Source organism: Micromonospora musae (genome assembly GCF_003626545.1).
GTDB lineage: Bacteria > Actinomycetota > Actinomycetes > Mycobacteriales > Micromonosporaceae > Micromonospora > Micromonospora musae.
This window is the reverse complement of sequence record NZ_RAZS01000005.1, coordinates 172205-229427: the sequence shown is the minus strand read 5'-3', so window position 1 is coordinate 229427 and position 57223 is coordinate 172205. Positions and strand designations below refer to the sequence as shown.

The 57223-nt window shown below is 74.3% G+C and carries 48 protein-coding genes (2 of these 48 cut by a window edge); 23 read left to right on the top strand and 25 right to left on the bottom strand.

What is annotated here, in order from left to right:
- The 3 genes from D7147_RS15745 to D7147_RS15735 all read right to left on the bottom strand — a co-directional run.
- Positions 1–1061, bottom strand: partial view of an alpha,alpha-trehalose-phosphate synthase (UDP-forming) gene (locus D7147_RS15745; RefSeq protein WP_120678912.1) — the 5' portion only. 430 nt of this gene lie to the left of the window's left edge; the window shows 1061 of its 1491 coding nt (coding positions 1–1061); the start codon lies at positions 1059–1061; its stop codon lies beyond the left edge, outside the window.
- A gap of 177 nt (positions 1062–1238) precedes the next feature.
- Positions 1239–2078 (bottom strand): DUF308 domain-containing protein, encoded by an 840-nt coding sequence (locus D7147_RS15740; protein ID WP_120678273.1) that lies wholly within the window; start codon positions 2076–2078, stop codon positions 1239–1241.
- 328 nt (positions 2079–2406) lie between these two features.
- On the bottom strand, positions 2407–3777 hold the full coding sequence (locus D7147_RS15735) for a serine hydrolase domain-containing protein (protein WP_233563163.1): 1371 nt from the start codon (positions 3775–3777) through the stop codon (positions 2407–2409).
- A gap of 164 nt (positions 3778–3941) precedes the next feature.
- Here D7147_RS15735 and D7147_RS15730 point away from each other — a divergent pair, with 164 nt between their 5' ends.
- Positions 3942–4634: a lysophospholipid acyltransferase family protein gene (locus D7147_RS15730; protein ID WP_120678269.1), complete on the top strand. Its 693-nt coding sequence runs from the start codon at positions 3942–3944 to the stop codon at positions 4632–4634.
- 5 nt (positions 4635–4639) lie between these two features.
- Here the strand turns inward: D7147_RS15730 and D7147_RS15725 are convergent, their stop codons facing one another.
- Positions 4640–8107 (bottom strand): ATP-binding protein, encoded by a 3468-nt coding sequence (locus tag D7147_RS15725; protein ID WP_120678267.1) that lies wholly within the window; start codon positions 8105–8107, stop codon positions 4640–4642.
- A 142-nt stretch (positions 8108–8249) separates the two neighbouring features.
- Here D7147_RS15725 and D7147_RS15720 point away from each other — a divergent pair, with 142 nt between their 5' ends.
- On the top strand, positions 8250–8495 hold the full coding sequence (locus D7147_RS15720) for a hypothetical protein (protein WP_120678265.1): 246 nt from the start codon (positions 8250–8252) through the stop codon (positions 8493–8495).
- A 153-nt stretch (positions 8496–8648) separates the two neighbouring features.
- On the opposite strand, the gene D7147_RS15715 is transcribed toward D7147_RS15720, so the two are convergent.
- Positions 8649–9293, bottom strand: coding sequence for a Crp/Fnr family transcriptional regulator (locus D7147_RS15715; RefSeq protein ID WP_120678910.1), 645 nt, complete (start codon positions 9291–9293; stop codon positions 8649–8651).
- Positions 9294–9707: 414 nt separating this feature from the next.
- Here D7147_RS15715 and D7147_RS15710 point away from each other — a divergent pair, with 414 nt between their 5' ends.
- The 3 genes from D7147_RS15710 to proC all read left to right on the top strand — a co-directional run bounded on the left by D7147_RS15710 (position 9708) and on the right by proC (position 12477).
- Positions 9708–10205, top strand: coding sequence for a polyadenylate-specific 3'-exoribonuclease AS (locus D7147_RS15710; RefSeq protein WP_120678264.1), 498 nt, complete (start codon positions 9708–9710; stop codon positions 10203–10205).
- 350 nt (positions 10206–10555) lie between these two features.
- Complete coding sequence (locus D7147_RS15705; RefSeq protein ID WP_120678908.1) at positions 10556–11584, top strand: 6-phosphofructokinase; 1029 nt, start codon at positions 10556–10558, stop codon at positions 11582–11584.
- 74 nt (positions 11585–11658) lie between these two features.
- Positions 11659–12477 carry a pyrroline-5-carboxylate reductase gene (gene proC, locus D7147_RS15700; RefSeq protein WP_120678262.1) on the top strand — a complete coding sequence of 273 codons (819 nt, stop codon included), beginning with the start codon at positions 11659–11661 and terminating at the stop codon, positions 12475–12477.
- A 179-nt stretch (positions 12478–12656) separates the two neighbouring features.
- Here the strand turns inward: proC and D7147_RS15695 are convergent, their stop codons facing one another.
- Positions 12657–13949, bottom strand: coding sequence for an exo-beta-N-acetylmuramidase NamZ family protein (locus tag D7147_RS15695; protein ID WP_120678260.1), 1293 nt, complete (start codon positions 13947–13949; stop codon positions 12657–12659).
- Between the two features lie 125 nt (positions 13950–14074).
- On the opposite strand from D7147_RS15695, the gene D7147_RS15690 reads away from it, so the two are divergent.
- Positions 14075–14425: a DUF2203 domain-containing protein gene (locus tag D7147_RS15690; protein WP_120678258.1), complete on the top strand. Its 351-nt coding sequence runs from the start codon at positions 14075–14077 to the stop codon at positions 14423–14425.
- A gap of 31 nt (positions 14426–14456) precedes the next feature.
- Here the strand turns inward: D7147_RS15690 and D7147_RS15685 are convergent, their stop codons facing one another.
- From D7147_RS15685 to D7147_RS15665, 5 genes are all read right to left on the bottom strand, one after another.
- A complete protein-coding gene (locus D7147_RS15685) occupies positions 14457–15095 on the bottom strand; it encodes a class F sortase (RefSeq protein WP_233563162.1) in 639 nt (212 codons plus the stop codon).
- 50 nt (positions 15096–15145) lie between these two features.
- The gene (locus D7147_RS15680) at positions 15146–16000 is read right to left on the bottom strand and encodes a DUF4397 domain-containing protein (protein ID WP_120678256.1); all 855 of its coding nucleotides are present in this window, start codon (positions 15998–16000) and stop codon (positions 15146–15148) included.
- A 230-nt stretch (positions 16001–16230) separates the two neighbouring features.
- The gene (locus D7147_RS15675; RefSeq protein WP_120678255.1) at positions 16231–16911 is read right to left on the bottom strand and encodes an NADPH-dependent F420 reductase; all 681 of its coding nucleotides are present in this window, start codon (positions 16909–16911) and stop codon (positions 16231–16233) included.
- Between the two features lie 145 nt (positions 16912–17056).
- Positions 17057–17551 (bottom strand): glutathione peroxidase, encoded by a 495-nt coding sequence (locus D7147_RS15670; protein ID WP_120678252.1) that lies wholly within the window; start codon positions 17549–17551, stop codon positions 17057–17059.
- A gap of 145 nt (positions 17552–17696) precedes the next feature.
- Positions 17697–18938, bottom strand: a complete 1242-nt coding sequence (locus D7147_RS15665) for a phospholipase D-like domain-containing protein (protein WP_120678250.1) — start codon at positions 18936–18938, stop codon at positions 17697–17699.
- A gap of 248 nt (positions 18939–19186) precedes the next feature.
- Between D7147_RS15665 and D7147_RS15660 the strand changes: the two genes are divergently transcribed.
- The 4 genes from D7147_RS15660 to D7147_RS15645 all read left to right on the top strand — a co-directional run bounded on the left by D7147_RS15660 (position 19187) and on the right by D7147_RS15645 (position 24079).
- Positions 19187–20764: a glycosyl hydrolase family 18 protein gene (locus tag D7147_RS15660; RefSeq protein WP_120678248.1), complete on the top strand. Its 1578-nt coding sequence runs from the start codon at positions 19187–19189 to the stop codon at positions 20762–20764.
- A 164-nt stretch (positions 20765–20928) separates the two neighbouring features.
- A complete protein-coding gene (locus tag D7147_RS15655; RefSeq protein WP_120678246.1) occupies positions 20929–21435 on the top strand; it encodes a nuclear transport factor 2 family protein in 507 nt (168 codons plus the stop codon).
- 98 nt (positions 21436–21533) lie between these two features.
- Positions 21534–22940 (top strand): class II 3-deoxy-7-phosphoheptulonate synthase, encoded by a 1407-nt coding sequence (locus D7147_RS15650; RefSeq protein WP_120678244.1) that lies wholly within the window; start codon positions 21534–21536, stop codon positions 22938–22940.
- A 119-nt stretch (positions 22941–23059) separates the two neighbouring features.
- Entirely contained in the window at positions 23060–24079 is a 1020-nt protein-coding gene (locus tag D7147_RS15645) for a threonine aldolase family protein (protein ID WP_120678905.1), read from the top strand.
- A gap of 150 nt (positions 24080–24229) precedes the next feature.
- Here the strand turns inward: D7147_RS15645 and D7147_RS15640 are convergent, their stop codons facing one another.
- On the bottom strand, positions 24230–25090 hold the full coding sequence (locus tag D7147_RS15640) for a deoxyribonuclease IV (protein WP_120678903.1): 861 nt from the start codon (positions 25088–25090) through the stop codon (positions 24230–24232).
- A 7-nt stretch (positions 25091–25097) separates the two neighbouring features.
- Positions 25098–27080, bottom strand: a complete 1983-nt coding sequence (pknB, locus tag D7147_RS15635) for a Stk1 family PASTA domain-containing Ser/Thr kinase (protein ID WP_120678243.1) — start codon at positions 27078–27080, stop codon at positions 25098–25100.
- 273 nt (positions 27081–27353) lie between these two features.
- On the opposite strand from pknB, the gene D7147_RS15630 reads away from it, so the two are divergent.
- The gene (locus D7147_RS15630; RefSeq protein WP_120678241.1) at positions 27354–27734 is read left to right on the top strand and encodes an Rv2175c family DNA-binding protein; all 381 of its coding nucleotides are present in this window, start codon (positions 27354–27356) and stop codon (positions 27732–27734) included.
- A 148-nt stretch (positions 27735–27882) separates the two neighbouring features.
- On the opposite strand, the gene D7147_RS15625 is transcribed toward D7147_RS15630, so the two are convergent.
- The gene (locus D7147_RS15625) at positions 27883–28965 is read right to left on the bottom strand and encodes a polyprenyl synthetase family protein (protein ID WP_120678239.1); all 1083 of its coding nucleotides are present in this window, start codon (positions 28963–28965) and stop codon (positions 27883–27885) included.
- A gap of 63 nt (positions 28966–29028) precedes the next feature.
- Complete coding sequence (locus D7147_RS15620) at positions 29029–30402, bottom strand: transcriptional regulator (RefSeq protein ID WP_120678237.1); 1374 nt, start codon at positions 30400–30402, stop codon at positions 29029–29031.
- Between the two features lie 370 nt (positions 30403–30772).
- Here D7147_RS15620 and metF point away from each other — a divergent pair, with 370 nt between their 5' ends.
- Positions 30773–31690, top strand: coding sequence for a methylenetetrahydrofolate reductase [NAD(P)H] (gene metF / locus D7147_RS15615; RefSeq protein WP_120678235.1), 918 nt, complete (start codon positions 30773–30775; stop codon positions 31688–31690).
- A 39-nt stretch (positions 31691–31729) separates the two neighbouring features.
- The gene (locus tag D7147_RS15610) at positions 31730–32419 is read left to right on the top strand and encodes a CDP-alcohol phosphatidyltransferase family protein (RefSeq protein WP_120678233.1); all 690 of its coding nucleotides are present in this window, start codon (positions 31730–31732) and stop codon (positions 32417–32419) included.
- Positions 32420–32443: 24 nt separating this feature from the next.
- Here the strand turns inward: D7147_RS15610 and D7147_RS15605 are convergent, their stop codons facing one another.
- The 6 genes from D7147_RS15605 to D7147_RS15580 all read right to left on the bottom strand — a co-directional run bounded on the left by D7147_RS15605 (position 32444) and on the right by D7147_RS15580 (position 37796).
- On the bottom strand, positions 32444–33928 hold the full coding sequence (locus tag D7147_RS15605) for a phytoene desaturase family protein (protein ID WP_120678231.1): 1485 nt from the start codon (positions 33926–33928) through the stop codon (positions 32444–32446).
- A gap of 10 nt (positions 33929–33938) precedes the next feature.
- A complete protein-coding gene (locus D7147_RS15600; protein ID WP_120678229.1) occupies positions 33939–35066 on the bottom strand; it encodes a glycosyltransferase in 1128 nt (375 codons plus the stop codon).
- The gene (locus D7147_RS15595; RefSeq protein ID WP_120678227.1) at positions 35063–35932 is read right to left on the bottom strand and encodes a carotenoid biosynthesis protein; all 870 of its coding nucleotides are present in this window, start codon (positions 35930–35932) and stop codon (positions 35063–35065) included. The genes D7147_RS15600 and D7147_RS15595 overlap by 4 nt, the downstream gene beginning before the upstream one ends.
- Entirely contained in the window at positions 35929–36480 is a 552-nt protein-coding gene (locus D7147_RS15590; RefSeq protein ID WP_120678900.1) for a GNAT family N-acetyltransferase, read from the bottom strand. The genes D7147_RS15595 and D7147_RS15590 overlap by 4 nt, the downstream gene beginning before the upstream one ends.
- Positions 36477–37208: a monooxygenase gene (locus D7147_RS15585; protein WP_120678225.1), complete on the bottom strand. Its 732-nt coding sequence runs from the start codon at positions 37206–37208 to the stop codon at positions 36477–36479. Before D7147_RS15585 ends, D7147_RS15590 begins: the two co-directional genes overlap by 4 nt.
- 99 nt (positions 37209–37307) lie before the next feature.
- Positions 37308–37796, bottom strand: a complete 489-nt coding sequence (locus tag D7147_RS15580) for a YbaK/EbsC family protein (RefSeq protein WP_120678223.1) — start codon at positions 37794–37796, stop codon at positions 37308–37310.
- Positions 37797–38279: 483 nt separating this feature from the next.
- Between D7147_RS15580 and D7147_RS15575 the strand changes: the two genes are divergently transcribed.
- The 4 genes from D7147_RS15575 (at position 38280) to D7147_RS15560 (ending at position 44894) form a co-directional block, all read left to right on the top strand.
- Positions 38280–38729, top strand: coding sequence for an SAV_6107 family HEPN domain-containing protein (locus tag D7147_RS15575; protein ID WP_120678221.1), 450 nt, complete (start codon positions 38280–38282; stop codon positions 38727–38729).
- 346 nt (positions 38730–39075) lie between these two features.
- Complete coding sequence (locus D7147_RS15570) at positions 39076–39861, top strand: hypothetical protein (RefSeq protein WP_120678219.1); 786 nt, start codon at positions 39076–39078, stop codon at positions 39859–39861.
- Complete coding sequence (locus D7147_RS15565; protein ID WP_120678217.1) at positions 39858–41456, top strand: DNA polymerase Y family protein; 1599 nt, start codon at positions 39858–39860, stop codon at positions 41454–41456. The genes D7147_RS15570 and D7147_RS15565 overlap by 4 nt, the downstream gene beginning before the upstream one ends.
- A gap of 54 nt (positions 41457–41510) precedes the next feature.
- Positions 41511–44894, top strand: coding sequence for an error-prone DNA polymerase (locus D7147_RS15560; protein ID WP_120678215.1), 3384 nt, complete (start codon positions 41511–41513; stop codon positions 44892–44894).
- Positions 44895–44985: 91 nt separating this feature from the next.
- Here D7147_RS15560 and D7147_RS15555 read toward each other — a convergent pair whose 3' ends face one another.
- On the bottom strand, positions 44986–45705 hold the full coding sequence (locus D7147_RS15555; RefSeq protein ID WP_158609359.1) for a sulfite exporter TauE/SafE family protein: 720 nt from the start codon (positions 45703–45705) through the stop codon (positions 44986–44988).
- Positions 45706–46064: 359 nt separating this feature from the next.
- Between D7147_RS15555 and D7147_RS32680 the strand changes: the two genes are divergently transcribed.
- The 5 genes from D7147_RS32680 to D7147_RS15535 all read left to right on the top strand — a co-directional run bounded on the left by D7147_RS32680 (position 46065) and on the right by D7147_RS15535 (position 50117).
- Entirely contained in the window at positions 46065–46241 is a 177-nt protein-coding gene (locus tag D7147_RS32680) for a hypothetical protein (protein ID WP_187398708.1), read from the top strand.
- Positions 46242–46334: 93 nt separating this feature from the next.
- Positions 46335–47102 (top strand): methyltransferase domain-containing protein, encoded by a 768-nt coding sequence (locus tag D7147_RS15550; RefSeq protein WP_120678898.1) that lies wholly within the window; start codon positions 46335–46337, stop codon positions 47100–47102.
- Positions 47099–48310 carry an alkaline phosphatase family protein gene (locus D7147_RS15545; protein ID WP_120678211.1) on the top strand — a complete coding sequence of 404 codons (1212 nt, stop codon included), beginning with the start codon at positions 47099–47101 and terminating at the stop codon, positions 48308–48310. The genes D7147_RS15550 and D7147_RS15545 overlap by 4 nt, the downstream gene beginning before the upstream one ends.
- A 36-nt stretch (positions 48311–48346) precedes the next feature.
- Positions 48347–49606 (top strand): DNA polymerase IV, encoded by a 1260-nt coding sequence (locus D7147_RS15540; RefSeq protein WP_120678209.1) that lies wholly within the window; start codon positions 48347–48349, stop codon positions 49604–49606.
- A 115-nt stretch (positions 49607–49721) separates the two neighbouring features.
- Positions 49722–50117, top strand: coding sequence for a DUF3040 domain-containing protein (locus tag D7147_RS15535; RefSeq protein WP_120678207.1), 396 nt, complete (start codon positions 49722–49724; stop codon positions 50115–50117).
- Positions 50118–50765: 648 nt separating this feature from the next.
- Here the strand turns inward: D7147_RS15535 and D7147_RS15530 are convergent.
- From D7147_RS15530 to D7147_RS15520, 3 genes are all read right to left on the bottom strand, one after another.
- A complete protein-coding gene (locus D7147_RS15530; protein ID WP_120678205.1) occupies positions 50766–53255 on the bottom strand; it encodes a transglutaminase TgpA family protein in 2490 nt (829 codons plus the stop codon).
- A 93-nt stretch (positions 53256–53348) separates the two neighbouring features.
- On the bottom strand, positions 53349–54647 hold the full coding sequence (locus D7147_RS15525) for a DUF58 domain-containing protein (protein ID WP_120678203.1): 1299 nt from the start codon (positions 54645–54647) through the stop codon (positions 53349–53351).
- Position 54648: 1 nt separating this feature from the next.
- A complete protein-coding gene (locus D7147_RS15520; protein WP_120678202.1) occupies positions 54649–55701 on the bottom strand; it encodes an AAA family ATPase in 1053 nt (350 codons plus the stop codon).
- A 474-nt stretch (positions 55702–56175) separates the two neighbouring features.
- On the opposite strand from D7147_RS15520, the gene leuS reads away from it, so the two are divergent.
- Positions 56176–57223, top strand: partial view of a leucine--tRNA ligase gene (gene leuS, locus D7147_RS15515; RefSeq protein ID WP_120678199.1) — the start only. Its footprint extends 1793 nt past the window's final position; 1048 of the gene's 2841 nt are visible here — the first part of the coding sequence; its start codon is at positions 56176–56178; its stop codon lies off the right edge, out of view.

Sequence of the window (57223 nt, the reverse complement as noted above, 5' to 3'; positions counted from 1 at the left end):
GCCAGCTCGGCCCGGTCGAACGGCTGGGTCAGGTAGTGGATCGCCGGCTCGCCGACCCGGCCGAACTCGCCGTTGATCCGTCCGACCTCGCGCTCGACCCGTTCCCGCAGGATCTGGTACTGGCCGACCCGTTCCCGGCTGGGCACGGCGACCTGCACCAGCACCGTGTCGCGGACCTTGACGTGCCCGCTCGCCAGCAGCTCGCTGTACGCCTTGAGCCGCTGCTCGATGCCCTTGGTGTAGTCCATCCGGTCGACGCTGAGGATCACCCGTTCGGGACGGCCGAGGTCCTGCCGCAGCCGTTGGGCCCGGGCGGCGACGTCGGGGCGGGCGGCGAGCGCGGCCATCTCGGCGGTGTCGATGGAGACCGGGAAGGCGCCGATGCGTACGACCCGCCCGTCGACACCGATCCGTCGGTCGGTGGCGGGCAGGCTCAGCACCTTCGCCACGAGCTGGGCGAAGTTGTGCGCGGCCTGGACGCGTTGGAACCCGATCAGGTCGGCGCCGAGCATGCCGCGCAGCAGTTCGGCCCGGCGGGGGAGCTGCATGAACAGCTCCGGCGGCGGGAACGGCACGTGCAGGAAGAAGCCGATCCGTAGGTCGGGCCGCATCGCCCGGAGCAGGCCGGGGAGCAGGTGCAGGTGGTAGTCCTGCACCCAGACCACCGCGCCCGGTTCGGCGACCTCGGCGGCGGCCTCCGCGAACCGCCGGTTGACCCGCTGGTACGCCTCCCACCAGCGCCGGTGGTGCTCCGGCTGCTCGACGGCGTCGTGGTAGAGCGGCCAGAGCGTCGAGTTGGCGAAGCCCTCGTAGTGGTCGCGCAGGTCCTCGGCGGTGAGCGGGACGGCGCGCATGTGCACCCCGTCGACGTCGGGCAGGGTGGGGGCGGGGCCCGTGCCGCCGGCCCAGCCGACCCAGGTCGCGGGGGTGTGCCGCAGCAGCGGGTGCAGCGCGCTCACCAGCCCGCCGGGGGTGCGCCGCCACTCGCAGGCGCCGTCGGGGGCGATGCTGTCGTCGATGGGTAGGCGGTTGGCCACGACGACGAGTGAACTATGTCGCATCTCGGGCATTCCGATCAGCAGTGGACTGACCGCCACGAGAAAGGAACAACCGGTCAGTCAGCGGTGGACGTGACGTTCAGCGGTATTCCTGCTGACCGTAAGTTACACCACTGACACACCCACCGTGGGCGGGCGTCGTCCCGCGATGCGGTCGGTGACCGCCCGGTAGCGGAGGGGTCAGACGACCGCGCCGTCGTCGGGATCGCGGTCGTCCTCGTCGCCGCCGGGGCGCAGCCGCCAGACGAGCGTGACGAAACCGGCGAGGATCCCGGTGAAGCCGACCAACGTGACCATCGAACGGTCGATCGGGAGCAGCGACGGAAAGAGGAAGAGCACGAAGCCGACCACCACGGCGAGCACGCCGACCGCGGCGTACTTGGAGATTCGCGGCAGCGGCGGCGGAGGCGGCGGGGTGTAGCGCTCGTCCTCGTCGTCGGGCAGGTCGGCGCCGAAGGTGTCCAGCCCGTCGAGCAGCGACGGCTCGTCGTGCCGGTCGGTGCGCCCGACCGAGACGCCGGAGATGTCGGCCGCGTACGGCAGGCGGCGTACATCGGTCGCGGTCGGCCCGGCCTCGTCGGTCCCCGCCCGGGTCAGCGGGCCGGCGGCCGGCCCGCTCGGCTCGTCGATGTCCTCGGCGGCCGGCCAGGGGTTGGCGCCGGCGGTCGGCGTGGTGTGGAAGCCGGCCACGATCCGTGCCCACTCGGCGTCGATGTCCGGCTCGTCGGTGGGGGGCTGCTCCGGCGTGCCCTCGTCGGCGAGCTGGCTCAGGTAGTCCCGCGCGGTCGTCAGGTGCGAGCGGTCGACGTAGAGGCGGTCGACCGGCCGGGCCGGGACCGTGGTGGTGCGGGTGACCGGGTTGAGATCGGCCGACGGCTGGAGGTACGCGGCGATGCCGCCGGCGGCCAGGACGTCCAGCAGGTGTTCGCCGACGCGTGGATCGACGTCGCCGGCGATGGCGTACTCGCTCGCGTCGAGCCCGTTGTCCCGCCGTCCCCGGCGGGCCCCACCCGCTGACACCGGACACCCTCCTCAACGCGCCTGCGGCGCGGCCGCCCCATCCCCCACGGCGTGACCCGCACGCCGTGCTTTGAATCGTGACACGTCACGACCCTGTTGCGGGAGTGCGTTGTGTCGCGTCTTCCAAACTCGGACCCCGTGTCGCTGGTCGCGGGCAGCGTCGTATGTCTGTTTGTGCGGAGAACGGCAGGCGGTCCGCAGGGCGGAATGCGCCCGGACGCGCGAGCCCGGCCGCCGACGGATGATCGACTCGAACGTCCATGGAGCAGGGCGGTCCGGGTGAGCGGGAGACCCCGACTTCCTCGAACCCGAGTCGATCACGAACTGGTCATCGGGCGTTCGGGGCGGCGACCGTGTCGGCGACCGACACCCGGACCGGATCCGGGTCCGCCCAGCTCCAGTTCGGGTGGGCGCGGTTGGTGAGCAGCACGAGGACCAGCTGCCGGGCCGGGTCGACCAGCAGGGAGGTGCCCGTGAAGCCGGTGTGCCCGAAGGTGCGGGGACCGCTCAGCCGGCCCATGAACCAGGGCTGGTCGAGCACGACGCCGAGACCGTGCGCCGAGGTGCGGTGCGGGCGCTCCGGATCCACGGCCGGCAGCCCCGCGTTCACGTTCTCGAGCATCCGCCGGGTGAGCTCCTCCGACAGGATCCGGGTGCCCCGGTAAGCGCCACCGCCCAGCAGCAGCTGCCCGATGACGGCCACCTCGGCGGCGGTGCTGAAGATGCCCGCGTGGCCCGCGATCCCACCCATGTGGTTGGCGACGTCGTCGTGCACCACCCCGCGCAGCAGCCCCCGCGACGAGCGGGCGTCGGTGGCGACGAGCCGGGCCGCCTGCTCCGCGGCGCTCAGCCAGGTCTTCGGCTTGAAGCCGGTGTCGTGCAGGCCGAGGGGACCGGTCAGCCCGGCCCGGAGCGCCTGGTCCAGCGGCCGGCCGGTGACCTTCTCCACGAGGAACGCGAGCACCATGAACCCGACGCTGGAGTAGCGGAAGACCGTGCCGGGCGTGGCCCCGCTGACCAGGGGAGTGGCCAGCACCGCCGCCCGGCGAGCCGCGTCGTCGGGCAGGCCGACCACCTTGGCGCCGACCGGCAGGCCGCTGGTGTGCGCCAGCAGCATCGCGACGGTGATCTTGTCCTTGCCGGCGCCGGTGAACCCGGGCAGGTGGTCCACCACCTTCGTGTCCAGCTTCAGCTGCCCGCTGTCGACCTGCTGCAGGGCGAGGATCGCCGTGTAGACCTTGGTGAGCGAGGCGAGGTCGAAGATCGAGTCGTACCGCATCGCGACCTGCTTGGACTCGGGCAGCAGCACCGGGCCGGCGCCGTACCGCAGCGCCTTGCCCACCCACGCCTTCGCCAGGTCCGCCCCGTTCAGCTGGCAGAGCGTGACCGCGCCCGCGTACGCCGGATGGTCGGGGTTGTCGTCGGTCGGGGAGAGATGACGGTCGAGGGTCAGGCGCAACCTGCCGGCCAGGTCGGTCCGGCCGCGTCCGGGCGCGGGCGCGGCGGGATCGGGCGCGGCCTGGCCGGTGCCGCGCGCGGGCGCCCGGCCCGGCGCGGACGGCGGGGCGGCGCTCCCGCTCGCGGCGGGGCTGGTGGCCGGCTCGGCCGCGACCGGACGGGTCACCTCCCGGCAGCCGGCGAGGGCTGCGGACGCGGCCGCGAGACCGGCCCCGAGCACGGTACGGCGGTGCAGCGACATGCGGCGCATCATGACAGGCGAAATCGACAGGTGTCAGTCCGCCGAGGAGTCCGTTGTGGCCGGTGCCCGTGCTTCGTAGGCTTCTTCCCCTGTCGACCGTCCGGCCTCCCGACCGACAGGCCGAGGGCGGACGACGTCGTGACCGCCACTGGGAAAGGACGCCGGTGTTCTACTGGCTGATGAAGTACGTCCTGCTCGGCCCGCTGCTGCGGGTGCTCTTCCGTCCGCAGGTGGAGGGGCTGCACCACGTACCGGCCACCGGCCCGGTGATCCTGGCCAGCAACCACCTCTCCTTCTCCGACTCGATCTTCACCCCGTTGATGGTCAAGCGGAAGGTCACCTTCGTGGCCAAGGCCGAGTACTTCACCGGCAAGGGGATCAAGGGCTGGCTGACCAAGATGTTCTTCGTCAGCACCGGCACCATCCCCGTCGACCGCTCCGGCGGGCGGGCGGCCCGAGCCGCCCTCGACACCCAGCTGGAGGTGCTGCGGGGCGGGGGCATCGCCGGCATCTACCCGGAGGGCACCCGCTCGCCGGACGGCCGGCTCTACCGGGGCAAGACCGGGGTGGCCCGGCTGGCCCTGGAGAGCGGCGCGCCGGTGGTGCCGGTGGTGATGCTGAACGCCGACGAGATCCAGCCACCCGGCAAGCTGATCCCGAAGATCGCCCGGGTGCGGATCCGGTTCGGGGCCCCGCTCGACTTCTCCCGCTACCGCGGCCTGACCGGTGACCGGTTCGTCGAGCGTGCGGTCACCGACGAGATCATGTACGACCTGATGGAGCTCTCCGGCCGCGAGTACGTCGACGTGTACGCGCAGAAGATGAAGAACCAGCCCGCCGCGCCGGTGGCCGCCTGACCCGGCTAGCGGACACCCGCCAACCGGAGCAGCCCGGCGGCGTCGTTGCGGATCGCGAACTCGTGCAGCCGGGCCCGGGCCTCGGCCGCGCCCGCCGGGTCGACCGCCGAGCGCGGACCGATCGACAGCGCGGTCGTGATGATCTCGTCGGTCACGTCGGTCATCCGCGCGTAGCTCGCCGCCGCGCCCCGCATCAGCTCGGCGGCGGTACCGGGGTCGCCCGCGGCGTTGGCAAGGACGGCGTCGGCGACCTGACCGGCCGCCCGCGCCCAGGGGGTCATCCGGGGCGCCCGGCCCAGCAGGTCCCGCACGAGCCGGGCCGCGTCGGGGCCGAGCACCCCGGCGACGTGCCCGACCGCCGGCACCCACTCGGCGAACGGGATCATCTGGGTCCGCCGCCAGTCCTCGTCCAGCTCGGTGAGCAGCGCCATCGCCTCGTCCCGCCGGCCCTGCACCGCCCGGCAGAGCGCCGCGTGCGCCAGCGTGGAGCGCAGCACCCGGTGGAAGCCGCTGCGGCGCGCGGCGACCACCGCCTGCTCGACCAGGTCCCCGGCGTCGCCGGCCGCCCCGGCCTCCCGCAGCGGCCGCGTCACGCGCAACCCGCGCATCCACCCCGACACCGCCACGATGTGCAGGTCCCACTCCGCGGTCGGCCGGCGCGTCGACTCCGCGGCCGTGGCCAACGCCGACGTCCACTCGCCCGCGTAGTAGGCCCGGGCCCACTGGTCCTCGAAGCTGGTGGCGATGCTGTGCTCGCCGCCGAGGTCCAGCGTCCGCTGCTCGTCCACCAGCCGGGCCGAGCCGGCGAGGTCCCCCTCCTCCTGCAACGCCCAGGCGAGGTTCTGCACCGCCCGGCGGCGGCTGGCCAGCCGCTCCAGCCGGCAGTGCTCGGTCACCTCGGCGAGCTCGGCGTACGCGTCGCCGGAGCCGGCCATGTAGCGCGCGACGGCGAGGGTGATCCGGGCGTTCGCCTGCGACTCCCGCAGCTGCAGCCGCTCGGCCAGCGCAGCGGCGGCCTGGGCGGCGGCGCACGCCGGCTCGGTCTCCGCGTTGAGCATGTGCACCCGGGCGAGCTCCAGCAGGGCGCCCGCCTTCTCCTGGCTGTCCGGCAGCTCGGTGTAGAGGCCGATCGCCCGGTCCAGGAAACGCTGGGTGGCCGGCCGGTCGGCCCGGCTCCAGGCGGCGGTCGCCAGGAGCGTCCAGGCCCGCGCCGCGCCCGTACGGTCACCGTCCTCGGTGAGCCGGCGGGCGAGCCGGGCCAGGATGTCCGCACCGCCGGCCACCAGGAACGCGTCACCGTCGCGGTAGAACGCCAGCTCGGTGTCGAAGAGCTCCAGCGCCGGATCCGGCGGCAGGTCCAGCGCCAGCGCCCGCCCGACCAGCGTGGCGGCGGTCTCCAGCGCGTGCAGCTCGTACGCCCGCCGGGCCGCCCGGTGCAGGGCGTTGCGCGCCGGCCGGGCGTACGGGCTGGTGTCCACGCCGACCGTCCGGGCGATCTCGTGCGCCGCCCAGCGGTGGTTGGCCAGCACCTCGGCCAGGTCGTGCTGCCGGCCGTCGGCGAGCTGCTCCAGCCAGTCGGCGGTGTGGTGGTGGCGCAGCACCCGCTCGGCCCGGGGCAGCCGCTGGTAGCAGACGTCCCGCACCAGGACGTGCCGGAACCGGAACTCCGACTGGCCGGGCATCGTCGTGCTGGTCTGCTCGTACACCAGGTCACGGCGTTGCAGCCGGTCCAGCGCCCGCTCCACCCAGCCCACCGGCCGGCCGAGCGCGGTGGCCACCGGCGCGGCCCAGAACTGCACGCCGACCACCGCGGCGGCCTGCAGGACCGCCCGGTCGGCCGGGTCCAGCAGGTCGAGCCGGTTGGCGATGACGGCCTGCACCGTCCGGGGCATCTCCGCGCCGCCGGCCGGCCCGACCGAGCCGACCCCGTCCAGGAGGCCGCCGTCGAGCAGCATCCGGGCGTACTCCTGCGCGTAGAGCGGGTTGCCGTCGGCGAACTCGATGAGCGGGGTGCGCTGCGTCGACGGCAGCGTCGCCTTCCCCAGCAGCAGCGAGTAGAGGGTGTCGATGTCGGAGTCGTGCATCGGCGGCACCGAGATGGACATGGCGCCGCTGATCGTGCCGGTCCACGCCGGATGCCGCTCCCGCAGCTCCGGCCGGGCGGTCGCGACCACCAGCAGCGGCACGCCCCGGGCCGTCGCGCCCAACTGCTCGACGAAGGCGAGCAGGGTCTGGTCCGCCCAGTGCATGTCCTCGAAGACCAGCACGGTCGGCCCGGCGGCGGCCAACGCGAGCAGGAACCGCCGCCACGCCGCCTCGGTCTCGCCGAGGGTGAGCCGCTCGCCCGGCAGACCGAGCAGCGGGCCGAGCGCCTCGGCCAGCCGTACGGCGTGCGGGTCGGCGAGCTGACCCAGCCGGGCGCGCAGCCGGTCGCGCAGCGCCACCGGGTCCTCGGCCCCCGGCATCGCCACCCAGCTCTTCACGATGTCCGTGAGCGCCGCCCAGGTGACGTTCTCGCCGAACGGTGGACACTGCCCGACGAGCCAGGTGATCGGCGGCCCGGGCAGGCTGCCGGCGTGCCGGGCGAGTTCGCGCAGCAGGCGACTCTTGCCCACCCCCGCCGGGCCGAAGACCGTCATCAGCTGCGACGTCCGCTCATTGACCATCCGGTGCAGCGCGTTGACCAGCAGGCCGCGCTCGTGCTCGCGGTCCACCATCGGGGTCAGCTCGGCCGTTCGCGGGTCGCGGTGCGGCTTGGCCCGGACGGCCAGCCAGATGCGGCTCACCGCCGAGCGGCCGCGCAGCGTGACCGGCGGACGGTCGGCGTACTCGAGCTCGTGACGGGTGGCCGACCAGGTGGCCTCGTCGACCACGACGCCGCCGGACGGGGCGAGGGACTGCAACCGGGAGGCGGTGTTGACCACGTCGCCCGTCACGAACGCCTGGCCGCCGTCGCGGGTGGCCGAGAGGTCGACCAGGGCCTCACCGGTGGCGATACCGACCCGGAAGCCGAGCGCCGGCCGCGCGCCGTCCGGCTGGCGGGCCAGGTTGCGTTGCAACTCGAGGCCGGCGCGGACACAGCGCAGCGCGTCGTTGTCGGTGGCGACCGGCGCGCCGAAGAGCGCCATCACCGCGTCGCCGATGTACTTCTCGACCACCCCGCCGTACTGGTGCACGATCCGGCGCACCGCGGCGAAGTACGCCTGCTGCAGGCCACGGGCCTGCTCCGGGTCGGCCCGTTCGGCGTACGCGGTGAAGTCCACGATGTCCACGAAGAGGACACTGACCTGTCGCCGGTCCTCCTGGACGGTCACCACGTGGTCGCGCAGCGGGTGCCCGCAGCTGGTGCAGAAGTTGGCCTCGGTGCTGTTGGCGTGGCCACACTGCGCGCAGCTCACGGCGAGCGGCTGGCCGCATCCGCCGCAGAAGCGGTCGTCCGGTCCAGCCGCGCGTGCGCAGTGTCCACACTTCAGGTCGATGTCCAGCTCCGTACGCAGAGAGCGCCAGTATCGCCGCGCGCGGGCCCAGTCGGGTACCCGACGTGCGGGCGGGCCTCGCGCCCGATCGGTCGGGGCTAGTCTTCCGTACCAGGAAATTTCACGTCAGGAGAGTGCCGTGCAGGTGCGATTGTCCGCCCCGTGGACCGATCCGGCTGGCAGGGTGTGGGCTGCGGGGGACACGATCGACGTCGACGCGGTGATTCTCGCCGAGCTGGAGGAGCAGGGCATGGTGGAAGAGCCCAAGGGTCAGGCGAGCGGGTCGGCGGAGACGACGACCACGCCCGCGGCGCCCAAGCCGACCGATCCGACCAAGATCGGCCCGGGGCCCGGTGCCCCGCCGGCCGACGACAACGACAACTGAGCAACCGGGTGGGGCCGGCGGGCAGGAGCCTGACGGCCCCATCCGTCTGCGCCGACGGCGTCGGCGTACGACGAGCCGGCCGCGTGGGGGACCGGGCCGTCCGATGCGGACGATCCCCGGCCAACCGGCCCTCGGCCGGTCTCCTCTCCGGCGTCAGCGGTCGTTCATGCCCGCGCGTCGGCGCAGCGCCGCCACGTCGGTGACCACGATGCGGCGCCCCTCGGTACGCAGCCAGCCGCGGTTGGCGAACGAACCGATCGCCTGGTTGACGCTCTGCCGGGAGCCGCCGGCCATCTCCGCCAGCTGACTCTGGTTGAGCTCGATGGTGATCATCGGCGCCTGACTCTCGCCGGCCAGCCGGACCAGCGTCTTGGCCACCCGACCGGGCAGGTCGAGGAAGACGTGGTCGGCGTTCTGCTCGGTGAGGCGGCGGATCAGCGCGCCGAGGGACCGCATCACGGCGTCGAGGATGCGCGGATTGGAGTGCACCAGCTCCATGAAGGCGCCCCGGGAGAGCGCGAGGGCGGTGCAGTCCTCGATCGCCTCGGCGGAGGCGGAGCGGGTGGAGGCGTCCAACAGGGAGACCTCGCCCAGCACGTCCGGGGGACGGATCACCGACAGCACGGCCCGTTCGCCGGTCGGGGCGGTGCGGAAGACCGCGACCGCGCCCCGGCGCAGCACGATCAGGGACTCGCCCGGGTCGTTCTCGACGAAGAGCAGCTGACCCTTGCGGTACGTGCGTGGCACGGCGGCGGCGATGACGCGCTGCCGCACCTCCGGCTCGAGCCCGGCGAACATCTCCACACCCGTGAGTGCGTCACCCGGCTCCGGAAGGCGAACCCCCTCCACGGCCCAACCCCTCCCCGGTCAAGGACCACAACACGCACCGGTGAACCTGACGGGCCTCGACGGTTGGTGAGCTGACACCGTTCGGCGCGGGTAGCGGTACACATCAGATCATGACGGTCGTGTCGCTTGCTGTACACCCCTGAAATCACTTCCGTGACACTCCCGAGCTGCGGCAACCGGCATCGTGGGGTGGCGGATCCAGCTGGTGGGGCCGGGGAGGCGTTATCCGGCCGGCGGCGGCCGTGCGGGTGCGGGGCCCGCGCGGCCGCCGCCGGCGTACGACGAGGAGCGCCGGCCCGGTGTCGGCCGCGGTGCCTGCCCCCGCCCGACGCGCCGAACCGGCGGTGGGCGAGGATGTCAGTGATGGCCTACCGCTACTTCTACGACTGCGAGTTCATCGAGGACGGCTCGATCGTCGACCTCGTCTCGATCGGCGTCGTCGACGAGTTCGGCCGCGAGTTCTACGCGGTCTCCACGGAGTTCGACGGCTCCCGGGCGATCCCGTGGGTCCGCCGCAACGTGCTGGACCGGCTGCCGTCCCCGGCCGACCGCGCCTGGCGCTCCCGCGAGCGCATCCGGGACGAGCTGTACGACTTCCTGACCGAGCCGGTCCGCGGCCGCCCCGGGGAGCAGATCGAGCTGTGGGCCTGGTACGCCGCGTACGACCACGTGGTGCTGGCGCAGCTGTGGGGGGCGATGCCGGCGCTGCCCCGGGAGATCCCGCGGTTCACCAAGGAGCTGCGGCAGCTCTGGGACGACCGGGGCCGCCCGCCGCTGCCGGAGGCCGAGGCGGCCCGGCACGACGCGCTGGTCGACGCCCGGCACAACCTGGCCCGGTGGCGGGCCATGACCGCGCGCTGAGCCCCCGACGGCGGGCGGTTCTCCTCCGCCGGGGCGGTGGTCGGTCCGCCGGTGGCGACGAGCGCCCGCCGGGGCGACGGACGGCCACCCACGGTGACGGTGCCGGCGCGATCCACGAGGGTCCGCGGCGCGGCGACCGCCGGTGGGCCGGAGCGGAAACCGGGAGGTCCGGCACGGAACACCCCGTTCCCGGGCGCACCACGCGGGCCGCGCTGTCGCCGCTCGGACGGGCGGACTACAGTGCGCAGTGACGGCCCGCCCCGGGCCGGCAACGGCGCCGATGTCTGATCGACACCTAACCTGGGGCTTACGAGGGCTTCATCTTGATGCTCCAGGAGGATGAGCAGATCATGCGTATCGGCGTGCTCACCGGTGGTGGCGACTGCCCTGGTCTCAACGCGGTCATCCGCGCGGTGGTCCGCAAGGGCGTGGCCACGTACGGTCACGAGTTCGTGGGCTTCCAGGACGGTTGGAAGGGCCCGCTGGAGGGTCTGTCCAAGCCGCTGGGCATCGCGGAGGTCCGCGGCATCCTGCCGCGCGGCGGCACCATCCTCGGCTCGTCCCGGACCAACCCGTTCAAGATCGAGAACGGCGTGGAGCGGATCAAGGACAACCTCGCCGCGCAGGGCGTGGACGCCCTGATCGCGATCGGCGGCGAGGACACCCTCGGCGTCGCCACCAAGCTCTACGAGCTGGGCGTGCACGTCATCGGCGTGCCGAAGACGATCGACAACGACCTGGGCGCCACCGACTACACGTTCGGCTTCGACACCGCCGTGAACATCGCGATGGAGGCGATCGACCGGCTGCACACCACCGCCGAGAGCCACCACCGCACCCTCGTCGTCGAGGTGATGGGCCGCCACGCCGGCTGGATCGCGCTGCACGCGGGCCTCGCCGGCGGCGCCAACGTGATCCTCCTGCCGGAGCGGAACTTCGACGTCGAGCAGGTCGCCGGCTACGTCGAGAAGCGCTTCCAGCACCAGTACGCCCCGATCGTGGTCGTCGCCGAGGGCGCCCAGCCGCTGGAGGGCCAGATGGTCCTGCAGAACCAGGAGCTCGACGCGTTCGGCCACGTCCGCCTCGGCGGCATCGGCCAGTGGCTCGCCGAGCAGCTGGAGGCGAAGACCGGCAAGGAGGCCCGCACGGTCGTGCTGGGCCACATCCAGCGCGGCGGCACCCCGACCGCGTTCGACCGGGTGCTCGCCACCCGCCTCGGCCTGCAGGCGATCGACGCCGCGCACGAGGGCGACTGGGGCAAGATGGTCGCGATGCAGAGCACGGACATCGTCCGGGTGCCGCTGGCCGAGGCCACCCGTGAGCTGAAGACCGTGCCGCTGGAGCGGTACGCCGAGGCCGAGGTCTTCTTCGGCAGCTGATTCACCGCCACGGCGCCGCGGTGGTCGTACGGCCACCGCGGCGTCGAGCGTGGCGAGGAGAGGGGTAGGGCGGCATGTCACCCGGGGTGCACACGATCGCGGTGATCGGCACCGGCAAGATCGGCGAGCTGGTCCTCTCCGGCCTGCTGCGCTCGGGCTGGCCGGCGGACCGGCTGCTCGCCACCGCCCGCCGCCCCGCCCGCGCCGAGGAGCTTTCCGGCCGGTACGGCGTACGGGTGGTGGAGAACCTCGTCGCGGTGGAGGAGGCCGAGGTGCTGGCGGTCGCGGTCAAGCCGCAGGACGCCGCCGCCCTGCTGGACGAGATCGGGCCGAAGGTCCCCGCCGACAAGCTGGTGATCTCGCTCTGCGCCGGCCTGCCCACCAGCTTCTTCAACCGGCGGCTGCCCGAGGGCACCCCGGTGGTCCGGGTCATGACCAACACGCCGGCGCTGGTCGACGAGGCGATGACCGCGATCTCCGCGGGCCCGCACGCCACCGGGGCGCACCTGGGTCTGGCCGAGGAGATGTTCAAGCCGCTGGGCGCGACGGTCCGGGTCCCCGAGTCCCAGCAGGACGCGGTCACCGCGCTCTCCGGCTCCGGGCCGGCCTACTTCTACCTGCTCGTCGAGGCGATGATCGACGCGGGCATCCTGCTCGGGCTGCCCCGGCAGGTGGCGCACGAGCTGATCGTGCAGACCGCGATCGGTTCGGCGGTGATGCTGCGGGACTCCGGCGAGCACCCGGTGAAGCTGCGCGAGGCGGTCACCTCGCCCGCCGGCACCACCATCTCCGCCGTGCGTGAGCTGGAGAAGCACGGCGTACGGGCGGCGCTGCTCGCCGCCCTCGAAGCGGCCCGGGACCGGGCCCGGGAGCTCGCCGGCCAGGCCGACTGAGCCCCCGGGGTCGCCTGGGGCGTGTGTCGAAGTCCTCGGTCGAGCCGAGGCGGAGTCCAGGCGGCGGTCCGGCAAGGCGGGATTCGTTCGGATACCGGTGTTGTATCCGGACGAAGCGCCGACGCCGCCGGTCGTCGTCTGGGCCCGCCGCAGGCCGGCCAGGGACTTCGACACACGCCCTAATAGAGCAGGTAGGGGCGGCGCGCCCGCTCGAACGCGGCCAGCTCGGGGGCCCAGGCGCCGACCACGTCGTCCACGTCCGCCCCCGCGTCGATCATCGTGCGCAGCCGGGGCGAGCCGGTGAGCTTGTCGATCCAGTACGGCCGGGCGGTGTCCCAGGAGTCCTGCCGCCAGGCGAACGCCGGATAGCGGTGCGCCTCCACCAGCATCGCGACCCCCGTCCGGACCGGGTCGTAGACGCCACGATCGATCACCTTCACCTCGACCCCGGCGCAGAGCTTGTTGAGCAGCGCCGGCTTCTGCCCGACCGAGGTCGGCGTGAAGTACGCCTCGCGGAACTCGACGCCGGGCAGGTCGCGGGCGTTGAGGCGGTCGCTCCAGTGGTAGTCGAACTCCTCGGCCAGGCCGCCGATCAGCTCGAACGGCCGGCAGGTGCCGCGGCCCTCGGTGATCGAGGCGACTCCTTCGAAGAGGCAGGTGCCGGGGTAGACCAGCGCGGTGTCCTGGGTGGGCATGTTCGGGCTCGGCATCACCCAGGGCAGGTCGGTGTCGGCCGCCAGCAGGCTGCGCTTCCAGTGGCGGCACTTGACGACGTGCAGGTCGACCGTGCCGCCGATCTCGGCGGGCAGGAACTTCGCGTTGAAGAAGCGCGCCAGCTCGCCCACGGTCATCCCGTGCTGCTGGACGATCTCCTTGAGCCCCACGCCCGAGGTGTAGCCCGGCGTCATCATCGGGCCGCGGGCGCGCCCGCCGACCGGGTTGGGCCGGTCCAGCACCACGTACCGCTTGCCGGTGCGGGCGGCGGCGGCCATCGAGGTGTACATGGTCCAGATGTAGGTGTAGAACCGGGCGCCGACGTCCTGGATGTCGAAGACGACCGTGTCGACCGCGGCTTCGGCGAACATGCTCTCCCACTTCGCCTGGGAGGCGCCGTACGCGTCGTAGACGGTGATCCCTGTGCGGGCGTCGATGCCGGTGCCCTCGCTGCCGCCGGCCTGCGCGGAGCCGCGGAAGCCGTGCTCGGGGCCGAACGCCGCGGCGATCTGGACCTCACCCGAGGCGTGCATCAGGTCGACCAGGTGCCGGTAGGCGGAGTCCACGCCGGTGGGGTTGGAGATCACCCCGACGCGCTGGTCGGCAAGCTCGGCGAAGTCGGACCGGACCAGTACGTCGAGCCCGGTCTCCACCCGGCGGAGCCCGGGCGTCGCGAGGCCGGGCGAGCCGGGCGCGACGGCGGCCGCCACCCCCACCGTCACCGCACCCGCACCGGTCAGGAATCGTCTGCGCTCCACGGTCCACCTCCCATCGGTTGTTCGAAACTTAGCTACATGTAGATACCTCGTCAAGGAAGGTTAGCTACAGCCAGGTGCACGAACGGGCGAGGTGACCGGGGTGGGCGGGCGACCATACTTGCCGGATGTTCACCCTCGCCCAGGCGCGGTGCCTGGTCGCCACCCTGCGTCCACGCATCGACGACCTGATCCGACTCCGGGCCGACCTGGCCGAGCTGCACGCCGATCTGGCCGAGCACGGCACGAGCCCGTTCGGCGGCCGGGCCGAGGGCAAGGCCCTGGAGGCCCGGCTGCACGCCGTCCTCGACGAGCTGCATCAACACGACGTGCAGGTCAAGGGCATCGCCCCGCTGCTGCTCGACCTCCCCGGCGAGCGGAACGGTCGGCCCGTGCTCTGGTGCTGGCTGGAGGGGGATCCGGACATCGGCTGGTACCACCGCGTCGAGTGCGGATTCCCGGGTCGCCGGCCGGTGTGAGCCGGCCACCGGGCGGGCGGCCCGGCGGGCGTCAGCGGGTCGGTTCGGCGACCGCGAAGACCACCACGTTCTCGACGTAGTGGCGGCGACCCCTGTCGAAGTCGCCGCCGCAGGTGATCAGGCGCAGCTCGGCGCCGGGCGTCGGACCGTACACCGTGGAGGTGGGGAAGCGGTCCTTGCGGGTGCGCAGCGCACCGGTGACGCGGAACGACAGCCACTGCCCGCCGCGCCGTACCTCGACGGTGTCGCCCGGGCGCAGCTCGCCGAGGCGGGCGAAGACGGCGGGTCCGTGGCGCGAGTCCAGGTGCCCGGCGAGCACCGCCGGGCCGGGATCACCCGGCGCCGGGCCGCCCGCGTACCAACCGGCCAGGTCGAAGTCGGTAGGCGGCACCAGGGCGCCGGCCCGGTCCAGGCCGAGCGCCGTGAGCGGGGAGTCGACCCCGATGCGCGGCACGCGTACCCGGGTGGGCTCGCCCCGTGGGGCCGCCGGGCATCCGGTCGCGCAGTCGGGACTCCGCCCGGCGGTCGGTCGGCCCGCGACGGTCGGTGGCTGCGCGGCGGCCGGCGTCGGGTCGGCGCCGGCGGGCGGCGGTGGCTCGGTCGCGGCGAGGCCGACCCCGGTCCCGGCGGCCAGGCAGAGCGCCACCCCGAACGCGACAAGCGCGGTCACCGGCGGCCGGGACCGTCGGTGCCGGCGGATCGCCGGGCCGGGCGGCGAGATCACCAGCTGGTACGCCGGCGGCGGCGCAGCAGGAGCAGGCCGCCGACGAGCGCGAGGCCGGCCAGTCCGGCGGTGACGGCCGGGTACCCGAAGCGGCCCGTCCCGGCCGTGCCACCGGCCCCGGTCTCCACCCCGCCGGACGGGACCACCGTGCCACCCTGCGCGTCCCGTCGCAGTTCGGTGGTGAGCCCGCCCTCCTTCGCGTCCAGCACCAGCAGCGAGTAGACGGCGCCGCCGGTCAGCCGGACCTCGGCCTGCGTGGTCGGTCCGCCGCTGCCGGAGAGCCGCAGCCGCCATTGACCCGGCTCGACCAGCTGGTAGTCGGTCGTGGTGGCGAAATGGACGCCGTTGGCGATGGCCGGGCCGTCGGCGACCGCCACGTCGAGCACCGGGGCGCGCACCGAGGCCTGCACGACGCGGACCTTGGCCCGGCCGCCCTCCGGCGCGCTGAGGTCGTCCTGCAGTACGCGCAGCCCCAGGTCGGCGTAGCGCCCCACCCCGGCGACCGTGTACGCGGCACCGCTGGTCACCGCGACCTCGGTGGTGAGCACCGGCGGATCGTCGGCCGGCGCGCCCGCCTCGCGCATGGCCACCGCGTACCGCCCGACGGGCAGCGGCAGGTAGTCGGAGAGCACGCCGTAGCCCACGCCGGGGAAGACCTGCGGCTCCGTCGCGTCCGGGGCGGCCAGGTAGACGTCGACGCTCGGGGTGTCGGGGGAGAGGTGGGCGAGCCGCACGTAGCCGGGGCTCGCCGCGCTCGCCGCAGCGGCGGGGCTGGTCGGGAGGGCCACGCCGAGCAGGAGCACTCCGGCTCCGGCGAGCAGGCGGCGTGGTGCGGTGCGCAGCAGGTGCATGTCGCCTCCGGGGGTGCGGCCGGCCAACGGATTGGGTCCGGTCGATAGCGTCCCGGCCACGGGACTGCGATGCAACAGTCACCGGCCCGACACGCCGAGAAGCGCGGCGGGGAGCCGGAGGCACGCCGATCGCGGCTCGGAGCCGGCCGGGCACGTGGCGGAGGCGGCCGGGCACGTGGCGGAGCCGGGCGCACCCGGCCCCGCCACGTCCGGCGGGAGGGGGCTGCGACTCAGGCGGCGGAGTCGAAGGCGGCCAGCGCCTCGCGTACCTTCTCCACCCCGGCCGGCGCCTCGTGCTCCCAGTCCGTCGGGTCCGCGGAGTAGATGATCCCGTACGGCTCGGTGCCGGGCTGGTAGCGCCGGCCCTCGGCGAGCGGTCCGGCGTCCACGGCGTCGTAGCCGATCCGGTCCAGGAAGGTACGCGTCGCCGCCTTCGCGTCCGAGTCGTCGCCGGCGATGGGCAGCGCGCTGCGGTCGGCCGCCCCGGCCGGCCGGGGCAGGGTCCTCAGGTGCCGGAAGTTGATGTTGTTGAAGACCTTGACCACGCGCGCCTGCGGCAGGTGACGTTGCAGCAGTTCGCTGCTGGTGGTCGCGTCGGAGTCCAACTCCGCGATCTGCCCGTCGCGCTGCGGGTAGTAGTTGTTGGTGTCCAGCACGACCTTGCCGGCCAGCGGCTCCGGCGGCACCGCCCGGTACGCCTTCAGCGGGACGCTCACCACCACGAGGTCACCGGCCTGCGCGGCCTCGAGCGACGTCACCGCGCGGGCCCGCGGGCCGATCTCCTGGACGAGTTCGCGCAGGGTCTCCGGGCCGCGCGAGTTGCTGAGCACGACGTCGTAGCCGGCGGCCACGGCCAGCCGGGCCAGCGTGCCGCCGATGTATCCACTGCCGATGAATCCCACAGTTGTCATGTCTGGTGCCAACTCCGTCCACCGCGGCCCGCATTCCGCACCGGCCGCCGGAAGACGCCTCGGCGGCCTGCCGCCACGGTACGGCCGGGCTCCGGCGGTGGCCGGCGGCGTCGCCGCCGGCCACCCGTCCGGGTAACCGTGGGGCTCAGGCCGGACCGGGGAGCACCTTCTCGACGGCGGCGCGCAGCTCGGGCGCGTCGGGCGTCACCGTGGGGGCGAACCGGGTGGCCACCGCACCGTCCGGGGCGACCAGGAACTTCTCGAAGTTCCACCGCACGTCGCCCGTGTGGCCGTCGGCGTCCGGGGTGTCGACCAGCTCCGCGTAGAGCGCGTGCCGGTCCGGGCCGTTGACGTCGACCTTCTCGGTGAGCGGGAAGGTGACGCCGTAGTTGACCTGGCAGAAGTCGGTGATCTCGTCGGCGGTGCCCGGCTCCTGGCCGCCGAACTGGTTGCACGGTACGCCGAGCACCACGAGGCCGCGGTCCGCGTACTCCTCGGCGAGCGCCTGCAGGCCGGCGTACTGGGGAGTGAGGCCGCACCGCGAGGCGACGTTGACCACCAGCAGGGCGCGCCCACGGTACTGGGCGAGGTCGGCGGGGCCGCCGTTCAGGGCCCCGATCGGAATGTCGAAGACGGTCATCGGCTGAGGCTATCGCCGCTCGCCGCCGCCTCCACCGGCGCGGTCCGCACCGGCGGGCCGGGTGCCGCCGGTGGTCGCGGGTGGCGGGCCCGGCCGGCGGTCACCCGCCGGCAGGGCCCGCCGAGCAGGTCGGCGCGACCGGCGGTCAGGAGCACGGGAAGTTGCTCTTCGAGCAGGTCACCCCGGTGTTGTACGCGTCGTTGAAGTGCGTGTAGTAGGCGTCGTAGAGCGGGTGGGTGCTCCCGGTCTCCGGCGCCATCTTCACGAAGATCTCGTCGTTCTCGCCGAGCGCGTCCTGGGTCCAGTTCTGCGAGCCGGTGTAGACGCGGTACTGGTAGGCGGTGCCGTACCTGCCGTACGTCGCGAAGAACTTGTCATGCACCTTGTCCTTGCGGCGGATGGCGACGCCGGCGTCGAGCAGCTGGTTGTAGACGGACTGGCTCATGGCGATCCCGCCGTCGGCGTTGCTGCCGATCACCATCCAGACCTTGCAACCGGCGGAGCGGTACCGGATCACCTGGTTGACGAGCTGCGGCCGTCCGGTGGTCACCGACGCCATGCCCACGCGCAGCCGGCAGTCGGCGTCGGGGGTCAGGTCGTTGAGGCGGGTGACGATGGTGTCGGTCTGCCCCGCGCCCTCCGGCGAGGCGTACGCGTCGGCCGCGGCGGCCTGGTAGTAGCCCCGGCCGGAGGCGGAGTCGTAGTAGTCGTTGCCGCTGTAGTGGCGGCGGTTCCACATGTCGGTGAAGTTGGCGTTCAGCCCGGCGGCGAGCGCGGCGTCGCCGTAGACGGTGATGGCGTTGTTGAACGCGTCCGGACCGGTGGCGTACGTGAGGTTGCTGGAACCGAACCAGACGACGTCGGCGCGGGCCACGCCGTTCGGGTCGGTGGTGCTGGTGAAGGTGAAGAGCTTGGTGTGCATGTCGCCGTCGGGGCTGGTGCTGATGCAGCCGTGGCCGCCACCGCTGTTCGAGCAGAACCGGTTGTTGGCCAGCTGCTTGACCGTCGTGATGGCCGGGTCGGTCGAGGTCGCGTTCTTTCCGTCGAGGAGCGCCAGCACGGTGACGCCGCGGCTCTGGGCACGCAGCAGCGCGTCGGCGACCGAGTCCACGCTGAGCGAGTGGATCGCCCCTCGGACGGTGGAGCCGGCGGGCGCCCCGTCGATCAACCGTTGCAGCTCGTTGATGATGGTGTAGTCGCGTCCGGCGGTCGGGTTGCTGAAGTGCGCCCACACCGGGTAGCCGGCGAGGGTCGCCGACGCCGCGGAGACGCGGGCCGCCGCGGGTGCGGCCGGGGCGGCTCCGGTCGAGGTCAGCACCGCGGTCACCACGGCGAGGCAGAGCAGCAGCACACGGCGGACCGACCCGCCCTTACGGCTCGAGATCATAGACAGGGATCGTTGTCGTCGGGCCCGTCGCGCGTCAACGTCGTACGCCGGAACTCCGCGTGAACGCGCCGACGTCCGGTGATCATCTTCGGGTCGGTTGACAGTCGGGCCGGGATCCGGCACGTCGGGGGCCGGGTGTTTCGGCGGGACACGAATCGAAGCATTTACATCTTGACTAAGTGATGACGCCGTGAGTAGCGTCTCACCAACATTTTGGAAAGTTTCCTAACTGTTTGGGGAGGCGTCCCATGAAGAGATCACTCCGCCGGGCTCTCTGGGCCGGCGCCGTGGTCGTGCTGACCGCCACGTTGGCGCCCGTCGCCACCGCCTACGGAGCGGGAAGCGTGACCACCACGTTCACCAAGGTGCAGGACTGGGGGAGCGGCCACGAGGGCCGGGTCACCATCACCAACGGCTCCGACGCTCCGGTCGGCACCTGGCGCATCGAGTTCGACCTGCCCGCCGGCACGAGCATCAGCAGCTCCTGGGACGCCGACGTGACCCGAAGCGGCAACCACTACGTGGCGGTGAAGAAGAGCTGGGCCGGCCCGATCGCGCCCGGCACCTCGTTCAACTGGGGTTACAACGGCAGCGGCCCGTACGCGGCCCCGCTGAACTGCACCATCAACGGCGCCTCCTGCGGCGGCGGCAGCACCCCGCCCACCACGCCGCCGCCCACCACGCCGCCCCCGACCAACCCGCCGGACCCCGGCGGCAAGAAGATCGTGGGCTACTTCGCCGAGTGGGGCGTGTACGGCCGCAACTATCACGTGAAGAACATCCACACCAGCGGCTCGGCGTCGAAGTTGACCCACATCCTCTACGCCTTCGGCAACACCACCGGCGGCCGGTGCACCATCGGCGACAGCTACGCCGACTACGAGAAGGCGTACACCGCGGCGGAGAGTGTCGACGGCGTCGCGGACACCTGGGACCAGCCGCTGCGCGGCAGCTTCAACCAGCTGCGCAAGCTCAAGCAGATGTACCCGCACCTGAAGGTGATCTGGTCCTTCGGGGGCTGGACCTGGTCCGGCGGCTTCACCCAGGCCGCGCAGAACCCGACCGCCTTCGCCGAGAGCTGCCACAACCTGGTCGAGGACCCGCGCTGGGCGGACGTCTTCGACGGCATCGACGTCGACTGGGAGTACCCGAACGCCTGCGGACTGAGCTGTGACGCCAGCGGCCCGAACGCGTTCAAGAACGTCGTCTCCGCGCTGCGCACCAGGTTCGGCGCGAACGCCCTGGTCACCGCGGCGATCACCGCGGACGGCAGCAACGGCGGCAAGATCGACGTCACCGACTACGCGGGTGGCGCGCAGCACCTCAACTGGATCATGCCGATGACGTACGACTACTTCGGCGCCTTCAACCCGCAGGGCCCGACCGCCCCGCACTCGCCGCTGACCTCGTACCCCGGCATTCCCCAGCAGGGCTTCTGGTCGGACGCGGCGATCCAGAAGCTCAAGAGCAAGGGCATCCCGGCGAACAAGCTGCTGCTCGGCGTCGGCTTCTATGGCCGGGGCTGGACCGGGGTGACCCAGGCCGCCCCCGGCGGCAGCGCCACCGGCGCCGCCCCGGGCACCTACGAGGCGGGCATCGAGGACTACAAGGTCCTCAAGAACACCTGCCCGGCCACCGGCACCGTGGGCGGCGCGGCGTACGCCAAGTGCGGCAGCAACTGGTGGAGCTACGACACCCCCGCCACGATCAACGGAAAGATGACGTACGCGAACAACCAGGGCCTCGGTGGCGCGTTCTTCTGGGAGCTCTCCGGTGACACCGGCAACGGCGAGCTGATCGGCGCCATCAAGGGCGGTCTCGGCTGAGCCGTAGGCCGACGCATCACCCACACGGCGGGGAGGGACGCACCGTCCCTCCCCGCCCGGCGTGTCGCGCCGGGGTGTCGCGGGGTACCCCTGTCGTCCGGTGCGGCGAATGTGACACACTCGCCGCTCGGTACGGCTCGATTCCGGCGGCCGAGGGGGGCTTGATGGGTGGAACGCACGTGAGGCTGGCGGGCGCCGCCCTCGCGCTCGCGATCCTGCCGGCCGCCCTCGCCGGGTGCGGCCTCGGCGGTGAACCGAAGCAGCCCCCGAAGCCCACCGAGGGGCCAGCGGAGGTGGCCGCCACGAAGTCCCGGGAGCGCGTGCAGGCCTACCTCGACGCGGTGGTCGCCAAGGACGTGGACGCCGGGCGCGGCCAGCTCTGCGCGGTGATGCACGACGCCTTCGACGCGGGGGCCACCGGCCCGAACGGCGACTTCGCCGACCACTTCAAGGTGCCGGAGGCGGCCATCACCGACGTCCGGTCCGGCCCACACGGCCAGGAGGTGGACGTCTCCGTCACGGTCGCCGTCGACTCGCGCAAGATCGCCCGACCGTTGGTCTTCACCGTGACCCGCGACGGGGCGGACTGGTGCATCTCCGGGGAGGCGCCGGGAAACATCGCCGCCAGCGCCCGCCCCAGCGTCGATCCCAGCCCGAGCAGGGCGTCCTGACCTGCGTCGATGCCGCCGTCGACAGGTGAGCTCCCAGTAGCCGGAAACCACGCACCTCGGCGACCGGGCCGCGCCCCGGTCGCCGTACGCTTGCTGTCATGCGCCATGAGTGGCATCAGCTGAGCCACCCCGGGGTGGCCGGTCCGGGGCTGCAGACCAGCCGTCCTACCGTCGACTCCGCGGAGGACGCGGCTCTCGGCCTGGACCGCTGGCGGGAGCTGCCCCGCGAGCAGACCCCGCCGTGGTCGGACCCGGCGAAGGTGGCCGAGGTGTGCAAGGTGCTCGACACCGTGCCGTCGGTGGTCGCCCCCTACGAGGTCGACCAGCTCCGGCAGCGGCTCGCGCTGGTCTGCGAGGGCAAGGCGTTCCTGCTCCAGGGCGGTGACTGCGCCGAGACGTTCGCCGACAACACCGAGAGCCACCTGCTGGCCAACGCCCGCACGCTGCTCCAGATGGCGATCGTGCTCACCTACGGGGCCTCCCTGCCGGTGGTCAAGGTCGCCCGGGTGGCCGGGCAGTACACCAAGCCCCGGTCGCTGCCGACCGACGCGCGCGGGCTGCCCGCGTACCGCGGCGACATGATCAACTCGCTGGAGGCCACGCCGGAGGCGCGGGTCGCCGACCCACAGCGCATGATCCGGGCGTACGCGAACTCCGCCGCCGCCATGAACATGCTCCGGGCGTACCTGGCCGGTGGGCTGGCCGACCTGCACGCGGTGCACGACTGGAACAAGGACTTCGTCCGGCAGTCGCCCGCCGGCGAGCGCTACGAGGCGATCGCCCGGGAGATCGACCGCGCCATCGCCTTCATCCGGGCCTGCGGGATGACCGACGAGGAGGCGCTGCGCACCGTCACCCTCTACTGCTCGCACGAGGCGCTCGCGCTGGAGTACGACCGGGCGCTCACCCGGGTCTCCGACAGCCGGGCGTACGGCCTCTCCGGGCACTTCCTCTGGATCGGGGAGCGCACCCGCCAGATCGACGGCGCCCACATCGACTTCATCTCCCGCATCGCCAACCCCATCGGGGTCAAGCTCGGCCCGACCACCAGCCCGGACGAGGCGATCGAGCTCTGCGAGAAGCTCAACCCGGAGAACATCCCCGGCCGGCTCACCCTCATCAGCCGGATGGGCAACCACCGGGTACGCGACGCGCTGCCGCCCATCGTCGCCAAGGTCACCGCGGCCGGCGCGAAGGTGGTCTGGCAGTGCGACCCGATGCACGGCAACACGCACGAGTCGTCCAACGGCTACAAGACCCGGCACTTCGACCGCATCGTCGACGAGGTGCTCGGCTACTTCGAGGTCCACCGGAACCTGGAGACCCACCCCGGTGGCCTGCACGTGGAGCTGACGGGCGAGGACGTCACCGAGTGTCTCGGCGGCGCCCAGGGCATCGAGGATCTCGACCTGCCCGACCGGTACGAAACCGCCTGCGACCCGCGGCTGAACACCCAGCAGTCGCTGGAGCTGGCCTTCCTGGTAGCGGAGATGCTGCGTGGCTGAGGCGAGCAGTGAGCTGGCGAGCCCCGCGGTCGCAGCCGAAGAGACGGCTGCGACCGAGGTGAGCAGTGAGCTTGCGAGCGCCGCGGCCGGCAGCCGAAAGGACAACTGTGCCTGACAGCCTGATCGACCTGCGTTCGGACACCGTCACCCGGCCCACCCCGGGAATGCGGGAGGCCATGGCCACCGCCGAGGTCGGCGACGACGTCTACGGCGAGGACCCCACGGTCACCGCCCTCGAGGCCGAGGTCGCCGCGCTCTTCGGGCACGAGGCGGCGCTCTTCGCGCCGAGCGGGTCGATGGCCAACCAGATCGCGCTGCAACTGGTGGTGCCGCCGGCCAACGAGCTGCTCTGCGACGCCGACGCCCACGTGGTCACGTACGAGATCGGCGCGGCGGCCGCGTACGGCGGCATCTCGTCGCGGACGTGGCCGGCGGTCGGCGGAGACATCGACCCCGACGTGGTCGCCGCCATGATCCGGCCGGACGGCTACTTCGCGGTCCCGACCCGGGCGATCGCCGTGGAGCAGACCCACAACCGGGGTGGCGGCGGGGTGATTCCGCTGGCCACCCTGCGGGAGCTGCGGCGCGTCGCCGACGACGCGCAGCTGGCGCTGCACTGTGACGGCGCCCGGATCTGGCACGCTCACGTCGCCGACGGCGTGCCCCTGATCGAGTACGGCCGGCTCTTCGACACCCTGTCGGTCTGCCTCTCCAAGGGCCTCGGCGCGCCGGTCGGTTCGCTGGTCGTCGGCAGCGCCGAGAAGATCGAGCGGGCCCGGCTCATCCGCAAGCGGATGGGGGGCGGCATGCGGCAGGTCGGCGTCCTGGCCGCGGCCGGCCGGTACGCGCTGGCGCACCACGTCGAGCGTCTCGCCGAGGACCACGCGAAGGCCGCCCGGCTCGCCGAGGCGATCGCGCCGTTCGGTGTGCTCGCCACTGCGGTGCGCACCAACATCGTGCCGCTGGACCTGACCAAGTCCGCCCTCGACGCCCACACGCTGGCCGCCGCGGCGCGGGAGGCGGGGCTGCTCATCTCGGTGTTGGGCCCGCGTACCGCCCGGCTGGTCACCCACATGGACGTCGACGACGCCGGCATCGACCGGGCCGTGGAGATCCTCACCCGCGTTCTGCGCGGCTGACCCCCGCCCGGGTCGTGGTCACACGCCGAGGGGCTGTTCCGTACGGAACAGCCCCTCGGCGCGTGGAATGCCTGGTGTGCCCGGCCTGGTGCGGTGCCCCAGCCCGGGCCTCGGTCGGCGGCGCCGGGTCGCCGGATGCGCTCGGCCCGGTCAGCGGCGCAGGCGCTGGAGGGTGGCGACGTCGGCGTCGTGGCCGACATGCTTCTCCGACGGGGTCTCCACCACCGTCGGCACGCCGGCGGTGGCCGGATGGGTCATCAGCTCCGCGAACGGCAGCTCGCCGATGCTGCCCTTGCCGATGTTCTCGTGCCGGTCGCGGGTCGAACCGCAGAGGTCCTTCGAGTCGTTGGCGTGCACCAGCCGCAGCCGATCCGCCCCGACCGTGGCGACCAGGGTGTCCAGGGTGTCGGTCATGCCGCCCTCGACGGCCAGGTCGTGCCCGGCGGCCCAGGCGTGGCAGGTGTCGAAGCAGACGCCGAGCCCCGGGTGCCGGTCGACCGCGTCCAGGTAGGGGCCCAGGTGCTCCACCCGGGAGGCGAGCGACCGTCCGCCGCCCGCGCTCGGCTCGACCAGCAGCATCGGCCCGCCGGCGGCCGCGGCCGAGTCCAGCAGCGGCAGCAGCGCCTCGCGGACCTGCCGCATCGCCGCCTCGGCGTGCCCGGCGTCGACCGCGCTGCCGGCGTGGAACACCACCCCCTGCGCGCCGATCGCCGCACCCCGGCGCAGCGCGTGCGCCAGCGTCTGCGCCGACCGCTCGACCGTGGCTGCGGTGGGGGAGCCGAGATTGACGAGCAGGGACGCGTGGATGAAGACCGGAACGCCCCGCTCGGCGCAGCCGGCGCGGAACAGCGCGTCCTGCACCGGATCACCCGCCGGCAGCGCCCAACCCCGAGAGTTGGAGACGTAGACCTGGACGACCTCGGCGCCGGTCGCGTCGAGATAGGGCAGAGCCGCCTTGGCCAAGCCGCCCGAGGTCGGCGTGTGCGTGCCGACCGGACGGGCCACGTTCATCGGCATGTCAGAAGCACCCGATCGTGACCGGGGTGCCCGGAGGCACCTGCGAGTTCTCGCCCGGGTTCTGGAACCGGACGACGGCGTTCGGGTTGAACTGGATGGTCACCGGGAAGCCCTGGCTCTCCAACACCTGCTTGGCCTGCTGGCAGGGCAGATCCATCACCCGGGGCACCACCACCGCCGGCGGGCCCTTGCTGATCTCCAGCTTGACCTCGGCGCCGCGCTCCACGCCGGTGCCGTCGGCCGGGCTCTGCCCGAGGATCTCGTCCTTCGGCTTCTCCGAGTCCTTGAAGTTCTCCACCGCGACCAGGCCCAGCCGGGACAGCTCGGCCCGGGCGTCGTTGAGGTTCTTGCCGACCAGGTTGGGCACGCTGATCGGGGCCCTGCCCTTGCTCAGGATCACCGTCACCTTGGCGCCCGGCTTGACCTGTGCGCCGACCTTCGGGTTGGTCGCCACCACCACCCCGGCGGGCAGGGTGTCGTCGTAGCGGGCCGTGCCCTTGACCGCCACCAGGTTGGCGCTGACCAAGTCCGCCTCGGCGAGCTCGAACTCCTTGCCCACCACGTCCGGCACCGGGAACTGCTCCGGACCGAGGGAGAGGGTCAGGGTGACGGTGCCGCCCTTGAGGATCCGATCGGCCGAGCCCGGGTCCTGGAGCAGGACGCTGTCGCGCGGAACGGTGGCGTCGTAGCGGGGCTCGGCGTACTTCAGGACGAGGCCGGCGCGGGCGATCTGCGCCTCCGCGTCCGCCTTGGTCAGGCTCACCAGCTGCGGGGCGTCCGTGTAGCGGCCGAACGTGAGGTACCAGCCGCCGAGCGCGGCGACCAGCACGAGCGCCGCAGCGGTGGCGATGATCGCCAGGCGACCGCGGCTCTCGCCGGCCACCCCCGTGAAGAGCCGACCGAGCCGGGCGCCGAAACCGTCGCTCTCCGGCGGCGCGGCCCGACGTCGACCGACCCGTTGACCGTCCTCGGGCAACCGGGCCCACGCCGGCCGCTCGGCCGGGCGCACCGCCGCAACCACCATGGTCGGCTCGGAGACCGGCGGCTCGGTGGTGATCCGACGTAGCACCGTGGTGTGGCTGTTCGGGTTGCCCAGCTCGTCGCGGGCCACCTGCACCTCGGCGAGGAGCGCGCCGGCGTCGGTGGGCCGGGCGTCCGGGTCCCGCCGGGTGGCGCGGGCGACGAGGTTGTCGAGGGCCGGTGGCAGGCCGGGAACCAGGGTCGACGGGGACGGCACGTCGCGGTCGACGTGCTGCCAGGCGATGTCGATCGGGCGGCCACCGTCGTAGGGGACCCGGCCGGTGAGCATCTCGAAGAGCACGATGCCGGCCGAGTAGACGTCGGTACGTGGATCGGCGTGACCCTTGGTGACCAGCTCGGGGGCGACGTACGCCACGGTCGCCATGAGCTGGTTGCCGCTCTCCTCGTCGGCGCTCGCCTCGACGGCGCGGGCCAGGCCGAAGTCGGCCACCTTGACGACGCCGTCGACCAGATTGGCCATGCCCCCGGTGGGTGCCTCGGCGACCAGCACGTTCTCCGGCTTGACGTCGCGGTGGACCACTCCGGAGCGGTGCGCGGCGGCGATCGCGGCGAGCATCTGCTCGAAGATGGCCAGCGCCTCCTCCGGGTTGAGCCGGCGCCGCTCGGCGAGCACCTCGCGCAGGGTGCGGCCGCGTACGTACTCCATCACCAGGTAGGGCAGGCCGCCGTGGGTGCCCTGGTCGTAGACCGCCACCACGTTGGGGTGGGTGAGCCGGGCGATGGTCTTCGCCTCGTCGGTGAAGCGCTCGACGAAACCGGCGATCCGGGCCCGGGCCTCGGGGGCCTGGGTCGGATGAATGATCTTGACGGCGACGGTGCGCTCGAGGCGTTCGTCGGTGGCGGTGTACACGGTCGCCATGCCGCCACGGGCCACGCGACCGCGGATGCGGTAGCGCCCGTCTATCAGCGAGCCAAGCAACGTGTCGGCGACCTGTGTGTCCATCGGCAGGAAGTCTATGTGTCCAGGGGTCGAAGGTTGAACAGGATGCTACAGCCGGGGTCCGACCTCGTCCGCCCGCCGCGCTCGTCCGCCGCCCGGAGACGGCGCTGATCTGCGCGAACGCGCCCCTGTGCCGGCTCCGAGGGTTCGCGCCCGGTGGACGGGGAGAGCGACCGTCGGTCCGTCCGGGTGATCGATGGGTGACTCTGGGTATCGGATCGTGGTGTCCGGGGTGCCGTTTGGCCTGGCCCGGTCGCCCCGTGGCAGGGTGTTCGGGTGACCGAATCCGTACCCGCCGACCAGGCCGCAGCCGGCCCCGGACCCGCCGACGCGGCCGGCTGGCTGACCCTGCCCGACGTCGCCGAGCGTCTCGACGTGTCGATCAGCAAGGTGCACCAGATGATCCGCGACCGGGAGCTGTTGGCGGTCCGCCGCGACGGCGTCCGCCGGGTGCCCGCGGACCTGGTGGCCAACCGTACGGTGCTCAAGCACCTACCCGGCGTGCTCAACCTCCTGACCGATGCCGGCTACGACGACGAGGCCGCGCTGCGCTGGCTCTACGAGCCGGACGACACCCTGCCCGGAACCCCGGCCGCCGCCCTCGGCGGCGACCAGGCCCGCGAGGTCAAACGCCGCGCCCAAGCCCTCGGCTTCTAACCCGCCCCACCCCGCCGCCCCCTCCGGGCGTCTCCGTGCGTTGATCATGAAGTTGTTGCCGGCCGAAGCGGCGTGTCGGGGCAATAACTTCATGATCAACGCGGAGAGGGTCGGGGCCGAGGGCGGGGTGAGGGGCGGGGGTGGGTGGTCAGTCGGTGCGGCGGGTGGCGGCGGCGGCGAGGTCGACGAGCGCCTGGCGGGCCTCGATGTCGAGGTCGACCGGGGCGAGCGCCGCCAGCGCGCTGTCGGTCAGAGCGGTGATCCGCTGCTCCGTACGGACCGGCGCGCCGCTCTTGGTGATCAGCCCGCGCAGCCGGGTCACCCCCTCCTCGTCGAGCCCCGGGTCGCCGAGCCCGGTCAGGAGCTGCGCCCGGTCGCCCTCGTCGAGCACCTCCAACGCGGCCGCCACCAGGAAGGTCCGCTTGCCCTCACGCAGGTCGTCGCCGGCCGGCTTACCGGTCTGCGCCGGGTCGCCGAAGACACCGAGCAGGTCGTCGCGGAGCTGGAACGCCTCACCCAGCGGCAACCCGTACGCCGAGTAGGCCGCCTCGACCTCCACCGGGGCGTCCGCCAGCGCGGCGCCGAGGAGCAGCGGCCGCTCGACCGTGTACTTCGCCGACTTGTAGCGGGCGACCTTGCCGGCGCGCTCCACCGAGGTGTCCCGGGTCACCTGGGCGAGGACGTCGAGGTACTGCCCGACGGTGACCTCCGTGCGCATCTCGTCGAAGACCGGACGGGCCCGGGCCACCGTGCCCGGCTCCAGCCCGGCGGAGTGCAGCAGCTCGTCGGACCAGACCAGGCAGAGATCGCCGAGCAGGATCGCGGCGGCGTCGCCGAAGCCGTCCGGGTCGCCACCCCAGTTGGAGCGGCGGTGGCGGGTGGCGAACCGGCGGTGCACCGCGGGCTCGCCGCGCCGGGTGTCCGAGCGGTCCATCAGGTCGTCGTGGATCAGGGCGCTGGCCTGCACCAGTTCGAGGGCGGCCAGCGCGGCCAGGACCTGATCGCTGTCGACGCCGCCGGCCCCGCGGTAACCCCAGTAGGCGAAGGCCGGCCGCAGCCGCTTGCCGCCACCCAGTACGAACGCCTCGATCACCTCCGCCAGGGGGGACAGCGCGTCGTCGACCCCGGCCATCCAGATCCGCTGGTTGGCCAGGAACTCGGCGAGGGCCTTGTCGATTCGCTGCCGCAGACCGGCACGGTCGACGGGGGAGACGGAAGCTGCGTCGTTCACGCGTGAACGCTAGCCGGTCGGGTCGGGCATGCGATACCCGCCAGTATCAAGGCGAGCCGTAGCTCACCGGCGCCGATCCCGCACCCGCCCGGACGAGGGCGGGCGAGGCAGATAGGGGCGGGTCGTGGTGACCAACGTCATGTGACGACGGACCGCCGGCGCCCGCCGGTGCGCGGCCAGGCCACGCCGTACCTCGGTCAGCTGGGCCGAGGCCCGAGGCGACCCGGCACGGATCGCGTCGACGAGGGCCGCCCCCGCCACCTCGCAGGCCAGCTCCACCTCACCGAGCTGGAGGTAGCCGCGGGCCAGCCAACCGCCGTACACCGCCGCGCGACGCGGACGCCCGCGCTCCCGGGCCGCCCCGGCCAGCAACGCCTCGACCCGCCGGGGCCGCCCGAGGGCGACCAGGGTGCGCCCGGTCATCGCCGTCAGCTCCGGCGCGTCGAGCCAGTAGAGCCAGGACGGTTCGTGCCCGGCGGCGGGAGCCGTGGTGGCCAGGTCGGCGGCGCGGAGGGCCTGCCCGGCCGCCTCCGGCCGCCCCGCGAGGGCCGCGGCGAACGCCACCCGGTGCAGCAACAGGGCACGCAGCCCGGGGCTGGCCCACCGTCGGCTGCCCGCGTGCGCGGTGCGGGCCAGCAGGAGGGCGCCCTCGGGATCCCCGGCGTCGGCGAGCAGGTGACTGGCCGAGCCGAGCACGTGCCCGGCGAGGGCCGGGTCGCCGGCGGCCGCGGCGGCGCGCAGCCCGAGCCGGTACGCGTCCAGACCGGCGCTCGGGTCACCGGCGTCGGCGGCGAGCCAACCGGCGAGCTGGGCCGCCTCGGCGAGCAGGGGCAGCAACCGCCGGCGGCCCGCCGGACCGGACCGGGGCAGCGCCCGCGCCACCCGGCGGAGCCGGTCCGTGCCGAGCGGTGCGAGGTCGGCCCCGCCGGACAGGTCGTCGAGGCGCCGCAGCCCGGCCAGGTCGGCGGCGTACGCCTCCTCGGGCGACCGGGCCGCGCCGTCGGAGAGGATCGGTGGCGCCGGCTCGAACCCGCCGCCCGGCACGTCCGGCCCGGCGAGCCGCCCGGGCGCGGCGACCAGCAGCTCGGCGCGTGGGTCGGCCCGCCACCGCTGGGCCAGGGCGAGCAGCGCGGCGCGGGACCGGGCGACGCCGGTCGGCCCGGTCGGCGGCGGGGCGAGCCGGCGCGCGCTGGTCGCCGCGTCGGTCAGCAGCTCGAGCGGCGCGGCGAGCACGACGGCGAGCCAGCGCAGCCAGAAGTCGCCGGGCACGCGCACCTGCCGCTCCCACCGGGACACCTCGTGCCGGCTCAGGGTCGGCACGCCGGCCACGGCGCAGAGCTCGGCGGCGGTGCGCCGCTGACTCCAGCCGCGGGCCAGCCGGAGCTGGGTGAGCAGCGGCCCGAGCAGCAGCGGGCCGCCGGGTGGGGGCGAGGTCATCGGGCCTCCGGATGGTCACGGGTGCGGCGGCGCGACCGCCCACCGGACGTCCGCGCCACCGCTGACAACGGCGACCCCCGCACGGCCCCCCGTGGAGTCCGGCCCCGACCGGCTCCACCCGCGCTGCCCATTGGATACCCCGGGGGTACGACGCTTTCCCGCGCCGCCCGCGTCCGCCGCGCCTTGCGGGCCGCCCTCGTCCGCCGGGCCGCCCGCGTTCCGGCGCGTCCTCGGCGTCGCCCGCGTCCGCGCGCCGTCCCGTCCCGCCGACCGGCCGGGACGTGCACCGCCACCGGACCCGGCTCCGCACGGGGCGCCAGCGGGTGGGAAGCTCGCCGATCCGGCGGGTGTCGCCCGCTAGAGTCGGACCGTGGCGCTCGGTCTCCCCTCTGTCCTCCCCAATCCGCAGCCGGCGATCGGGGAGCTGATCCGTGAGCGGCAGCCGACCTTCTCGTTCGAGTTCTTCCCGCCCAAGACACCGGAGGGTGAGCGCCTGCTCTGGCAGGCGATCCGGGAGCTGGAGTCGCTGCGGCCGTCCTTCGTCTCCATCACCTACGGCGCCGGTGGTTCGACCCGGGACACCACCGTCGCGGTGACCGAGCGGATCGCCACCGAGACCACCCTGCTGCCGATGGCCCATCTCACCGCGGTCGACCACTCCGTCGCCGAGCTGCGGCACGTGATCGGCCGGCTGGCCGGCGTCGGGGTGCGTAACGTGCTCGCGGTGCGCGGCGACCCCCCGGGCAACCCGGGTGGCGAGTGGGTTGCCCACCCCGAGGGCGTGCGCTACGCAGCGGAGCTCGTCCAGCTGATCCGCGGGGCCGGCGACTTCAGCGTCGGCGTCGCCGCCTTCCCGTACAAGCACCCGCGCTCGCCCGACGTGACCAGCGACACGGAGCACTTCGTCCGCAAGTGCCGGGCCGGCGCCGAGTTCGCCATCACGCAGATGTTCTTCGACGCCGACGACTACCTGCGGCTGCGGGACCGGGTGGCCGCCGCCGGCTGCGCCACGCCGATCCTCGCCGGAGTGATGCCGGTGACCCGGATGGCCACCATCGAGCGGTCCGTCCAGCTCTCCGGGGCACCCTTCCCGCCCGCGCTGGCCGAGCGGTTCGCGCGGGTGGCCGACGACCCCGAGGCGGTCCGCCGGCTCGGGGTCGAGCAGGCCAGCGAGATGTGCGCTCGGCTGCTCGACGAGGGAGTGCCGGGGATCCACTTCATCACCCTCAACCGCTCCACCGCCACCCGGGAGGTCTGGCAGAACCTCCGGGTGCAGGCACGCACGTGACACCTGGCGACACCTGATCCGGCCTGCGACGGTTGGTCAGTGGTGGGCACACAGCTGAACTGGGACGAGTACGCCACGGCGTGGGCGCGGCTGCACGGGGGCTTCGACCCGCGCAAGGCCGCCCCCGTCGTGCGCGGTTGGCTGCGCTTCGCCTACCACGTCGGGTACGTGCTGGGCCGGATGCGGGTCGGTCCCACCGCGGTGACGGTGACGGGCGTGCTGCTCTGCGTCTGTGTGCCGGTCTTCGCCGTGCAGCCGGTCGACGGGCCCTTCCTCGGGGCGCTGTTCGTGCTGCTCGCCGGGGTGGCGGACAGCGTCGACGGCGCGGTGGCGGTGGTCACCGGGCGCACCACCCGGCTGGGCTACGTCTACGACTCGGTGGCCGACCGGATCGGTGAGGCGGCCTGGCTGGTGGCGTTCTGGCTGGTCGGTGCGCCGGGCGCGCTGGCGGCGGCGGGTGGTGCGCTCTCCTGGCTGCACGAGTACGTGCGGGCCCGGGCGGTCTCCGCCGGGATGCGGGAGATCGGCGCGGTGACGGTGGGGGAGCGCCCAACCCGGGTCCTGGTCGCCCTGGGTGGTCTGCTGGTCGCCGGGCTGGCCGGGCTGATCGAGCCGGATCTCGCGGCCGGCACCATCACCATGGCGACCGCGGTCTGGGTGCTGCTCGCCGGCTTCGGGCTGGGGCAGCTCCTCGCCGCCGTCCGCCGGGCCCTGATCGAGGCGGGCTGAGACGCCCGCCGCGGCGGAAGTGGGCTACGCGGCGGGACCGATGTCGGTGGCGACGATCTGGGCGGAGAGGGTCACCATCGGCAGGCCACCTCCGGGATGGCCGGAGCCGCCGACCAGCCACAGCCCGTGCACCGGGCCGCGGTTGGCCGGTCGGAGCAGGCCCCCGGCGGTGCCGTAGATCGCCCCGCCCGGCGCGCCGGTCGAGGCGTCCAGGTCGGCCGGGGTGCGGATCTCCTGGAACAGCAGCCGGTCCCGTACGTCGACGCCGCGCGCCGCCAGCACCTCCAGCACCCGGTCGGCGTACGCCTGCGCGAGGCCGGGGCGACGCCAGTCCACCGCGCCCGTCGAAGTGCCCTGGCGTGCCGCGTTGACCAGTACGAACCACGCCTCGTGGCCGTCCGGCCGGACCAGTGGATCGTCGGCGACGGTGACGAGGACCGTCGGGTCGGCGGCCGGGCGGGCCCGCACTCCCCGGCCCGGGTCGCCGAAGACCGCGTCGAACTCGGCGTCGTAGTCGGCGGGGAAGTACACGTTGTGGTGGGCCAGCCCGCTGGCGCCGGCCACCCCGAGCAGCAGCACGAACCCGGCCAGGCTGCGGTCGGTGAGCCCGGCCAGCCGGCGCGGGCTGGGCAGCAGGTCCCGGTAGAGGGTGAGCGCGTCGCAGTTGGCCACGACCACGTCGGCGGGGACCGGCGCGGTGACCCCGGCGAGGCGTACGGCGTGCACCCGGCCGCCCGCCGCGTCGATCCGCGTCACCGTGGTGCCGGTCTGCACGACCACCCCGAGGTCCAGGCAGCGCGACAGCAGCGCATCGGCGAGTGTGCCCAGCCCACCACGCAGGTACCAGCCGCCGTACGTCAGCTCGGCGTACGGGACCGCGACCAGCGCGGCCGGTGCGCGCCGCGGGTCGGCGCCGGTGTACGTGGCGTACCGGTCGAGCAGCATCCGCAGCCGCGGGTCGGTGAGGTGCCGGCGGCCCAGACCGCGCAGCGTCCGGCCCGGCGCGATGGCGGTCAGGTCGCCGAGCCGCCAGGCCAGCGCCGCCAGGTCCCGTGGGGAGTCGATCGGTCGGCGCAGCACGTCCCGGGAGGAGGCCGCCCACACCCGGGCGGCGCGCCGCCAGAGCCGCTGCCAGTCGGCTGCCGCCCGGTCGCCGAGGGTCGCGCCGATCCGGGCGGCGAACTCGGCCGGGTCGGCGCAGGAGTCCAGCGTGGACCCGTCCGGGAAGACGTGGCGGACGATCGGGTCGAGCGGCGTCAGGTCCAGGTACTCGTCGAGCTTCGCCCCGGTCGCCTCGAACAGGTCGGCGAAGACCTCGGGGAGGGTGAGCAGGCTCGGCCCGGTGTCGAAGTGGAACGGGCCGGCCGGGGTGTCGTGCACGTGGCGGCCCAGCTTGCCGCCGACCGTGTCGGCCCGCTCGAACACGGTCACCTCGTGCCCGGTGGCGGCCAGCCGGGCGGCGGTGGCCAGCCCGCCCACGCCGGCGCCGACGACCACGATCCGCGCCATCACGCGCCTCCTAGCTGACCGGGCGGCCCCGCCAGGACAACCGCCGCCGCTTCCGCAGATGGTACGACCGCAGGGTCAGCCAACCGAGGAACACGACCGACACGGGGTGTGCCAGCGCGTCGGGCCACCACCGGCCCCCGGTCGCCCGGGCGGTCACCACCCGCCCGGCCACGCCGAGCAGGTACGCCGCCGCGGCCACCAGCGCCGCCGGCGTCGACCCGGCGACCAGCGCGGCCACCGCCAGCAGCGGCGGCGCGGTGTAGAGCAGGAGCAGCACTGCCAGCACGGCGGCGGCGGCGCCCGGATGACCGAACGTGGCCCAGAGCGACTTCGAGTAGCCGTCGCGCAGCTGCCGCCAGTCCGCGTACATCCGGCAGGCGGCCAACCGTGAGGCGTCGGCGAGCGCGATCCGGTCGCCCGCGCGCTTGACCGCCCGGGCCAGCTCGATGTCCTCCAGGACCCGGCCGGCGACCGCGGCGTGCCCACCCGCCCGCAGGTAGCCGGCGCGGTCGACGACCAGGAACTGCCCGCCCGCCGCGGCCAGCGACGGCCGCGGCGAACGCTCCATCGCCCGCAGCGGCAGGAAGGTCAACCACAGCCACTGCAGCAGCGGCTGGACCAGCCGGTCGGCCGCCGTCGCCACCACGATCCGGGGGTACGCCGACAGCAGCGCCACGTCGGCCGAGCGCAGTTCGGTGACCGCCGCCGCCACGGCGTACGGGGCGAGCACCACGTCGGCGTCGACGAAGACCAGCGCGGTCGCCGCCGGGTCGGCCCGTTCGGCCAGCTGCCAGCAGGCGTACGGCTTGCCCAGCCAGCCCGGCGGCGGGGTGGCCCCGGTGAGCAGGGTGACCCGCGGGTCGCCGCCGGCGATCGCCCGGACCACGTCGGCCGTGCCGTCGGTGGAACCGTCGTCGAGCACCACGATCCGCAGCCCCGGCACCGCCCGCTGGTCGAGCAGCGCGCGCAGGCACGGACCCACCCGCTCGGCCTCGTTCCGCAGCGGCAGCAGCACCGCCACCGGCTCGGTCACCTCGCCCGGCGGCACGGCCGGGCGGCGCAACCAGCGGGCGGCGTTGACCAGGGTGTGGCCGGTCAACACGGCCACGCCGAGGACGAGCGCGATCAGGGCGGTCATGCGGTCGCGTCGACTCCGGAGGGCTGCGGTCGCCACGGTCGGGGCGGTCCGCCGGCCCGGTGGGCCCGCAGCAGCGCCGCCGCCAGCGGCACGGCGGTCACCCCCATGCCGGCCGCGCCCCAGAGCGCCGAGGCCGGCAGGCCCAGGAAGACCGCGTGGGCCAGCACGCTGGAGGCGTACGTCCAGAGGTAGAGCGCGAACATCGGGGTGTCCCGGCCGTCGGTGGTCGTCGCGGCCGGCCCGGCCAGCGCGGGCAGCGCGCTCATCAGCAGCACCGCGAAGAGCAGCCAGCCGAGGTAGTTGCTGACGGGGACGCCGGGCAGGCCGGGCAGGGCCCAGCCGACGTCCCGCCACCGCCAGTAGCCCTCGGCCACCATCTGCGGGTCGAGGAAGAGGTCCCAGGTGGCCAGCCCCGTCGCGGCGAGCGCGATCCGCCGCAGCGCGAGCCGGCCGGCGGCCGGACCCGGCGCCGGGGGAGCGGCGGGCGGGCCGCCCGGCGCGGTGCTGAGCCGTACCGCCGCCAGCCAGGCGGGCCAGGCCATCCAGGTCCAGGCCAGCGGGATGATCAGTGGCACGCCGGCCACCTTCGGGCCCAGCTCGCCGGAGTAGTCGTAGCTGCCGAACGGGACCCCGGTGGCGACCCCGACCGCCTCCACGGCGAACCCGCCGCCGGTGGCCACCGCGACCAGCGCCGCCGCGGTGCGTGGGCCCCGGCTGAGCAGGGCGTGGCCGACCGAGAGCAGGTAGCCGAGGCCGACGGTGGCCACGGTCAGCCGGGCCCGGAGCGGGCCGTCGGTCAGCGGGTAGCAGATCTGGGCGAGTACCAGGACGGCCAGCAGCGCCCAGGGCAGTCGCCGGCGGATCATGCGGCCGGACGGTCGAGGGGCAGGTCCCGCCCCAGCACGCCGAACGGCCGTTCGTCGCCGGGGAACTGGAAGTCGCGCAGCACGTCGGTGAAGCCGAACCGCCGGTACAGCCGCCAGGCTCGCGACGTCCGCTCGTCGGCCTCCGGGGTGGAGAGCAGGGTGGTGGCTCCCTCGGCCAGGGTGAGCAGCGCGCGAAGCTGCCCGGCACCCAGGCCGTGCCCCTGCGCCGGCGGCCGGACGTGCAGCTCGACCACCTCGAAGCAGCTGGTCAGCCAGCGCTGCCGGGCCGCCGGGTCCAGCGCCCGCAGTACCTGGTCGTGCCACCACTGCCCGGCGGCGCCGAGGTAGCCGTACCCGAACCCGGCCAGGTGACCCTCGCTGGTCAGGCTGGCCACGGCACGGAACCCGGGCCGGCGTACGTGGGTGGCGATGTAGCCGCGCCGAGCCTCCAGCAGGTCGGTCCGGTAACCCATCGCCTCGCCGTAGACGGCCACGACGTCGTCCAGCCGTCGGACGAGATCGTCCGGGGTCCACCGCACCAACCTCATGCCCACCCACCTCTGGTGTCCTCGTCGTCCGTGACCCAGCCCAGCACCGTGCGATCACCGACCACGTCGCGTATCTCGAACCGCGCGAAGAGCTCCTCGGCGTACCACCCCTCGGTGGGGGTACGCGTGATCGCCGCGCGGTGCTCCGGGTGACGGTACGCGAACGCCACGAGGTCCGCCGGGGCGCGCCACACACTCACCGTGCCCTGCCAGCCCAGCGGGGCCTCGCCGACGCCGAACCGGGCCAGCAGCCCGGGTGCGCCGCGCAGGGCGGCGGCCACCGGTGGCACCGCCCGCCAGAAGGTGACCGCCCGGCGGGCCCGTAGCCGGGCCCGGGTCAGGGCGAGCACCGGACCGTCGACGTGGCCGCCGGAGGGTTCGCCGAACGGGCGGCGGCGTGACCACTCGCCCCGGCTGGACAGCGGGCGTAGGTCGACCCGGACGGCGGCCCGGGCGATCCGCGCCCAGGCCCGGCCGACGGGTGTGTCGTCGAAGCCGCTCGCCGCGGCGGGGGAGTCCCAGACGGTCAGCGCCGCCCATCGGGTCGGGTCGGCGTCGCCCGGCCCGAAGCCGGTGCCGGTCCCGGTGCCGAGCAGCTTGCCGAACCGTACGCCCGCGGTGGCGCGTAGCCGGCGCGGGTCGAGCGCCATCCGGGCCAGCGCCCGGGGCAGCGCCGCCGGGGCGGTCCGCCACACGTGCAGTGTGACGAGCTCCGGGACGTCGTTCACGCCGCCGCCCCGCTTCGCCGCACGTCACCGCTGTGTTTCGCCGGGCGGTGGCGCGCGGCGCCGCGCTGCTGTGCCTGACGGTTCACGCGCTCCGCTCCCTCACGCCACCTCGGCGGGAGCGCCGGCGGTGATCCGGAGCAACTCGTCGTAGGTGGTCGGGAAGACCGCCTGAGGTACGCCGCCGGCGGCCCAGATCTCCTGGTACGCGGCGAGCGCGGTGTCCACCAGGGTGCGCAGCGGTCGCGGGTGCCCGAGCGGGGCGACACCGCCGATCGGCTGGCCGGTGTGCTCCCGGACGAACTCCGGGGTGGCCCGGTGCAGCCGGGTGAACCCGATCGACGCGGCCAGGCCGGCGATGTCCACCCGGTGCGCGCCGGAGGTCAGCACGAGCAGCGGCTCGCCGTCGGCCTCGAAGATGAGCGAGTTGGCGATCTGCCCGACGTCGACGCCGAGCGCCTCGGCGGCCGCCGCCGCGGTGTGCACCGCCTCGGGCAGTAGGCGTACGGCGCTGGGGGCGCCGGCGGCGTCCCGGGCCTTCGCGTCGGCGAGCGCGTCCTGCACCGCTCGTACGTTGGGGTGTGGCTGCATGGGGGCCATTCTTCCCGGTCCCGTCCGCTCCGGGCCGGCCGGCCACGCCGTGTCCCGGCCAGCGTCCCCGCGTCGCTGACGCTTGCGGCGGTCCGGCGCGTCACACGTTGCGTTTTCGTCGGCGGAGGGGTGTACTGTCAGCAGCAGTTAGAACGAGTGTTCGATTGCCTCGAACGTTCGTTCCAACCTCCCGGGAGTGGCGTTTCGCGGCGCTGCCTCCCGGGGCGGTGCGGCACCGCGGTCCGCACCTGGGTGCCGGGCAGTCGCGAGCCCGGTCCCACCAGGCAGGAGCGTCGTCCGCCGCCCACGACCCCCGGGCGGCGGACGACGAACCCGCCGGTACGCCGGCCGGGTGTGGTGTGGGGAAGCATCCACACCCGGCCGGCCACCACACAGGTGCGTCTTCCTCCGCACCACTCGACCCGGCGTCCGCCGGCCGCGACGAACCGGCCGGCCGCCTCGGCCACGTGGAGGAGACAGCCCATGCCGACCAACCCGGCTCAGCCACCGACGGTGCCGGCGCACGTGCTGCCGCACCGCACCCCCGCCCAGCTCCTCGCGGTGGCCCGGCTCGGGCTGGCCGAGGCCGGCCAGACCCGTCCCGACGGCCTCCGCTACGCGGCGGCCCACCTGGCCGCGCTGCGTGCGGCCGCGGCCCTGCTCGCCGCCCGCGCCCGGCCCACCCCCACCCGCCGCAACCAGATCACCAGCGTCTGGATCCTGCTCCGCGCCGTCGCCCCCGAGCTCGACGAGTGGGCCCGTTACTTCGCGGCCGGAGCCGGGAAGCGGGCCGCCGCCGAGGCCGGCATACCCCGGGTGGTCAGCGCCCGGGAAGCCGACGACCTGCTCCGCGCGGCCGAACAGTTCGTCGCGGTGGTGGAGACCGCGCTCGGCGTGGCCCACCAGCCGGCGCTCGACGGCCTCGCCGCCTGAGGCGAGCGGCGGTATCACCGACGGCGATCGGCGTCGGCGGCGAGAGCCGGCTGCCCCTGCTCCGGTCCGGGCGCGGTCTGCCGCCGCGCCCCACGTGGCCGGCGGCGCCCGTCCGGGTCATGCCGGACGGGTGTGTCGGCCGCCCGGCGGGGGGAGCCGGGCGGCCGACACCGAGCACGGGAGCCGCGAGGTCGTCGACGAGGACCTTCGGGGGGCCATGCCCTCCGCGTGACCGGCGACCGGATGACCGGGGCCGCGCGGTCCGGCGGGACGCCCCGGCGCGACCGACCCGGGGGCCTTGACAGCAACACCTGATCCGACAGCGACACGACGGGGGGTTGGTCCGATGGCGGGCCACATGGTGGTCGGTTCCGCCGCGTTGGCCGGGCTGGTCCGTCCGGCCAGCGCGCCGGACCCGGCCGGCGGTCACCGGATCCTGCCGGTGGCCCCCGAGCTGACCGGCCTGCTGCCCAGCCGGGGGCTGCGGCGCGGCAGCACGATCGCGGTCGCCGCCGGTCAACCGCGGCACGTCGGCGGCGCCTCGCTGGTGCTCGCGCTGCTCGCCGAGGCGTCCCGGGCCGGCTCGTGGTGCGCCGTGGTGGGGGTGCCGACGTTCGGGGCGGGCGCGGCCGCCGAACTCGGGATCGCCCTGGATCGGCTCGCCCTGGTGCCGAATCCCGGCCCCGAATGGGCCACCGTCATCGCCGCGCTGATCGACGGGGTGGACGTCGTGGTCACCGCGGTGCCCGCCTCGGTCTCCGCCTCGGTCGCCAACCGGCTGGCCGCCCGGGCCCGGCAGCGTGGCAGCGTGCTCGTCCCGTACGGCCGGTGGGAGGGCGCGGACGTGACGTTGCAGGTGGTCCGGGGCGCCTGGGAGGGGCTCGGGCCGGGCCGGGGCCGGCTGCGCCGCCGAGAGGTCACCGTCTCGGCGCGCGGGCGCGGGGCGGCGGCCCGACCCAAGGAGATCAAGGTCTGGCTGCCGGGTGACGAGCTGACCCGGGTGATCCCCCGCGCCGTGGCCTCCGCCGTCGGCGGCCCGACCGCCGGTCGGCCCCGCCCGGTGGCCCCGCCCGGCCGTACCGTCGCCGGGGTCTCCCGGCGGGGCGCGCTCACCCTGGTCGGGCCGGCGTGACCGACACACCGGCCCGCACCCTGCTGCTCTGGTGCCCGGACTGGCCGGTGCTCGCCGCCGAGATCGTCGACGGGGTGCCCGCCACCGGCCCGGTCGCCGTCCTGCACGCCAACCGGGTGGTCGCCTGCTCGGAGCGGGCCCGGGCCGAGGGGGTGCGGCGGGGCCTGCGCAAACGGGAGGCGCAGGGCCGCTGCCCCCAGCTGACCGTCGTGGAGTACGACCCGGGACGCGACGCCCGGGCGTTCGAGCCGGTGGTCGCCGCGGTGGAGGAGCTGGTCGCCGGCGTGGAGGTGGTCCGGCCGGGCGCCTGCGCGGTGGCCGCCCGAGGGCCGAGCCGCTACCTCGGCGGCGAGGAGGCGGCCGCCGAACAGATCATCGAGCACGTCGCCCAGACCTGCGCGGTGGAGGCCCAGGTCGGGATCGCCGACGGGGTCTTCGCCGCCGGCCTGGCCGCCCGCACCGGGCGGGTCGTACCACCGGGCGGCACCCCGACCTTCCTCGCCGCTCTGCCGGTCGAGGCGTTGGGCCGGCCGGCCCTGGCCGACCTGCTGCGCCGGCTCGGCGTGCGCACCCTCGGCGACTTCGCCGCGCTGCCCGCCGGCGACGTGCTGGCGCGGTTCGGGTTCGACGGCGCGCTCACCCACCGGCTGGCGGCCGGGCGGGACCACCGCCCGCTCGCCGTCCGCCGGCCCCCGGCCGACCTGACGGTGACCGCCGAGTACGACGAGCCGGTCGACCGGGTCGACGCGGCCGCGTTCGCCGGCCGGGCGCTGGCCGAGCAGCTGCACGACCAGCTCGCCGGGCACGGGCTGGCCTGCACCCGGCTCGGTATCGAGGCGGTCACCGCGCACGGCCAGGAGCTGCACCGGGTCTGGCGTCACGACGGGCTGCTCACCGCCGCGGCCATCGCCGACCGGGTCCGCTGGCAGCTCGACGGGTGGCTCACCGGCAGCAGCGGCCGCGGTGGGGTCGGTCGGGCCCGTCCGACGGCCGGGATCATCCGGCTGCGGCTGATCCCGGACGGGGTGATCGCCCAGGCGGGCCTGCAACCCGGGCTGTGGGGGGAGACCGGTGAGGAGCGGGAGCGGGCGCATCGGGCGTTGAGCCGGGTGCAGGGCATCCTCGGCCCGGAGGCGGTGCTCACCGCGGTGCTCGGCGGCGGGCGCTCCCCGGCCGACCAGGTGCGCCTGGTGCCGTGGGGGGACGAGCGGCTGCCGGCCCGCCCCGGTGAGCCGCCGCGTCCCGGCGAGCCGGCGCGGCCGGGCGAACCGCCGTGGCCCGGCCGGCTGCCGCCGCCCGCGCCGGCCGTGGTGCTGCCCACCCCGCTCGCCGCGGTCGTGCACGACGCCGACGGCGCGCCGGTGGTGGTGAGCGCGCGGCTGCAGGTGAGCGCGCCTCCCGCCCGGTTGACCATCGACGCCGCCCGGCCGATGGAGATCACCGGCTGGGCCGGCCCGTGGCCGGTCGACGAGCGCTGGTGGGCGCCGGCCGAGGCCCACCGGCGGGCCCGGTTCCAGGTCGGTCTCGCCAACGGCACCGCCCTGCTGCTCGTGGTCGAGGCCGGGCAGTGGCTGGTGGAGGCGATCTATGACTGAGCGTGGCGGTCCGGTCGTCCGGGCCGGGCGGCGACCGCGGGCGGGGGCGGCCGGATGAGCTTCCACAACCCGAAGATGCCCTGGTCCGAGCTGGAGCGGGTGCTCTCCGGGCGGCCCGCCCCGGCCGGCGCGTCCGGTCGGGGGCGCTCCCGCGACGAGCGGCACCTGCACGTGGTCGATCCGCTCGCGGTGGACGCCGACGGTGGGGACAGCCCCGCCTGGAGCCGGAAACGGGAGCAGTACCAGCCGCCCGCCCTGCCCCGCGTCGAGGGCGCGGTGCCGTACGCGGAGCTGCACGCCCACACCAACTTCAGCTTCCTCGACGGGGCGAGCCACCCCGAGGAGCTGGCCGAGGAGGCGGCCCGGCTGGGGCTCACCGCGCTCGCCGTCACCGACCACGACGGCTTCTACGGCGTGGTGCGCTTCGCCGAGGCGGCCCGGACGCTGGGCCTGCCCACCATCTTCGGCGCCGAGCTCTCGCTCGGGCTGCCCGGCCCGCAGAACGGTGAACCGGATCCGCTCGGGCGGCATCTGCTGGTGCTGGCCCACGGCCACGAGGGGTACGCCCGGCTCGCCTCGACCATCTCCCGGGCCCAGCTGCGCGGCGGTGAGAAGGGCCGCCCGGTCTACGGCGAGCTGGAGGAGGTCGCCGAGGAGCTGCGCGACCACGTGCTGGTGCTCACCGGCTGCCGCAAGGGGCACGTTCCGGCGGCGCTGCTCACCGAGGGGGTCGAGGCGGCGGCCCGCGAGCTGGACCGGTTGACCGCGCTCTTCGGCGCGGAGACGGTGGCGGTGGAGCTCACCGACCACGGGCACCCGGTCGACGCCGACCGCAACGACGCGCTCGCCGAGCTGGCCGCCGCGGCCGGCCTGCCCACGGTGGCCGCCAACAACGTGCACTATGCGACCCCGGGGCGGCGTCGGCTGGCCACCGCGGTCGCCGCCGTACGCGCCCGGCGCAGCCTGGACGAGATCGACGGCTGGCTACCCGCCGCCGCCACCGCCCACCTGCGCAGCGGCGCGGAGATGGCGGCCCGGTTCGCCGCGTACCCGGGCGCGGTGGCCCGGGCCGCCGAGTTCGGCGCCGAGCTCGCCTTCGACCTCCAGCTCGTCGCGCCGCAGCTGCCGGCGTACCCGGTTCCGCCGGGGCACACCGAGATGAGCTGGCTGCGCCACCTGACCTACGAGGGGGCCCGGGAGCGCTACGGCCCCCCGGAGGCGCATCCGACGGCGTACGCGCAGCTCGACCACGAGCTGAACATGATCGAGACGCTGGGCTTCCCCGGCTACTTCCTGGTGGTCTACGACATCGTCGCGTTCTGCCGCGAGCAGGACATCTACTGCCAGGGCCGGGGCTCGGCCGCGAACTCGGCGGTCTGCTACGCGCTGCGGATCACCAACGTCGACGCGGTGCGGCACCGGCTGCTCTTCGAACGGTTCCTCGCGCCGGAGCGGGACGGCCCGCCCGACATCGACGTGGACATCGAGTCCGACCGCCGGGAGGAGGTGATCCAGCACGTCTACGCCCGCTACGGCCGGGAGCACACCGCCCAGGTGGCCAACGTCATCTCGTACCGGCCGCGCTCGGCGGTGCGGGACGTGGCCAAGGCGTTCGGTTTCTCCCCCGGCCAGCAGGACGCCTGGAGCAAGCAGATCGACAGGTGGGGCGCGATCGCCACGGCCGACGTGGCGGACATCCCCGAGCAGGTGGTCGAGTACGCCAACGAGCTGCAGACGTTCCCCCGGCACCTGGGCATCCACTCCGGCGGGATGGTGATCTGCGATCGGCCGGTCATCGAGGTCTGCCCGGTGGAGTGGGGGCGGATGCCCGGGCGAAGCGTGCTCCAGTGGGACAAGGACGACTGCGCCGCCGTCGGGCTGGTCAAGTTCGACCTGCTCGGCCTCGGCATGCTCTCCGCGCTGCACTACGGCTACGACATGATCGGGATGAGCCTGGACCTCGGCGACATGACGCTGGACGACCCGGAGGTCTACGACATGCTCTGCCGGGCCGACTCGGTGGGGGTGTTCCAGGTGGAGAGCCGGGCGCAGATGGCCACCCTGCCCCGGCTCAAGCCCCGCGAGTTCTACGACCTGGTGGTGGAGGTGGCGCTGATCCGGCCCGGCCCGATCCAGGGTGGCTCGGTGCACCCGTACATCCGGCGCAAGAACGGCCAGGAGCCGGTGGAGTACGCCCACCCGCTGATGCGCAACGCGCTGGAGAAGACCCTCGGCGTGCCGCTCTTCCAGGAGCAGCTGATGCAGCTCGCCATCGACCTGGCCGGCTTCGACGCGGCCGGGGCGGACCAGCTGCGCCGGGCCATGGGAGCCAAGCGGTCGGTCGAGCGGATGGCGCAGATCGCCGACCGGCTCTACGCCGGAATGGCGGAGCGGGGCATCACCGGGGAGCTGGCCGACGACGTCTACCGGAAGCTCACCGCGTTCGCCAGCTACGGCTTCCCGGAGAGCCACGCGATGAGCTTCGCCTACCTGGTCTACGCCAGCTCCTGGCTCAAGCGCTACCACCCGGGGCCGTTCCTGGCGGCGCTGCTCAACGCCCAGCCGATGGGCTTCTACTCACCGCAGACCCTGGTGGACGACGCCCGCCGGCACGGCGTGCAGGTGCGCCGGCCGGACATCAACGCCAGCGGCGCCCTGGCGGTGCTGGAGTCCACGCCCGACACCCGGTGGGGCAGCGGGCCGGGGGAGCCGCCGCACGCCTGGGGGCTGGGCGGTCCGGCGGTCCGGCTCGGCCTGGCCAGCGTGCGTACCCTCGGCGACGGGGTGGCGGAGCGGATCGAGGCCGAGCGGGTCGCGAACGGGCCGTACCGCGACATGCCGGACGTGGCCCGGCGGGTCGGTCTCACCGCCGCGCAGCTGGAGGCGCTGGCCACCGCGGACGCCTTCGCCTGCTTCGGGCTCACCCGGCGGCAGGCGCTCTGGGCGGCCGGCGCGGCGGCGCAGGACCGGCCGGGCCGGTTGCCCGGCACGGTGACCGGCGCGGCCGCGCCCACCCTGCCCGGCATGGAGGCGGTCGACCGGCTGGTCGCGGACGTCTGGGCCACCGGCCTGTCGCCGGAGAACCATCCGGCCACGTTCATCCGCCCGCGCCTCGACGAGCTGGGCGCGCTGCCGATCGCCCGGCTCGGCCGGGTGGAGCCCGGCCAGCGGATCCGGGTCGGCGGCATCGTCACCCACCGGCAGCGGCCGGCGACCGCCGGCGGGGTCACCTTCCTCAACCTGGAGGACGAGACCGGCATGCTCAACGTGACCTGCTCGCCGGGGTTGTGGCAGCGCTACCGGCGGGTGGCCCGGACCAGTACCGGGCTGGTGGTGCGGGGCCGGCTGGAACGGTACGAGGGGGTGACGAACCTGGTCGCCGACCGGCTGGAGGCGATCCAGCCGCCGGTCACTCCGGCCTCCCGGGACTTCCGCTGACCCGGCCGGGCGACGCGGGCGGGCGGCGCGGCCTGGCGGGCCGTCGGCCACCGCGGGGATGCGCCGGACGGGACGACCCCGCCGGGTGGGCTCAGCCGGCCAGGCCGATGAGCGCCGTGCCCGCGCTGCCGATCAGCCCGACCAGCACGATCCGCCGGAACAGCCGCGGGTCGAGCCGGTGGAAGAGCCGGTTGCCCAGCCACCAGCCCAGGGGGACGGCGGGCAGCGCCGCGAGGGCGATTCGCGCCACGTGGGTGTCCACCTGACCGCCGACCAGGAATCCCGCCAGCCCGATCAGGCCGGTACCGGCGAACGTCGCCGCCACCGTCGCCCGGAAGGTACGCGGGTCGTAGCCGAGGGAGTGGAACGCGGCGACCAGCGGCGGCCCGTTGGTGCCGGTGGCGGCGGTGAGCACGCCGACGAGCACGCCGACCGCGCCGAGCCCGACGCGACCGGTGCGCACCCGGGCGCCGCTGGCCACCAGCGCGACGCAGCCGAGCACCACCACCGCGATCAACGCGCTGAGCAGCCGCGGCGGGGCGTACGCGAGCACCAGCAGGCCGACCGGCACCCCGAGCAGGGCGGTGGCGGTGAGCGTCACGGCCATCCGCCAGCGGGCGTACGCGCGCTCCCGGACGGCCGCGGTGAGCGTCAACCCGATGCTGGTCAGCGCCGACACCACGACGGCGCTGCGAGGGTCGATCGCGATGGCGAGCAGCGGGACGGTCAGCAGCGCGTACCCGAAGCCGCTGACCGCCTGGGCGAACGCCCCGAGCAGCACGATGCCGAACGCGCTGAGCAGAACGAGCATCCGAGGAGCGTGGCCCCGGCCGGCGGTGGCCCGGACGCCGGCCCGGCCACGCGAGACCCGGGACACAGCCGCCCGAGCGGGTGCGCTCCGGTTCCCGGGTTTGGGGAGCCCCCCAATCGGAGAAGTGCTGATCGACAAGCCGCGCATCGACGGCGCGTCAGTCCAGCTCCACCCCGGTGCGCCTCGGCGCCGGGGGAGACGCGGAACACGTTCGGCGGCGACGCGGCACCGTCGCGGGGCCTCCGATTGTTCCAGCTCCTGTAGCGGGGGTGGTGCCTCGGTGACGGCCTGCGGCTGTTCCCGATCATCATGGTGGCAACCCTGATACGGGTGATCGTGCACTACGAAGGAGAAGAGCAGTGACGGGGAACAACGGTCACAACGGAGTGGCCAACGCGCGTCGTACTCGCCTCACCGCCGGCTGGGTGCCGGAACACCACCTGGAGCCGCGCGAGTACGAGGTGACGGACGGCCCCGTGGCCAACGTCCGGCGCTCGCGTGTCGAGCGCGACCCGGCGGCGGGCGGGGAGTCGTGACCTCCGCCGCCGAGCGGAGGTAAGGACGAGGTGCGCCGGAGGGCCCCATCGACGGATCCGTTGGTGAGGGGCCCCCGGCCGACACCCCGGAACCTGACTAGGCTCGACCGGGTGGAGCAGACCCGAGGCCGGTTCACCGGGCCGCCGCTGACCCCCCGTACCGCCGTGATCTGGTCGGTGCTCCGTGCCGAACTCGAGCGGCGGGGCGGCATCGAACTGACCGTGCTCGACGTCGGCGGCGGCACCGGCGGTTTCGCCGTCCCGCTCGCCCAGGCCGGGCACCGCGTCACGGTGGTCGACGCGAGCCCCGACGCGCTCGCCGCGCTGACCCGGCGGGCCGCCGAGGCGGGCGTCGCCGACCGGGTACGCGCCGTGCAGGGCGACGGCGACGCGCTCGCCGGTCTCGTCGAACCGGCCGGTGTCGACCTGGTGCTCTGCCACGCCGTGCTCGAGGTGGTCGACGACCCGGTGTCGGTGGTGACCGCGCTGGCCACCGCGCTGCGGCCCGGCGGTGCGGCGAGCGTACTGGTCGCCGGTCGCGCCGCCGCGGTGCTGGCCCGCGCGATGAACGGTCACCTGGACGTCGCGGACACCCTGGCCACGGATCCCGCCGGCACCGCCGGGGCCCGGGACACCCTGCGGCGGCGGTACGACGTCGACGGCGCCTCGGCTCTGCTGCGCGCCGCCGGGCTCGTGGTCGAGGAGATCCACGGCGTACGCGTCCTCGCCGACCTGCTGCCGGCGGCGGTGGCCGACGGTCAACCGGGTGCCCTGGTCGAGCTGGAGCGGGCGCTGGCCGGCCGGCCGCCGTACCGGGATCTCGCCGCGCAGCTGCACCTGTTCGCCCGCCGGCCGGCATGACCGGCCCGGCCACGTCGGGCGCGTCCGGCCCGCCGGACCCCGACCTGCCTCCGGCGGCTTCCGAGCCGCTCTCCCCGGTCGCCCCGCGCTACGGCGACGGCAGCCTCGCCGACGTGCTCCCCAGCACGCTCGCCGTGCTCGGGGTGCCGGGGGCCACCGACCGGCTGGGCCTCTCCGCACAGCTGGCCGGGGTGCGCCGGGTCGCCGTGCTCCTCGTCGACGGGCTCGGCTGGTACCAGATCCCCACCGCCGCCCGGTACGCCCCGACGCTGGCCGGACTCGCCGCGACGGCCGGTCGGCCGCTCACCTCCGGCTTCCCGTCGACCACCCCCACCAGCCTGGTGACCTTGGGTACCGGCGTGGCGCCCGGGGCGCACGGCGTGCTCGGCTTCACCGTCCGGGTGCCCGGTACGGAGCGGGTGCTCAGCCACATCGAGTGGGCCGCCGACCCGGACCCGCTGCGCTGGCAACCCGTCCCGACCCAGTTGGAGCGGGCCCGCGCGGCCGGTGTCGCCGTCACCGCGGTGAGTCGTCCCGAGTTCGGCGGCAGCGGGCTGACGGTGGCCGCCAACCGCGGCGGGGACTTCCGCGGTGCGACCGGCGTCGACGCGCTCGCCCGGACCATGCTGACCGCGCTGACCGCCGGGACCGGTCCGACCCTGGTCTCCGGCTACCACCCCGACCTGGACCGGCACGGTCATCTCAGCGGGGTCGACTCACCGCCCTGGCGGGTCGCCGCGACGGAGGTGGACGCCCTGGTCACCCGGCTGGTCGACGGCCTGCCGGCGGACGCCGCGCTGCTGGTCACCGCCGACCACGGCCAGCTCGACGTGCCCATGGGGCACCGGTTCGACCTGGACACCGATCCCCGGCTGCGCGCCGGCATCCAGGTCGTCGCCGGTGAGGCCCGGGTGCGTTACCTGCACGTCGCGCCCGGTGCGGTCGACGACGTGGTGGCCGCCTGGTCGGCGGTGCTCGGTGACGCGGCCCGGGTGCGTACCCGCGACGAGGCGGTCGCGGCCGGCTGGTTCGGGCCGGTTCCGGCCGAGCACCTGGCCCGCATCGGCGACGTCGTGGTGATCTGCAACGACACGTACGCCGTGCTGGCCACCCGTTCGGAGAGCCCGCTCGCGTCCCGGCTGGTGGCGTACCACGGGTCGGACACCGCGGCCGAGATGACCATCCCGCTGCTGGTGGTGCGGGGCTGACCGGGTCGCGTCGTACCCCCCGGTTAACCTGCGCACATGGGCCGCAGCCAGTCGTTGCCACGGGGCGGTGATCCGCGCTTCGGTCCGGACGCCGACGACTCCGGCAGCCTGATCCTGCACGTCGACATGGACGCCTTCTTCGCCTCGGTCGAGGTGCGCCGCCGCCCCGAGCTGCGGGGCCGGCCGGTGGTGGTCGGCGGCCTCGGCCCGCGCGGCGTGGTCAGCTCGGCCAGCTACGAGGCCCGCCCCTACGGCGTGCGCAGCGCCATGCCGATGATGCGGGCCCGGGCGCTCTGCCCGCACGCGGTCTACCTCCCGCCGGACTTCACCGCCTACACCGAGGCCTCCCGGGCGGTGATGCAGATCTTCCGGGACGTCACCCCACTGGTCGAGCCGCTCTCCCTCGACGAGGCGTTCCTCGACGTGTCCGGTGCCCGCCGGCTCTTCGGTTCACCGGCCGAGATCGCCCGTGGCATCCGGGAGCGGGTGTCGGGGGAGCTGGGGCTGACCTGCTCCGTCGGGGTGGCGCCGAGCAAGTTCGTGGCGAAGCTCGGCTCGACCCGGGCCAAGCCCGACGGCGTGCTCGTCGTACCGGCGACGCGGGTGCTCGAATTCCTCCACCCGCTGCCGGTCGACGCGCTCTGGGGGGTGGGTGAGCGCTCCGCGCAGGCGTTGCGTCGGCTCGGCCTGGCCACCATCGGCGACCTGGCCGAGGCGCCCTACGGAATGCTGCGCAAGGCCCTCGGGGAGGCGTCCGCCGCTCACCTGCACGCCCTGGCGCACGGGCGTGATCCGCGTGCGGTGAGCCCCGAGCACGTGGAGAAGTCGATCGGGGCGGAGGTCACCTTCGACGTCGACGTGACCGACCCGCTGGAGATCCGCCGGGCGCTGCTCGCGCTCGCCGACAAGGTGGGCGGCCGGCTGCGCCGGGCGGATCAGGTCGGTCGGACGATCTCGCTCAAGGTGCGGCTGGCCGACTTCCGCACGGTCACCCGCTCCCGCACCCTGCCGGTCGCCACCGACACGGCCCGAGAGATGTTCGACACGGTCTGGGCGCTCTGGACCGCGCTCGCCCCGGCCGAGCCGGTCAGGCTCGTCGGCGTACGGGCCGAGGGGCTCGCCGCGGCGCAGGAGACACCCCGGCAGCTCCAGCTCGGCGCTCCCGAGCGCGGCTGGCGCGAAGCGGAGGCCGCCGCGGACGCCGCCGCTGCCCGATTCGGGCGGTCCGTCATAGGTCCGGCCAGTCTGCTCGGCAGCCGTGATCCCCGCCGGAACGAAAATCCGACCCGGCCATAGGTCGTCCCGCTTTCCGACGCGCGACCCCCCTCGTAGACTTGCGGGTAAGCAGCCGGTTGGCTGCCACGGTCTGTCGGTCCGAACGGGCCGACCAACGTGACCGGGGAGGAGTGCCGTGCCGCTCTCGGAGCACGAGCAGCGGCTGTTCGAGCAGATCGAGCGGTCGCTTGCCGAGGACCCCAAATTCGCCTCGGCCGTGCGCGCCAGCGATCCGCGTTTCCACACGCGGCGTCGCCTGCTCGTCGCTGCCGGCGTCATCATCGCTGGGCTGGCCCTACTGGTCTATGGCGCGGTGATCAAGACTCCGCCGCTGGCTGTGGCGGGTTTCGTCGTCATGTTGGCCTCGGCTGCGTACGCGGTGCAGTCGCACCGTCGAGCGCAGTCACCCGACCTCCACGTGGTGGGTGGGACGACCAGTCGGCGCCGCACTCGCGGGCGCTCCGGTCGCCGTTCCTCGTTCCTCGACCGGATGGAGGACCGGTGGCGTCAGCGCCCGGAGGGGCACCGCTGACCCGCCGCTGACCCACACCGCCCGCCGGGCCGGAACTCTCCTCTTCCGGCCGGGCGGGCTGCTCGCCGTCCGCCGCGCCCGGAATGTCCTTCCTCGGCCGGCCGGATGCTCGTCCTTCGGCTGTGCCGGGGCCTTCACCTCTGGCCGTCTGCCGGGCCGGGCCGCTCGCCGTCCGCTGGTCCGCTGCCTTGTCTGCCGGGCCGGGCCGGGCCGCGCCGTTGGCCGTACGCCCGGCCAGGCCGCCGGGATCCTCGTCTTCCGCTCGGGCCTCTTCCTCGGCCGGGCCGGCGGTGGCCGTCGCGCCGAAACGGTGATCGACTCGCCTTCAGGTAAGTCGCGGTGTCCCGCGGCCCGGACAGCCCGACCTCATGGAACTCGTGTGGATCAAGCGGCGCGCCCGATTACCGGCCGACGCCCGATTGCCGGTCGGCGCCCGGTCGCCGACCCCCGGCCTCCGGATCCCGCAGGCCCGGCCGGTCGCCGGCCCTCGGCCTCCGACCCCCGCACGCCCGGCCGGCCCTCGGCCTCCGACCCCCGCACGCCCGGCCGGCCCTCGGCCTCCGACCCCCGCACGCCCGGCCGGTCGCCGGATCCCCGCACGCCCGGCCGGTGGCCGGGCGTGCGGGCGCTCTCGTGCCCCGGGGCCGGTCAGCGAGCCGCGCGGTCGGCGAGCAGGCGGCGCGGGCTCCACCGCAGCAGGCGGTGCCGGGCCTGGCCGGTCATGGCGACCATCCGGCCCGAGGTGTCCGCCACGGCGAGCCGCCAGCGCTGCAGCACCGAGGGCGGCAGCACCGCCGCGAGCAACCGGGTACGCCGGTCGGCGGCCGCGGCGAGGGTGGCGCGGACCGCGCGCAGCGCGGGCACCAACGGATCACCGGTGAGCGGGTTCCGTGCGTACCGGGCCCGCTCCTCGGCCCGGCCGAGCAACCGCATCGCGTCGGCGGAGTCGGCGTGACCGCTGAGTACGCCCCCGATGAGCCGGTCGGCGGTCGCCCGCGGCGTCTCCGTCCGGTCCACCGGCACCCGGTAGTCGACAAGCGTGTCGAGCAGCTCGTCCCAGGCCGCGTGCGCGTCGGCCCGCGCCCGGTCGGCGTCCGCGCCGACCACCACCATCCGCTGGCCGGCCGCCGGGCCGACGCCGACGCCCACGTCCGGGTCGGTGGCGGCGACCGCCACCGGCGTCCGGCCGCCGCGACGGCGGCGCAGGGAGACCCGACGCAGTGCCGGCAGCGCGAGCACCAGCAGGAGCAGCAGCGAACCGGCGGCCCACCAGGGCCAGACGGGGGCCTGCTCGGTGGGGGTCTCCGCGCCGAGGGAGAGGCCCGTGTCGGTGTCCCCCTCCTCCCGCTCCGAGCCCACCGCCCCGGGGGACTCCTCCGGATCCGTGCCGGTGTTCGGCGCGCCCGGCTGATCGGGGAGGGGATCCGGCGCGTCCGTGTCCGGGGCCCAGGCGGACCGGGTGGAGCCGGGCACGCCGTACGCCGGGGTGGCGTCGAACGGTACCCAGCCGATCCCGTCGAAGTAGACCTCGGTCCAGGCGTGCAGGTTGCGGTTGGTGAGGGTGTAGGTGTTGCCGTTGCGGTTGCTGCCGCTGGTGAAGCCGAACGCGACCCGGGCCGGGATACCGGCCGCCCGGACCAGCCACCCCATCGCGGCCGCGTACTGCTGACAGAAGCCGACCTTGTTCGTGAGGAAGTCGACGATGTCCTCGCCGCTGGTGCCGCCCTCGGTGCGCAGCTGGTAGCTGAAGCCGTTGTCGGAGGAGAAGTAGTCGTAGATCGCCCGGACCTTGTCGTACTCGGTCACCTTGCCCTGGACGAGTCGGTCCACCAGCTCCGTCACCTGCGGCACCGGCGGCGTCTTGGTCTGCTGCCGTCGCACCAGGGGGTGGTCGGCGGGCAGCTTCCGCGCGGTGCGCAACGCCGCCGGGCTGTACGTCGACCGGACGTACTCGAAGGAGTAGCGCTTGCCGCGCGAGTTCTCCCGGTTGGAGAAGACGATCTGCCGGTCGTCGTCGTAGAGCCAGCTCGAGTTCAGGTCCTCGGTGCGGACCGGTTCGGAGTAGACCGGCAGCAGCGGGATGTCCAGGTCCCGGCTGACCTCGACGGTGGCCTGGTACTGACGCTGCTCGACGCCGCGGCGCTCGGGGACGGTCGGGTCGGGCAGGTCGCGGGTGACCGGCCGGCCGGAGGGGTTGGTCACCTCGAAGCCACTCGACTTCAGCTCGTCGGCCACCCCGAAGCGCAGGTAGAACGGGCTTGCTTCGTTGGTGGTGACCTTGATCAGGTCGGCGACCTCGGACTGGTTCAACTGGCCGCTGAGCGCGGCGAACAGGTTGATCTTTCCGGGAGCGCCGCCCTGGCCGGGGCGGCCGGTGCCGTTGCCGCTCCCGTTGCCGGAGCTGAGGGAGTCGAGCAGGCTGCCGTTCATCCCCGGCACGGGGACCAGCGGCAGGAGGACCGCCACCGCCACGCCGAGCACCGCGAGCCGCCGGCCGGCGGCGGCCAGCGGAGAAGCCTCCCAGACGTCGATGTCCCGGCCGTCCCCGCTGAACCGGCGGCCGAAGCGGCGTACCCGGTCGACGTTGTCCGCGCCCAGCAGCCAGAGGTAGCCGACGGCGCCGACCACGAACGGGACCGGCGGCACGTTGTCGACGTAGACGGCGACGGGGACCGAGTAGATGGCGAGCATCGGCAGGCCCGCCAGGGCCGGGCGGCGCAACCCGACGGTGAGCAGGTCGACCACGACGGCCACCGCTCCCACGCCGAGCACCGTGATGAACAGCAGTGGTGGGGTGTCGGGCACCTCCACGCCGTAGGAGCGCATGTCCTGCACCGAGCCGCCCAGCAGCTCGCTGAAGTGCGCGAAGGTGGCCGGCGTGGGCAGCACCGCGAGAATCTCGCTGCCGGCGGGGAAGAGCCAGGTGAGCGCCAGGGTGAGCCCCGCCAGCATGCCGAGCACCTGACCCCAGAGGGGGGCCCGCAGCGCCCGGGTCAGCGCGGCCGCCCCGGCGACCACGCCGACCGCGATGGCCGACTCGATCAGCCAGGTCCAGCGTTCGAAGATGGCCGACAGCGGCGCCGCGGCGAGCAGCGTCGCACCGGCGGCCACCAGGCCGAGATTCCGATGGCGGGTCATGACCCGGTCCCTCCCCTCATGCCTCTGCTTCGTCGCACCGGGCGGCGGGCGGCTCGACCGCGTCGAACCGGTCGGTTCGCGCGCCGGCTCCGCTCATCGCACGCCGCCGGCCACCGTATCGGCCAGCACCGCGCGCAGCGCGAACCCCTGCGAGCCGCGGCCCGCCTGCGGCCAGATCGCCGGCAGTCGGGTGCCGTGGTCGACGCCGATCACCCGCCAACCGCTGCGCAGCAGCGACAGCGCGGCGGCCGCGTGCGTCTGCTCCGCCTCGGCCCGGGCCTTCTCGGGCAGGTTCAACCAGTTGGAGCTGTTGACCAGGAAGCCGACGCAGGTCGCACCGTTGGCGCGGAGACCGGCGAGCAGCTCCGCCTCGGCGGTGCTCAGGGAGCCGAAGACGCCGATGATCAGACCGCCGTCGGCCCGCTGGCGGACCCGCTGCACCAGCTCGGTCACCTCGGTCCGCTGGTCGAGACGTACCTCGGCGAGCTGGTCGAGGAGGAGGCCGTCGCCGCCGCCCTCGGTGGCGTCCACGTCCGCGCCGGCCCCGGTGACCAGGCGCAGCTTGTAGCCGGCCTGGCGCAGGTGCACGGCGATGCTCGCGGTCGCCGAGACCGCCCACTCGAAGCTCGCCGTCGGACCGTCACCGCGATGGCCGTACGCGCGGGTGTCCAGCACCACCGTCGCCCGGCTCTCCCAGGGTTGCTCCTCCCGGCGCACCATCAGCTCGCCGGTGCGCGCCGTCGACTTCCAGTGCACCCGGCGCAGGTCGTCGCCCATCCGGTACTCCCGGGTCGCCGCGTCGTCCTCGCCGTGCACCGCCACCGAGCGGGCGCGGCTGTCGCCGCTCCCGGCGTACTCGCCGGGCAGCCGGACCGACGGCAGAGGCGTGACCTGCGGGATCACCGTCAGGTGGTCGATGCTGGGGAAGGCGCGGCTGAGCTCGCAGAGCCCGAACGGGTCGGTCAGGCGCACCACCAGCGGGCCCACCTCGTAGCGGCCGCGGACGTCGGCCCGGACCGTGTACGCCACCGAACTCGCCTGGTGCGCGCCGAGTCGCTCCAGCACCACCCGGGGGCGGCTGCCCAGTGCGTAGGGCAGCCGGTCCTCCAGCAGCAGGGTGCCGGTGGGCAGGCGGGACAGGTTCTGCAGCCGCAGCACCACCCGGGAGCTCGCCCCGACCGGCACCCGGTGCGGGTCCAGCGACCGGTTGCAGGCCAGCTTGTAGCGGCTGCGCCCGACGTAGGCCGCGGCGAGCAGGGGCAGGACGGCGAGCAGCACGGCCACCCGGAGCAGGTCCTTCTCACCGAGGATCCCCGCCGAGACGGCCGCGGCGACCGCAGCGGCCAGGAACGAGCGCCCGCGGGTGGTCAGCCCGCGCAGCCCTTCACGCACGTCATGGCCTCCGCGGCTCGTACGGCCCGCGGCCGTTGCCGCTCGCCGGTCGGGTGTCGTAGGGGGAGCGCTTGCGGTCGTTCGGCAGCGGCAGCCGGTGCACCAGGTCGGAGACGATCGCGTCGGTGGTGCGCCGGGCGAGCTGGGCGTCGGCGGTGGGGATGATCCGGTGCGCCAGCACCGGCACGGCCAGCGCCTGGAGGTCGTCGGGAAGGACGTAGTCGCGACCCTCGAGGGCGGCCACGGCCCGAGCCGTGCGCAGCAGCTGGAGGGTGGCCCGGGGGGAGGCGCCCAGCCGCAGGTCGGGGGCTTCGCGGGTGGCGGTGACCAGGTCGATGGCGTACTGCTTGACCGCGTCGGCGACGTGCACCTGGCGGACCGTCGCGATCAGCCGCCGGACGGTGGCCGCGTCGGAGACCGGGCGCAGCTGATCGAGCGGGTCGGTGGCCCCGTGGCCGTCGAGCATCGCCAGCTCCGCGCCGACGTCCGGGTAGCCCATCGCGATCCGGGCGGTGAACCGGTCCCGCTGAGCCTCGGGCAGCGGGTAGGTGCCCTCCATCTCAATCGGGTTCTGGGTCGCGATCACCATGAACGGCGTCTGCAGCTGGTAGGTGACGCCGTCGACGGTGACCTGCCGCTCCTCCATGCACTCCAGCAACGCCGACTGGGTCTTCGGCGAGGCCCGGTTGATCTCGTCGCCGACCACCAGGTTGGCGAAGACCGCGCCGGGCCGGAACTCGAAGTCGTGGGTCTCCTGGTTGTAGACGCTGACGCCGGTGACATCGCTGGGGAGCAGATCCGGGGTGAACTGGATCCGGCGCACCGAGCAGTCGATGGAGCGGGCCAGGGCCTTGGCGAGCTTGGTCTTGCCGACGCCGGGGACGTCCTCGATGAGGAGGTGACCCTCGGCGAGCAGGACCGCCAACGCGAGGCGAACGGTGGCCGTCTTACCCTCGATGACCTGCTCTATGTTGGCCACGACGGCCTCGCTCGCGGCACGGAACTCGTCGTGCGGCAGCAGGCCGCCGACCTCGTCCCAGGTCTGTTGTGTCACGGGCCTCCTCCTCGTCGCCGGAACGGCAGCTCTGTATAGAGCAGCTGGACCCGTCGTTGGGTTCGCGACGTCGAGCCTCGTCTGCCGCACAAATCTCACTGGCCTCTCAGGCTAACCATGTTTGTCGTGATCGCCGACCCCCACGGTCAGACCGCCGGTTACGCCCCGAATATTCGTCAGGTTGGGGGACCGTACGCCCCTCGGTCCGGCTGTCCCGGCGGCGCGGTGGCCGGCGTCCCGAGGCGTGGTGGCGGGCCACCGGTCCCGCCGGAGCTGGGGGTACACTGCCGTCATGGCCGGAGTCTTCCTGCTTCTTACCGAGCCGTGCTGATGCGCTGAACGCGCGACAGCACGGCGGCCCCTCCTGCGTGAGGGGCTTTTTTGTGCCCGTCGCCCGCCAGCCGGTGGGCGGGCGGGCGGCGAGCACCAGCAGACCGCACGAGACGACCGCGCCGAGCGACGCGAGGAGACGCGATGAGTGAGGCAGCCGCACCGGCGGGCGACATTCCCCCGTTCCGGTACACCGCGGCCCTGGCCGACGAGATCGAGAACCGTTGGCAGGACATCTGGGAGCGGGAGGGCACCTTCCACGCCCCCAACCCGACCGGGCCGCTGGCCGACCCCGACCACCCCCGGGCGGGCGCGGAGAAGCTCTACGTGCTGGACATGTTCCCCTACCCGTCCGGGGCGGGCCTGCACGTCGGGCACCCGCTGGGCTACATCGGCACCGACTGCTTCGCCCGCTACCAGCGGATGGCCGGCCGGAACGTGCTGCACGCGATGGGCTTCGACGCGTTCGGCCTGCCCGCCGAGCAGTACGCGGTGCAGACCGGCACCCACCCCAGGACCACCACCGAGCAGAACATCCAGCGGTACAAGGCGCAGCTGCGCCGGCTGGGCCTGGCTCACGACGAGCGCCGTTCGGTCGCCACCATCGACACGGACTTCTACCGCTGGACCCAGTGGATCTTCCTGCAGATCTTCAACTCCTGGTACGACCGGGACGCCGAGCGCGCCCGGCCGATCGCCGAGCTGATCGCCGAGTTCTCCGGCGGCACCCGGCCGACGCCGGATGGCCGTCCGTGGGCCGAGCTGTCCGTGGCCGAGCGCCGGGAGATCGTCGACGGCCATCGGCTGGCGTACGTCTCGCAGGCGCCGGTGAACTGGTGCCCGGGTCTGGGCACCGTGCTGGCCAACGAGGAGGTCACCGCGGACGGCCGCTCGGAGCGGGGCAACTTCCCGGTCTTCAAGCGGAACCTGAAGCAGTGGATGATGCGGATCACCGCGTACGGTGACCGGCTGCTGGACGACCTGGACACGCTGGACTGGCCCGACGCGATCAAGCTGATGCAGCGCAACTGGATCGGCCGGTCCCAGGGCGCGCACATCGACTTCCCGACGGCCGCCGAGCCGGTCCGGGTGTTCACCACCCGGCCGGACACGGTCTTCGGAGCCACCTACATGGTGCTGGCGCCGGAGCACGAGCTGGTCGACGCGCTGGTGCCGGCGACCTGGCCGGAGG

What these genes read in the sequence shown, in the direction of transcription:
- D7147_RS15735 (WP_233563163.1), bottom strand. Translation starts at nt 3,777, where the DNA reads ATGTCGCTGCACCGCCGTACCGTGCTCGGGGCCGGTCTCGCGGCCGCG.
- D7147_RS15715 (WP_120678910.1), bottom strand. Translation starts at nt 9,293, where the DNA reads ATGTTCGCCGGGCTCGAGCCGGAGGTGCGGCAGCGCGTCATCGCCGCC.
- D7147_RS15710 (WP_120678264.1), top strand. Translation starts at nt 9,708, where the DNA reads ATGGCCTACCGCTACTTCTACGACTGCGAGTTCATCGAGGACGGCTCG.
- D7147_RS15705 (WP_120678908.1), top strand. Translation starts at nt 10,556, where the DNA reads ATGCGTATCGGCGTGCTCACCGGTGGTGGCGACTGCCCTGGTCTCAAC.
- proC (WP_120678262.1), top strand. Translation starts at nt 11,659, where the DNA reads ATGTCACCCGGGGTGCACACGATCGCGGTGATCGGCACCGGCAAGATC.
- D7147_RS15690 (WP_120678258.1), top strand. Translation starts at nt 14,075, where the DNA reads ATGTTCACCCTCGCCCAGGCGCGGTGCCTGGTCGCCACCCTGCGTCCA.
- D7147_RS15680 (WP_120678256.1), bottom strand. Translation starts at nt 16,000, where the DNA reads ATGCACCTGCTGCGCACCGCACCACGCCGCCTGCTCGCCGGAGCCGGA.
- D7147_RS15675 (WP_120678255.1), bottom strand. Translation starts at nt 16,911, where the DNA reads ATGACAACTGTGGGATTCATCGGCAGTGGATACATCGGCGGCACGCTG.
- D7147_RS15670 (WP_120678252.1), bottom strand. Translation starts at nt 17,551, where the DNA reads ATGACCGTCTTCGACATTCCGATCGGGGCCCTGAACGGCGGCCCCGCC.
- D7147_RS15665 (WP_120678250.1), bottom strand. Translation starts at nt 18,938, where the DNA reads ATGATCTCGAGCCGTAAGGGCGGGTCGGTCCGCCGTGTGCTGCTGCTC.
- D7147_RS15660 (WP_120678248.1), top strand. Translation starts at nt 19,187, where the DNA reads ATGAAGAGATCACTCCGCCGGGCTCTCTGGGCCGGCGCCGTGGTCGTG.
- D7147_RS15655 (WP_120678246.1), top strand. Translation starts at nt 20,929, where the DNA reads ATGGGTGGAACGCACGTGAGGCTGGCGGGCGCCGCCCTCGCGCTCGCG.
- D7147_RS15650 (WP_120678244.1), top strand. Translation starts at nt 21,534, where the DNA reads ATGCGCCATGAGTGGCATCAGCTGAGCCACCCCGGGGTGGCCGGTCCG.
- D7147_RS15640 (WP_120678903.1), bottom strand. Translation starts at nt 25,090, where the DNA reads ATGAACGTGGCCCGTCCGGTCGGCACGCACACGCCGACCTCGGGCGGC.
- pknB (WP_120678243.1), bottom strand. Translation starts at nt 27,080, where the DNA reads ATGGACACACAGGTCGCCGACACGTTGCTTGGCTCGCTGATAGACGGG.
- D7147_RS15620 (WP_120678237.1), bottom strand. Translation starts at nt 30,402, where the DNA reads ATGACCTCGCCCCCACCCGGCGGCCCGCTGCTGCTCGGGCCGCTGCTC.
- D7147_RS15605 (WP_120678231.1), bottom strand. Translation starts at nt 33,928, where the DNA reads ATGGCGCGGATCGTGGTCGTCGGCGCCGGCGTGGGCGGGCTGGCCACC.
- D7147_RS15600 (WP_120678229.1), bottom strand. Translation starts at nt 35,066, where the DNA reads ATGACCGCCCTGATCGCGCTCGTCCTCGGCGTGGCCGTGTTGACCGGC.
- D7147_RS15595 (WP_120678227.1), bottom strand. Translation starts at nt 35,932, where the DNA reads ATGATCCGCCGGCGACTGCCCTGGGCGCTGCTGGCCGTCCTGGTACTC.
- D7147_RS15590 (WP_120678900.1), bottom strand. Translation starts at nt 36,480, where the DNA reads ATGAGGTTGGTGCGGTGGACCCCGGACGATCTCGTCCGACGGCTGGAC.
- D7147_RS15580 (WP_120678223.1), bottom strand. Translation starts at nt 37,796, where the DNA reads ATGCAGCCACACCCCAACGTACGAGCGGTGCAGGACGCGCTCGCCGAC.
- D7147_RS15575 (WP_120678221.1), top strand. Translation starts at nt 38,280, where the DNA reads ATGCCGACCAACCCGGCTCAGCCACCGACGGTGCCGGCGCACGTGCTG.
- D7147_RS15570 (WP_120678219.1), top strand. Translation starts at nt 39,076, where the DNA reads ATGGCGGGCCACATGGTGGTCGGTTCCGCCGCGTTGGCCGGGCTGGTC.
- D7147_RS15560 (WP_120678215.1), top strand. Translation starts at nt 41,511, where the DNA reads ATGAGCTTCCACAACCCGAAGATGCCCTGGTCCGAGCTGGAGCGGGTG.
- D7147_RS15555 (WP_158609359.1), bottom strand. Translation starts at nt 45,705, where the DNA reads ATGCTCGTTCTGCTCAGCGCGTTCGGCATCGTGCTGCTCGGGGCGTTC.
- D7147_RS15545 (WP_120678211.1), top strand. Translation starts at nt 47,099, where the DNA reads ATGACCGGCCCGGCCACGTCGGGCGCGTCCGGCCCGCCGGACCCCGAC.
- D7147_RS15540 (WP_120678209.1), top strand. Translation starts at nt 48,347, where the DNA reads ATGGGCCGCAGCCAGTCGTTGCCACGGGGCGGTGATCCGCGCTTCGGT.
- D7147_RS15530 (WP_120678205.1), bottom strand. Translation starts at nt 53,255, where the DNA reads ATGACCCGCCATCGGAATCTCGGCCTGGTGGCCGCCGGTGCGACGCTG.